The following is a 57,671-nucleotide window of genomic DNA, read 5'->3' on the forward strand; positions in this document are numbered from 1 at the left end:
TGTGTCACTTTCTATATTTATCATATGCAATCATTATACAACATGCCTATCGCAAGTGGTACGGGCGGCAATTCATCCCTGTGGGTCTTTAAGGACACCACAGGGAGTTCTTGCCGGAAGTCTTAAAGTAACGAATGCCTTACTTCAGAATGGCATTATCTATATTTACGACCGACAACACGGAGCCTTCTTGCTTAAGTTTAATTATTGCACCGTTACCAATCTTTTTAAATTCACCCAACGCGAGTATTTCTCGAAAAATACAACGAATCGGACCACCATGTGTAACAATTGCGATATTTTCAAATGATTGATGAGTAATATCAAGAAAACACTTGACTACACGCTCTTTAAAGTTTTTGTATGTTTCAGAGCCTTCAACGACATAGTCTCGGTTTACAAGAATCTCGCCAAGTTTTCTATATTCTTCTTCTGGCTGATTTTTACCAAGCTCCAAATATGCACCATAAATATCCTGCTCGGCAAGATCGTCCATTATGGAAGTTTTACAACCAAGAGCGTCACTGATAATTTTTGATGTTTCACGCGCACGAATTTTTAAACTCGTAAAAATAACCTCAACATTGCTCCCATTTAATTTTTTAGCAATAGTCTTGGCGTCTTGGAGTCCGTTTTCTGTCAGATGATCGTCATAGTCGCCATCGTATTTGTTTCTTGTATCTGAAATACTTTCTCCGTGTCTAATAAGATAAATATTCATATTTGAAAAACAAAAATTTGTTAAAATAATGAACTACCTCGGGGCAAGCCCACGAGGTATCCAAAGGAAGAATCCATACTTTGAGAAACCGATGGTTTCCCAAGCCCTTCCTTGCGAGGAAACCTCAAGGCAAGCCTAGAGGAATAATCGATTTAAAAAACAGGGTAAACTTGTTTTTCAAATTTGCAGCCCCAAGGGGAATCGAACCCCTATTTGGTGGATGAGAACCACCTGTCCTAACCATTAGACGATAGGGCCATGGTCATAAAACGTAAAACATATAACTTGAAACAACTGCGATTTAACGCCGGCACGAAGTTTCAGCCTTCGTGTTTTTCGATACTGCATTATACTATCAGAAAAGCGGTGTTTTGTAAAGAATCTGCGTCATTTGTGTCATTTGGTCATTGACAGCCCATGCGCAATTGTATATGTTAATCTTATGCATTCGAGCGTACCAATCGCTCACTTGCGAGGTGTTACATATGAAGAAAAAAATTGAAACAGAAATAAGCTTCGCGGAAATGATCGAAGCACTGAAAGAAACAAAAGGAGAAGTTGAAAGCCCGGTGAGCATCTTTGACAGCAACACGCTTTTCTCGGCCGAACGCTATGACCGGATCACAAGGATGCTTGGCTCGATATCGTCGCTGAGAAGGAATGAAACGATCGACCTGTCAGCCGAAAACCACAACAGGCCCAGGATCATATCATCCCTATCCGTCGAGAATCTCTGGTTTTCCATCCCGATTTCGGTGGGATCTGAGACCGAAATGCAGAAGGCATTCTTCGAGAACGTAGCTTTTAAAGCGTGGAACGGCATGGAAACATTCATTGTGAAGACGAAATCACACGGATCATTCGATAGATTGCCCATGCTGCGCTTTCCGATCGGCAGAGATGAGATCGAGATCGGCATAATGAAAGATTCGGACGGCCACAGTCTTTGCGTTTCAAGAGGAATGAATCTTCCCTCAAAAGACGCGGATCCGTTTATATCGCTTCGGGATATGCGCAATTTTATTTGCATGCTCGAAAAAGTTTTTTTCACGGAAGGCTCGATCCAAACGGACAGCACCAGGGAAGATCCCGAGAAACGGCTGATCAGGATCAGTAGAATAGATGCAAAAATAACATATTGCCTCGACAATGTCCAAAAAACAAAGATTTGCCAAATAGACATGAAAAAAGGAGCAACACTGCTTTCTTTCCAATAACAACAAGATGCCCGGCGAGCATCTTTTTTTCATTGTCACGAACATCGTAAACGTCAGTATTTATGAATATATATGCGCCGTAATAATTCCGCCTATTTTACCAGCAGTTCGTCGGCCAATTCGGGTTTCTCCATGAGGCCTCTTACGATCTCTTCCATATGCATCGATCTCGACCCCTTGACCAGGATCACGTCGTGCTCCCGGGCCATTCCCCGCAGGTTCAATATCAGATCCTCGATCTTATCAAAGTGAGCCATCTTGCCTTTATTCATTCCGGATGTTCTTGCATTCTCCCCGATCATCTTGCTTAAGGATCCGAAAGTAAAAAGAACATCTGAGGTTTTTGAAACTTTCTTGCCGACCTCGGCGTGCCCTTCTTTGGAATATTCCCCAAGTTCAAGCATATCTCCCAGAACCGCGATCCTCCTTGAGGCGTCAAGCTTTCCCAGAGATTCCAAAGTAACCAGCATCGAACTTGGATTGGCATTGAACGTATCATCAATTATCAATGACTTATTGATCCCTTTGATCAATTTCATCCTTCCCGCAAGAGGCTGATATTTCGACAATATTTCCGATATCTCAAGCAGATTGAAACCGAAAAACGAACCCACGGCACATGATGCCAGAACGGCATAGATCTGAGCTCTTCCAAAAGCATAAGGAAGCCTGAACGGCACCGTAGTCCCGTTTTGTGAGATCTTGAATCCCATGCCGATGGACCCGTCTTCAATGCGCCACTTTCTGTCTCCGAGAAAGATCTCTTCGGCAATGAATTTCGACTTCGGATCGAATCCGTATGTTATCACGTCGGATTTCGCGCCGCTCGCCAGCTCTTTCGCATAATCATCGTCATAATTCACAATCGCAAGATCTTTTTTGCCCAACGTCCTGATGAGGAGAGATTTTTCTCTGGCGATGTGGCGGGCATCCTTGAAATATTCAAGATGAGACGGATACTCTCCCACGCCGGTGAATATTCCGATATTCGGCTTGACCACTTTCAGCAATCGCTTCATGTCGCCGGGCCTGTTCACGTCCATTTCCAAGATCAGGATCTCGGGATATTTTTCATGTCCCGATAATATTTTAACGGCTTTCATGAATATTTTCGCCCATTTCAGAACAGATCTCCCGCCGCTTTTCTCGCCAATGACCGAAAGCGGAATGGATATGTCGCTGTGATATTCGCTTTTATTGCATGCTACCGCGTACCGCGTCTTGAGCACTTCATAGATCGCTTTCCTGGCGCTCGATTTTCCGACGCTTCCGGTGATGCCGATTATTGCGGGCTTGTGCTTGGCAACTATTTTCTTTGCGAGCAGATTCAAAATTTTTACTGCGATAAATCTCATTCTTTTGTATTATTTAGTCCAATTTTTCAGTCGGCGATATATTATAATAATTGATCAATTCCTCGGCCAATTCTTTGAAAACCGGAACAGCTGTGCTTTCGGCAAAATTCGCCTTAGGCTTATCCAGTTTGACCAAAATGGAAAACTTGGGGTTCGGGACAGGGCCAAAACCGACAAAAGTGTGAATCGTCTCAACTTCCTCATATCCCTTTCCTTCTTTTTTCGGGATCTGCGCCGTTCCGGTCTTGCCTGCGATCTTATATCCCTTGACCTTAGCTCCCTTTGCATGTCCGTTTTCCACAACACTAACCATCATCGCCGAAATGATGTTCGCCGTTTTCGCCGACACCGTTTTTCTGACATATTTCGGCTCTATTTTTTCCGTTTTTCCGTCCGGATGAATGACCTCGCTCACAATATTCGGCCGCATCAGCTTCCCATCATTTGCAAGTGATGATATCGCCATAAGAATGGAAAGCGGAGTGACCGAGATCCCCTGGCCGAATGATGCCGTGGCATAATTTACGTCATTCTTCACCTTCAGATTTTCAAGGTTACCCCTTGCTTCTCCGTTAAGTTCGATGCCCGTAAGGCCATCAAGTTCAAAATTCTTCAGATATCTGTAGAAATCGTCTTTTCCAACCTGCTGTTCAACGAATATTGTTCCCGTATTGAGCGAATTCTCCAGAACGCCGATCATGCTTTGCGTTCCATGAGCTTTCCCGTCGGAATTTTTGATGGTCCATCCGTCGACAAGAACCGCGCCTGAGTCCACATATGTCGTATTCTGCGTGATCTTCCCGCTTTCAATCCCTATTGCCATGGTAATTGTTTTTTCTATGGATCCCGGTTCGTACACATTGTGAATATTCGAATTCAGAAATATTTCAAGATTTTTTTCTTTATAATATTCATTCGGATCAAACGACGGATATTGGGCCATCGCGATAACATCTCCCGTTTTCGGATCGATTATGATCACATTCCCGCTCTCGGCCTCCCACCTTTCAACAGCCTCTTTGAGTTTCTTCTCGGCGACATATTGGATGGTCTGATCGATCGTCAGCACAATGTCGTCTCCATCGCGGGGAAGAGTTCCGCTTTTTGAGCCGATAGAGATCCAGCTTCCGGATACATCCTTTTCGATCTCCAAAAAACCCATAGATCCTTCCAGAGAGGCGTTGAAATATCCTTCAATACCGTATTGCCCGACTTTTTTGTCGTCTTTATATCCCATAAAACCGACCACATTTGCAGCAAGATCTTTGCTGGGATAGTATCTCACGATCTCCGGAGTTATTTCTATCCCCTTTATCTTCTCTTTTCTTATCCTTTCAACATCCGCATCGTCAACCTTATGCGCAATAACTTCATAAGGATCGTTCGGCTTGTTCAAAAGACCATAAACCTTGCCCTCTTCCAGCTTCAGGATCTCGGATATCTTCTTGGCCGCCTCGCTCTTGTTCTGAACGGTCCTCGGAACGGCATACACCAGATTCATTTCCCTGTTCACCGCTATCGGATATGTTTTCTTGGATGACACATCCCTTATGAATATTTCGCCCCTCTTCGGAAAGGTTTTTTCGAGAAATTCATGCTGATCCTGCGCCATAGCTTTATAGAAATCGTATTTGAATATCTGTATCTGAACAAGCCTTCCGAAAATAATAACAGCCATTATGCAATACAGTGCAAGGACGAAATTCACCCTTCCTGAAAAATCACTCCGTCCGCCATATTTTATATTAACCTTATTCATCATCATTGATTTTGCAGCTAAATTTGAATTTTCGTTTTCATAGCATTCATAAATTGGACTATGCTCGCTTCGTATAAACATAAAATTGCATTCCGAAAAGGCAATGCAAAATATATGGATCTATGTGTTTTCCTATCTTTCCATCGCGACAGAAGATCCTGTGACAATGTAATTCACGTCTTTCGCCTCTATTTTGCTGAACTTGCTGCTTGCCTCTTCAAAATTTTCAATTGAACCCAGTTCCGCCAGCCGAACCTGCAACTTTTGATTTTCACGCTTCAGCTCATTCAATTTTTTTTCATATTTTCCCATATCATAGCCTTTCGTCGCAACCGAGGTCATCTGCATCATATAGAAAATTCCCATAAGACACACAAATACGATCATCAAACTTCCAAAGAACCTCTTACTGGTCCTTGCTAATTGCGATACTGTCCTTGTTCTGTTGAATCTTGTTTTTACGGCCCTGATTCCGCCTTGTGCCGATAACCTCACCATTTTAGTATATGATTATTGATTAATTATATCTTCCTCGCCACCCTCAGCTTGGCGCTTCGGGATCTTGGATTTTGTGCGATCTCCTCATCGCCCGCCGTTATGGCCTTTTTCGTAATGATCTCCAATTTTTTCCTGTGACCGCATACACATACGGGTATCTCCGGTTCGCAGATACAGTCCTTGGACTCTCTTCGGAAGAATTGCTTGACTATCCTGTCTTCCAGGGAGTGGAACGAAATGACCGCGATCCTTCCGCCCGGAGACACTTTTTCGAGCATTCTTGGAAGCGCTTCGGACAGATTTTCAAGTTCCTTGTTCACTGCTATCCGGAGCGCCTGAAATGTCCGCGTTGCATAATGTATCTTCTGTTTTTTATATCTTGAAGGAACGGCTTTCTCGATTATCCCCACCAGCTGGCTCGTGTTGACTATCCTGTGTTCTTTTCTTTTTGAAACGATCTCCCGGGCAATCAATTTGGCATATCTTTCCTCGCCATATTTTTTCAGCATTTCCTCAATCTCTTCCTCTTTGCAGTTGTTCACGATATTTTCCGCGGTTGTCCTCTCATCATTGTTCTGATCGAATCCTCCGAGCCTCATATCCAGCGGAGCATTTCCCAAAAACGAGATGCCGAGATTCTCATCGTCCAGCTGATGCGATGATATTCCCAGATCGAGAAAAAAAATGTTGATCGGATCAAAATTGTTCTTTTTCGTGAATTCTCCGAAATCAACGTAATTGCCCCTTTCAAGGAACACTCTTCCTGAATATTCGCTGAGCCTCCTTTTGCATTCAATGAGCGCCTCCTGATCGAAATCGATCCCGAGAAGTTTCCCGTCGGGAGAAGTTCTTTCGAGTATGGCTTTCGAATGCCCGCCCCCTCCGATCGTCCCGTCAACAAGATTCTCCCCCGGTTTCGGGTCAATATTCTCGATCACTTCTTTTAGCAGTACTGGAATGTGGAAATAAGACATTTAAAAATAATGAAAAACTAAAAATGAAAAATATAATTATTGAAACCGCTAAGCTTGAATTATAATTTTAAACTTTTCTTTTTTAATTTTTAATCAATATCAAATGATTCAATTTTAAATTATTAATCGTCAATGATATTCTTTATTTAAAAATTTATAATTAATAATTTATTAGAAATTAGAAATTAGAAATTGAAAATTACACAACAATTAAATTTCAAAGAGCTTTTTGTATTTAAAATCACAATTAAGCTCTATTTATCACTCCTATACGCCAAGCTCTCCCATCTTTTCCGCAATGCTGTCGCTTTCCTTTTCGGTCCTGTCTTTATATTTGACCCAATTATCCTCGTCCCAGACCTCCAAACGATTATAAAGTCCGTTTATTATAACCTTCTTCTGCAAATTTGCGTATTTCCTGAGGTAGTCGGGAATGATCAGTCTTCCCTGCTTATCAACCTGGACATCCATGGCTCCGGCAAGCATAAGCCTCGAAAATGCCCTGGTATTCGCCTGGCTGATCGGAAGCTTGCTCAATTTTTCTGCAAGGATCTTCCATTCTCCCGCGGTGTACAAAAACAAACAGCCATCAAGGCCCCGAGTCACAACTGCGCCCTTTTTCAGATCCTGCCGAAACTTAACAGGAATGGCAATTCTGCCTTTTTCATCCAGATTATGATTATATTCGCCTATGAACATCTTTTGATTATTATAATTCAATCGGCCAGCCGCTGCTCGATCTCTTTTGACTTAAATTTCAGGGACAATAATGAAGTTGTTGGACCTTCCGACTTTATGGACTTACCGCCTTGCGGACTTCCATTCCCCACTTTCATCCACTTTCATACCCTACATATCCATTATACGCCACTTTAGATATTAGTCAAACCACTTTCATACACCACACATTAAACCTCTTTTGGCTTGTTTAAGCCATATTATGAAAAAAGAACGCAAAAAAAGCGAGTCAGCTATCCACAGCTTACTCACTTTTTGCTTTTCGTCGTGTCTACTAAATCAAATTTAGTCTCTAATCGATCCCCGGCACGAGAAATATCGATAATTTAGACAATAATATTTCCATACGCAATAACTGATGCCAAATTTACAATTTTGAAAAATTTATAATTCATCAATGTTTAGAAACTAATGAATTAATTCATTCAATAGAAATTACTTGCTCGAGACGGGCAGAAAAACGGGAACCATCCATGTTGTCATGCCCGCATTCGCGAGTATGACATGTAGCATCTGTCATTCCTGTCCTGATATGCATCAGGGTAAACTCCAGCAGGAATCCAGAGCTGCAATTCTGTCATCCCTGACTTGCCTGCCCGCCCCTGGAGGGATCAGGGATCCAGAGTTATATTCTTAATGCCTGGATACCCGCATTCGCGAGTATGACATGTAGTATCTGTCATTCCTGTCCTGATATGCATCAGGGTAAACTCCAGCAGGAATCCAGAATAACGAAATGCCTGGATACCCGCATTCGCGAGTATGACAAAATTCCTGGATTGAATGTTCCTCCAGAGGCGGACAAGCAAGCACGGAATGACACTCTCACATTGGTTCAAATCTCCACATCTGAACCAAAATTCCCCTCTTGAGAGGGGGTTGGGGGTGTGTCTATGATCAATATTCCCTCTTCACAAGAATATCCGCAAAATCCCCGAGGTACTTCTTATAACTCTTGTTCATCTTGATCCTATTCAGATTATGCAGCGCAAACTCCTTCAATCTATGGATCTCATTTTTTGAAAAATCCAGAGATCCGGTTTTCCTGATTATCTCCCTTGCTTTTTCGATCTCGCCAAAACTGACTCCTTTTTTTCCGATAACCGCATTCAAATATTTCACTTGCGCGGCGCTTCCGCATTCATATGCTTTCAAGATCAGCAAGGTTTTTTTTCCTTCTTTCAGATCCGAACCTACCGGTTTTCCGATGGCTTTCTCATCACCAAAAACACCAATGACATCATCCTGAATCTGATATGCGATTCCCAGCGGTATCGAATAACCGCTGAGCGACCTCAGGAGTTTTTGATCCGCACCGGCCAGAATCGCTCCAAGCCTCAGCGGTCCTTCGATTGTATATTTCGCGGTCTTATATATCTGCATATCGATTATATCCGGCTTTTCATATTTATCTTTTGCCGCCAGAACCACATCCATTGCCTCGCCTACGATCGTGTTCGATATTATCTTGTTCATCTCCAAGATCGCTTTCGATCTGACATCTCCGGGAAATTTCGAATCCGCCAGAACCTTGTGGCCGAAGCTCGACGCAAGATCGCCGGCAATGATCGCCATCGATATTCCGAAATGGCTGCACGCATTTTTTCCCAAGACATCCTTATATTTTTCCATGTATTTGTTGTGCATAGAAACGCTCCCATGCCTGAAATCATCGCGATCTATTATATCGTCATGGATCAAAAGATACGAATGTATAAGCTCCATTGAAATTGAAGCCTTCAGTATCTTTTTTCTGTCTTTTCCCCCGGCCGCAGAATAACCGCAACAAAAAAGAATAGGCCTTATCCTTTTGCCCGATCTCAGAATAAAATCCCTCAGAAGCTCTACCATTTCCAAGATTTCCCCGGGCTTATGGTCTCTTCCGATCTCCGTTATTTTATTTTCAAAAAATATCTGCAATTCACTGTTAATATCCGCTTTCAGCTTGCTTAATAGCTTTTCAGTTTGCATCTTATTTTTTTTACCTGATTAGTCCCTCCCTTTACGCACATAAACTTTCTATGTTTTGTCATTGCGATCCGCCTACAAGCGGAGAAGCAATCCCGTGCTTCAACGGACTATACCAGCTTATTGGATAAATCCTCAAAATTGGGATTCATGCTTTCAATTAGTTTTATTTTCTTATTTCTCGAACCAGCTTTTATCTGTTTTTCTCTTGTGATTGCATTTTCAGGATTATTGTAAGCTTCATAATATACTAGCTTATCAACGCTATATCTTTTTGTAAATTTACTTCCATTTTTATCCTTATGTTCAGAGATTCTTCTTGCTAAATTATCCGTAACGCCTGTATAAATTACCGTATTTCTCTTGTTTGTCGCTAGATAAATATAATATTGTTTTTGCATAACGTTATATGTTTATTCTACGGGATTGCCGCGTTCTCCGCCAGCTGGCGAATCACTCGCAATGACGCCGAATGCAAAACTCATCATTATTCAATCCCTTCCTTTTTCGCCGGAAGATCAATGGTGACAGTCGAACCCATTCCCAGCCCCTCACTGAAGAAACTCATCTTTCCGTGATGTTTTTCAACGATTTTTTTTGCGATGAAAAGCCCCAGTCCGCTTCCCGAGGCATTCTCCTTCACTGCATTCTTTCCTCTCGTGAATTTTTCAAACAGCCTCTTCTGGTCATCCTTGCTTGCGCCGACCCCGGTGTCCTTCACAACCGTTTCGATATATTTTCCGTTTTGTTTGACAGTTATTTCTACGCCGCCTTTCTTTGTATACTTGCTCGCGTTATCAACAACGTTCATAAAAACCTGCCTGATATAATTCAGCTCAACTTTGACCTCCGGAAGATTTTCTTCGGCACTGAATTTAATATATAGCCCCTTCGCATCATAGTTGTTTTTCAGCGTGTCAACCGTCTCTTTTACAATATTCGCAACAGATGCATTTTCAAATTGGAATTTCAACAGCCCCCCTTCGATCTCGAGAGCGTCAAGCATGTCATTCGTGATGTTGTTCAGCCTCTCCGTGCTGGTATATATCCTTTTCAGAATATCCCTGCGTTCAGCATCTGTCAGATTGTCGAAGTCTCCCTCATACCACATGGAAAGCATTCCCCTGATCGCAGTGAGCGGAGTTCGGAGCTGGTGCGAAGTGATGTGCAAAAATTCGTTTTTCATTTCAAGAAGCTCCTTCAGATTCTCATTTGCGCTTTCCAGTTTTTTATTCAATTTTTCCATTTCTTTCACCTGCTGATTCGTCTGCTCGTAGAGCTTCGCATTTTCGATCGCACCGCCGACATGAGACGAGAACATATAGAGCATGTCTTTGTCTCTCTGCGCGACTTCCTTGATCGATCTTTTTCCCATGAACAATATTATTCCATTCGCCCTTCCCCGCGAAATAAGCGGAATGGTTATAATTGAATGCGCTTTCAGTATTTTTTGTATGACATCGCAAATGGATTTCTTGACTGTCGGAGCGACGAATTCGGCAAGACTGTCTCCGGAAAATATTGCCTGCTCTATGATGGTTTTTGAGATCATATTGTCGGCATCTCCGATCTTCGCCTTATTTTTCTCAAATGGCCTGTCCAGGAGCTTCAAAACCCTCTCAACGAGTTTTGTTTGCGTAATGGTATAGGGACGGACGATCTTTGTATCCTTGTCATAAAGCGCGATCATCCCCCCGATATATCCCAAGTGCTTCAAGTTTTTCGGTATGCTATTCACAATGTCCTGAGCGATCTTTTTCGGATCAAGAGCCTCAGACGCCTTTCCGCTTGCTTCAAGAAGCGCCTTTAAATCGTCATTTCTCTCGGCAAGATCCGTATTCATTTCTTCCAGCTGATCAACATAGTGATTGATCTGCCCATATGCTTTTTCCAATTCACTTTTTGCCTCTTTCTCCTTCTTGACGCTTGTCACCATCTCCCGGCTGAAATAGAGAAAAGTGATGAGGACTGTAGTTTTTAATACCTGACTCAATGGATCATCTGATAACAAGATAATATCGACTACAAGTATTATGGACATTAAAACGATAATTACTTGCGTTAATAGAGTCTTAATGCCCAATAATTCGTTTTTCATAATTGCATACGCCGTAAATGACACAAGTATTATTGCCGAATAATCACCTAGGTGCTGATATGCAACGGTGTTGGTTGCTAATGGCAATACAATATTAAAAATAATATTTAGAACGATAAAAAATATAGTCCCAGTTATCATATAGTGCAATTTCATTTTATTAATCTCGGTGGAGCTAAAATGCTTTTTAATTAAAGCGCCAATTACGATTGACGCAATAAAAAAAGCATAGAGATTAAACAGTACATTCGCATAACCAAAAACAATTTCATTGCCCCAATCTCGAATGATCACTTCCTTTATAATAAGATCTGAGAATAGGGATAGCAATGACAACAAAATACCTGCAATCAGAATACCACGCACAAGTAGATTATACTTCTTCCTTAAATTCAAAAAATACACTACATAAAAATAAAATGCTGAAATTAAAAAAAGACTAACAAAACTCCAGTTTAATCTATAGTAAATCAATCCAAAATAACTATCACTCTCTTTATATGCGAGAAAAGAAAAATCAACCCACAATATCACACAAAAAGTCATGATAGCAAAAGACTGATTTACTTTTTCCTTCCTATTTGCACCATAAACCCAAAAAATCAACCAAGCTCCAACTAGGTCAATTAGTAATACGACAATCTTTTCAACATAAAGAACTTCCATCGTCATTTAAATAGAAGTAATATAATCGGCCAAAATACATACTCACCATCCACCATAATATATGATAAGTTACGTATAGATGAACCTTCGGTCCTTGCTTTCATTATGTAAAATAAACTGTAAAAATAGAATACGATAAGCGATGCAAAATATACTGGCAACAAGTTAAAATAAATCCCAATAAATAAAGGAAAAAACGAAATCAGATTTATTACACTAAGCATATCTAGCGTTCTTTTCTTGCCGAAATAAACAGGGATAGTTTTCAAATTATTCTGTTTGTCAGATTCAATGTCTTTTATATCAAAAAAAGTAGTATTTATCAACCACCTCAACAATACAAAAATAAAAAATATTAAAATAGTTGCGTTGAGTGATGCATGATAATAAAGTGCCGTAAACAAGACCAAAAAAGACCAGAAAAAAGCAACGTAATAATTCTTAAAACCTATATAATTCCTCGTCTTATTTTTAAAATATTCAGAATACATTATACCTGAAAATAGTAACAACAATCCAGCACTTGAAGAAACAACGTCATTGAAACTTATCAATATAGCCACTGTAACAATGATATAAAATATAATAATAGCTAAAAAATAATTACGATACTTACTTAAGTGCATATTTCTGTTTGGATTTGAAATGTTATCGCTCTCATATTCTTTAATTCGATTATAGAAATATACAGTTTGTGCAATGAGATAAACAGATGTAATAAATTTAATATCAAAATAAAAGTTGTTTAACATCATAACAGATGCAACAATTCCTACAGCCCCCAACGACAACAAATGCCCGCCATAAACAAATTCGTCACGAAAAAACCTCGAAACATTGATCGTTTTCATTTCTTTAATGCTTACAATAAAAAAACCCAAACAAATTGAGTTAAATAAAACACGGTTTCCGAACATCGTTTAAAGATACTCGAATCCTATAATAATTATTGGTTATTTTTTCTGTTTTTAGCATAATTGCGCTTGATTTTGGATCAAATCGTTCTTTTTGTTTTAACTCTACCATTATAACACAAAATCACGAAAAACAAAATAATTTGATGCTCAGTCGAGGTTCAGTCTCCTTACCCGAGGCCTGACCTTGATTTTAGCTCATTGCAGATTTAACAAAACAAACTGAAGCTCAAACGCGAACATACTGTGATACATCAATATGTCACAGCGTTGAGTAATCGGAGATGAACCAATCCTATAGAAATCATCCTAAAGCTTCGTTTTAGGAATTTCCTAAAACGAAGCTTTAGGAATGACTCGGCTGCAAACTCAGACTTTAATGTCTTTCATTTCGATATTATAGAATAGAATCGTGTAAAAAATGCTGTAATTTATCTGCCTAGAAGACATCCGACGTCTAAAAACATTAACAGAGCTCATCCGAGGTCTCACCTCGACAATTATTGAGATATATCAAGATATAATATATCGCATGATTTTCTGCCGCAATTTTCTTTGCACTTGGGAACAAGCAGATCTTTTGACATTCCGGTTTCACATGCATTTTCACAATAATCAGCTTGCTTTTCACAATCTTTCTCCTGTCTTTCTTGATATTGTTTCGCATAGTTTTCAATGTCATCGGAATGTTTCATCAAAGCCATTTCCGCTTTCATTTTTGAATAATTGAACGATCTCCAATCATTGTGTTTGTTTGCGTCTTCGATCAATTTTACGATCGGCCTATATTCACATTCGGATTTGCCATAAGGCGGATATTTGCAGATGTGATTGAAATTAAAATTATATCTTCCATATAGGCTTATGGCGATTTCCTGCTTTGCCTCCTCCTTTGCAGCTGAGTCGAATATCTTCACGATCTCAGGGATCGCATCTTGCGATAATGAAGTGATATAATTATAATCGACTTCTTTGCCCAGATCCAATCTCGCCACATTTGTTTTTGCGATAAACGAATCGGGATTGAGGATGTTGATAAACAGCCACAACCCTGCGGTTATCCAAAACATGCTATGATAAACAAACGCGCGCTTTTTTTCGAAAAATACCCTGGCGAGGAAGACTAGAAAAAGACATAAAATCCAAAACAGAAACATGATGACGATAAACCTCGGAAACGTCAGGCCATACCCGTCGACATAAAGTGCAAAACGCCTATATGCAGAAAATATGATTATCAGAATTTCAGAAACTATGACGGTCTCGGAGATCTTGAAGACCTTGATCTGCTTTGCGCTTTCCCTCTTCGCCGATCTTTCCAATGCATAGATCATCAAAAAGGAAACGGCCGAAACCAGAACGAGCTCGAAAAAACCTTTTCTTGCATAACTGGAATATGTGATCGTTTCGGTCAATCCCCAGACATAATCCCTGCCTCCGAAAAGATAAAAGAACTGGAAAATGATAAAAGCCAGAAAAAGCGCCTCCACAAGCGTCAGCACTGTCAGAGATTCAATAAAGCCCAGAGTCCTGTTTTCTTTTTCCTCCGCAGACAAGCTCTCGCTTTTTTCACCTGTGGCTATTCTCGCAAATACTCCTGCGAAAAAACACGCTGCGACAAAAACAATAAGCAAGTGGAGAATTGACGTCAGATCAAGATCCACCCGTCCTATTTTCGACATATATGCCTGGATCACCGCATCAGAAGAATAAAGCAGCCATCCCAATATGACGAGGAACGGGATTGCGATCACGATGCCGCGAAAAATCCCAAAAAAACGGTTCGATCCGCGTTTGTTCTCTTTGTTCATGAATAGGAAATTCTTGGCAACATATTTTTCCGCTGCAACAAACGATCCCAGGATAGAAAACAACGGAAACAAAATATAATCCAATAATTTGAAATTACTGAACCCGCTTTTGAAAAATATCGCAAACAGCAGAGAAAAGAGATAAAGAACTGCGGCAACATCAAAAAGAATCAAAAATCCGCTCAATCTCGAAATTATTGCGAAAGAAAACAGTATAATAAAGCTTACGATCAGTATCCGGTTCATTTCCGGCTTTATCTTGAATTCGAAAACCAGGACCAACAAGGAAAAGATCACTGCCAGATTGAAAATAAAGAATGCTATCCCGCTCGTTTTTTTAAATAACAGATAATCTGTGAGAATCCCCAAAGCTAAAGCAAGGATCGCGATGAGAACAGCTTTGTATTTTTCGCTTGGCATATGATTATCGTTATAAGTTAAACCCGTGTATTACATTCTAGCACAAGACGCACATTTCTCAAGTAAGTTGCCGCTGACAGCCCGCCTCGATCTCTGCGTCATATGGTCATCAGCATAAAAACACCCTATCCGTGGACAGGGTGTTTTTATAATATTCCGAAATTGATATTATGCAAAGTGTGCAAATGCTCTGTTCGCTTCGGCCATCTTCTGCACATCGTCTCTTTTCTTCATTGCAGAACCTGTGCCGTTCATGATCTCAAGCATTTCTTCGGCGATCTTTTTTGCCATAGGCTTTCCTTTTCTTGCATCGGCCGCGGTCACGATCCATCTGAATGCGAGCTGGATCCTTCTGTCTCCCCTGACTTCCATCGGAACCTGATATGTTGCGCCTCCGATCCTTTTCGATTTCACTTCAAGTATCGGAGCGACTTTGTTGATCGCGCTCTCAAATGTCTCAAGGGGTTCTTTTTTCGTCTTTTCCTTGATCGCTTCAAGGCATCCATAGACCACCCTTGTGGCAATGCTCTTTTTGCCTTCTTTGGTGATATAGTTGATGAGCCTGGAGACCAGCATGCTGTTATATTTTGAATCAGGCCTTATGCCTCTGTCTATTCTTTTTTTTCTTCGTCCCATAGTTTTTAAAGTTTAGAAATTGATTTTAAATTATTGTTTGGGCTTCTTCATGCCGTACTTGCTTCTTTCCTGTCTTCTTCCTTCAACGCCGGTCGCATCCAGAACGCCTCGGACGATGTGATATCTCACGCCCGGAAGATCTTTCACTCTTCCGCCCCTGATCACAACCACAGAGTGTTCCTGGAGGGTGTGTCCGATTCCCGGAATGTAGGCGGTAACCTCGACGCCATTCGTAAGCTTAACCCTTGCGATCTTTCGGAGGGCCGAATTCGGTTTCTTCGGGGTCATTGTTCCAACCTTCACGCAAACGCCTCGTTTGAAAGGATTGCCTTTCTTGCTGATCGAAGGTTTGTTCTGTATATAATTAAAATTCTTCTGTAGCGCCGGAGTCTTTGATTTTCTGCGCACTTTCTTCCTCGGATGCCTAATCAATTGTTGTATTGTTGACATTTGATCTTGAATTAAATTTATTTAAGCTTATCCCAAAAATCGATTTTAAGTCAGAATGGATTTTCCGGATAGGTTCCGCATAAAGCATTTAAAATAACACAAAAGCAATATCGCTTTGTGGTATATTTGCCAAATTATGCTGTAATTACTACAGAATCAGCTTACCAAAGAATACCGATTATGTCAAGAATCCTATGAACTCAGAATTACGAATAGAAGATCATGGCTTCCGGTGACAAACGCAAACAAATAAACCAACATGGGGACCACGATATAGTCAAACCCGAACAAGATGAAGGCGAAGAGAAGCAGCACATAATTTCTCTCCAGAAACTCCCTCACTTCATGCATTGAATATGGCATCAAATGAAAAAGTATTTTCGAACCGTCAAGAGGAGGGATGGGCATGAGATTAAAAAGCGCGAGAAGAATGTTATAGAGCACTATCACGCCGAAAAGCATCACGAACTTGTCATTGACCGCCGCGCCTTGAAGCAGGAATATCTTTATCACTATCCCGAAAATGAGGGCGATCAGAAGATTCGAACCGGGCCCCGCAAGCCCCACCAGCGCCGGACCGTTTTTCTGGTCTTTCAGGTTGTATGGATTATATGGAACCGGCTTCGCCCACCCCACCATAAAGCCCGTAGTGGCAAGAAGCAAGATGGGAACAACGACCGAACCCATCGGATCAAGATGCGCGAGCGGGTTCAGGGTGAGCCTGCCCATATATCTGGCAGTCGGATCCCCAAGTTTGTCCGCCATCCAGCCATGCGCATATTCATGGATCACTGCGGAAAAAATAAGCACGATTATTGAAAATATCTGAAGAGTCTCATTCATACTTGCCAAAATTAATTATTTAGTATAATATACATACGTTGTTAACAAACTATTTTAATTATCACCTATATGAGCAGAGCATGTCAAGTTTGCGGCCGGGGCACAAGATCCAGCCAGTCAAGAAGCCATTCGAATATCGCAACAAAGAGAAAGCAATTCATCAATGTCCAAAAAAGAAGCATCGATGGCGAAACGATCAAGATCTGCACGAAATGCCTGAAAACAAAGTCAAAGAACAAGCTGCAATAAATATTTCGGTTTTAACATTGCATAAAAAACAGGTTGAATAGGCCTGCTTTTTTATTGACGACTTTATTGCCGCTATTTTTTGCCGAAATGTCTTTCAGCCTCATCCTCCATCTTCTCCAGACGCGTATAATAGTCCGGATATTCATTGAGATGAGCAAGCGCTATCTTCCCTGTCAGGACCGGGTCATCATCTGTGACATTGGTGCTCGGATCGACAAGGCCGTGTTCAAGCTCGACATCCATGCCCATTCTGAATTGCTCGACGTCGAACTTATCCCATTTTATCCCGATGGACCTCCCCACTCTTTCCGCCTCGTCAATAGAGAAATGTTTCTTCTCGCTCATGATTTTGTATTAATTGCTAAATATTCTGAAATATGAACTGCATCAAGGCCTATCATTCTATCTGCGGGCAGTTATATCTTCTAGTACAAAGCGACCGGCATATTAATTGCATCAAGTTGGATCATAGATATATCCCTTCACCCCGGCTGAAGGTCTTTTGCGTCTTTGACGTCCGATTCGGATTCAGAAGCATCCGGAATTGTTTCGATATATGAACTTGCATCGGTCGTGTTTCCATTTTCACCTCCCACAATGACATCACTTGAGTCCGGATCATCATTTCTGCCATTTGTGATATCCACGCTCTCCGGCGACAACACGACATCCGTCTGCGTCATCCAAAAGCCTATGCAAACCGCAAAAGCGACCACAACCATAATAAAAACAAAAATGATCCTTTTTATCGACATGCGTTTAATTAGTTTCTGTTGAAATGGTGGTATAATATGTCATTGCGAGGATCCGTCAGCTGACGGAGACGAAGCAATCCCAAAACCAAGCCAAAAAAACTGTATAATAAAATATAATTTGAATAGTATAGGGATTGCCACGGTTCTACTGAGCATCGCAATACCCGAAATCGCTACTATTTCATCGGGAACTAATTATGATCAGTGAACGCTTATAATCCCTTATGTATATTATATCACGCTTTCCGGTTTATTATTAATATCGATATCCACCGGCAATTCCTCTCTTGCCCTCCCCACGTATGCGGGGAGAGGGGCAAGGCGTGCGTCAATTTGCATTGAATCTGTAGGGGCTGAAAATTTTCAGCTCCTATATATAGATTCCCCTCTTGAGAGGGGTGGGGGGTGGGGGGTGTGTGAATTATATATATCAGACAATTACATATATCACTATCATAATTCATATTATCATAGTGCTCGAATTGTCTTACCTCAAAATAAAAAGAGGAATAATTATCTTTTAAAACGGGGTAAAGTCTTAACATTACACATTCCTGCAATAGTGTTCGATCTTCTCTAGCAATCTTTTAATATCCTTATCTTTTTGAGCCTCTTTGTTTAATCTACTAACCATCACGGCAACAGCAGAGTAAGAAGGGCTTCCCAGAATCTCCCCTATCTCCTTAAGTCTTAGAGATGAATAACGCTTAAGCGCATAGGCAGTAAGTTTCTTCCTCATTTTTGTGTCCTGCGTAAGTTTTTCAAGATAATATTGCAATTCATTAAGTGAGAGCTGCTTTTGCGCTTTGGCAAGGCTTGGAATCTCGTGGTCTTTCTTTCCTCTAAGATAAGTCTCTTGGATATGGGAAATAAATTTGGAAGTTCCTAGGATAAATCCCTGGTAAGATTCTTTTTCCGGTGTCCACTCCTGGGCTAGGCCCTGCAGAGTAAAATGCTTAAATGATTTAATGGCCTTGGCTGAAGATTTATCAAATTGGGATAAAAGCCATTTGTTGTTTAAAAATTCAGGAACCTTCGCCTTCTTAATAAAGGACGCATAACTGGACCATCGATAACTTTCAGGCTTTTCCACTATTTTAGCCCTGACTGGATTTAGATGGATATATCTGGAAAGCTCCAAAGAGTAGCTATCCTTATCAACCACAACGGCTTTATACCGCCCCTGCATTAAGGGGCCCGCTCTATGATATCTATGATTGAAGGTTTGTGTATAAATACCATTTATTTGCCTCATGATCTTTGAAAGATTTGCGTAGGGGGTTTCCGCATACAAATGATAATGGTTAGGCATGAGGCAATAGCTATGGACAATTAAGCCATATTTTAGATGCATTTGATCCAACAGGGAAAGAAAATACTGATAATCTTTTGGAGATTTAAAAATTTCCCGACGTTCCAGTCCTCGGTTGATTATGTGATAAAATGCTCCTGGATATTCTATTCTAAGTGGTCTTGACATATTTCAATCTTAACAAATATCTTGTCGAATGTTAAGACTTGACCCCGTGAGTACTATTTTCTACAGAGCATACCTGACACCTTTTCTTTCGCCTGAAACGGACAAAAGATTCCCATTGTCATCATAAGCATAATTTGCTGAACCGAAGTGCCGTCAACACTTAACTATTCGCCTATTCCCTCCACCGGCGGGCAGGCGCGCGAATTAGAGATGGGTGTCTTGTTCAATGTCTCTGACTTGAACCAACCTGAGTCAATATGGTTTATTTAGAACACAAATATTTCGCATTCACTTCTTCCAAATCTTTAAGTAATTGGTCAAAGTTTATATCTAACTTTTTCTTTTCTAATTTTTTTCTGACATCAAGAACAGCCTGTTTTGTAGTGTCGGCCAAAAGCTGTTTTTTCTGCTGATCCGACAAAGCAAGAAAATCTTCAGCCTTAACCCTAACGACCACACCGATATCGTTATTTTTTTTTGAATAATTTAAAACTTCTGGTTTAATTTCCTCATATTTACGAAATTTTCCAGAAATCCTATACCTAATGAGCAAAAGCTCTAATCCCTTGCCATAATGCTTATTTCTTATATATTTTTTAATATATATATTTTTATATTCATCTATATACTTATCAAATATATTTCCAATTTCTGGACCCCATGTTTCAATAAAATATCCGATCATATTTAGCAAATTAATATTTAATGATTATTTTTTTGAAGTGGACCTCTTGGATTGTTTTTAATTATACTTGCCTCTTTTTGATACATTTCACGCCTACTTCCACTCCCTAAAACCTTCATGCTCTTATCTTCCATAAATTTATTCGTATATCTTTTTAAGGGATCTTCTTTTGAAGTTATTCCGTACTTTAAATGACTCCCTTTGTTATCAAACAGCTCATACAGAAAAGTATTTTTAGGACTATCCAAACTGTTCCCATGGATCTTTTTAGTTTGACCTACAAATGTTTTTCCTATGTCATCCATTTTGCCAATAATTGGTTTTGAGATATTTGCAACCTCATCAACATTTTTCACCGCCTTCAATCCCAAAATCGGTACGCCAGGAATTGCTGTTCCAGCAGCATCCATGGCAATATCACTGCGAAGATTATCCATACCTTGCACACCTTGAGATAGTTGAGCATCTCCTGCATTGATTAACCTTTGATTATTCATTGCAGTACCGATACCGATGTTTACCGCACCTGCAGCTGCAACCATCATTCTTTCGCCATATCGGACAGTATCATAATAAGTCGTTGCCGCATCAATCACTGTGTCCCAGAATTGTCCGCTTTCATCGATATTTACGAGAGGATTATTCCTTGCGTAAGCATAGCTGTTCCAGCTTTGAGGATCAACAAGCTGAATTTTGAGTTGAGATAAATTCAAGAATGCTGGATCTTGTGACACAAACTTCCCAATCCTCCCATTGTAATACCTCGCATTCATGTAAGAAAGCCCGGTGTCGGTATCATATTCATGGCCTGCATACTTTCGTTGTTCGTTGAATGAGCTTGCTTTCTCATCCAGACGTATATCGCCATAGGGATAATAATCCATCGATTCTTCCACTGTTCCGCTGCTGTTTGTGACAATGTTTGAGCCTGTGAGATGATCCGTGGAAACTGAATAGACTTGTGCGCTTGCTCCTGTCCCTTTAATTGTAGCAACAAGCTGTCCTCCTGCAAAGACATGCTTGGTCGGCGTGCCGTCGGTGTTGTAATACCTGCTCGGATAAACCGTTGTGCTAGAGCCTGTTGCATATTTCACTCTCTGACCGGAAGCATCATATCCATACGTTACAGTCGTGGCTCCAACCACCGATTGCGTTATGCGGTTGCTATAGTCCCAAGTGTTGGTTAATCCGCCTGAAGCGGTCAAAAGATTCCCATTGTCATCATAAGCGTAATTTGCTGAACCCATGGAAGTAACAGCGTGAGGATTCGCTTTCCCCGTTTGAGAATAAGCATAATTTCCTTGGTCGGATTTGTTCGTGATGTTTCCAATGGCGTCATAAACATAGGTTTCCGTATAATTCTGGCTGCCGGAAGCCCCCGGTGAATTATATAAATCAAGAATCTCCTGGGAAGACAGGGTCCGGTTATAGATCCGCACCTCGTCCAGTTTCCCGTCGATATTGTTTCCGCTTCCGGGAACGATCGCGCCCATTCTCATCGGAGCGGTATTGTCATAAGTTGAAGTGGCATTGCCTCCGTAAGTTCCGGAAACTTCCTGGCCGTTTACATACAAACTTACGTCGTTCAGGCCGCGCACGACTGCGGCGATGTGATACCAGGAACCGGTTGAAATCACTCCTCCGACGGAATCTTTTCCGGCAAGATTTGTACCATCGGCAAAAAATCCTCTCAGCGCGCCGTTGGGAAGGATCATCATGGCATAGGCCATCGTTTCCCAGCTTGTGTTCCACTTGCCAATAATGCCCCTGTTGCCGCTTAACGAATCTGGATTCACCCAGGCGCTCATGGTAATGGGTAGTGAAGGACTGAGGCTCAAAGAGTCGGAAACAATGATCTCATCATCTCCTCCGTCCAGATCAAGCGCGTTGCCGGAAATCCCCGAAACCCAATTGGCATTCGTCATTCCGCCGGAAAGAGTGCCACTGTTTCCGTTTCCACTGGAATCACTCGCGACCTGGCCGGAACTTTCGTTGAAATTCCAGTAACCGGCGATACCGACATCACTTTGCGTGACACCTGTGGCGGTTGCAGAAAGCAATCGATTCAAGGAGTCATAGATGTAATCCGTGGTTTTCTTGGAATTCGTGGCGGAATTGTCGACAATTCTGGTAATGTTACCGTTCGCGTCATAAGCATACGCAAGGTCTTGTCCATGACCTCCGCCTGCGATCGTCGTGACTTTCGAACTTAAGCGATAGAGCTTCATTGCATCATAGGTGTTCGTCGTGGAAACGCCGTTAGCATAAGTTTGAGTTGTGACTTTGCCCAATGGCGAATAATCGTAATTTGTTACCAGATCGGTGAAATTCGAGGACACAGATCCGCTCGGTTTCTGATAGAGCGCGAGAATTTCCGCATCGGTCAGGACTTTGTTATATACCCTCGCTTCGTCTATTTTTCCATTGAAATAATCCTGGTAGTAGTTGCTCGTTCCGACAAGGGTTTTCACGGCCGGATTATTTAAAGTGACATTATATATTCTGGATTGGATCAATACGCCGTTTGCATACAGCTTGTGTTCCTTGGTCGCATCATTGAATACGCCGACAAGGTGAGTCCAGGTTGATGTTGATAAAACATCATACGCCACAACATAATTCCCTCCACTTCCTCCATTAATAAAGAACGCGACATCATTACTGCCTTTCCACATGCTGTATTGGATTCCGGAAGGAGAATACCGGCTGATGACGTGTCCGCCGGATGTCAGCTCTGCGGGATTGATCCAAACCGAGACCGTTATCCCCTGGCCTGCGGGAACGTTTTCCATAATTCCCATATCAATCCTTTCATTTATTCCGTCAAAATTTAGAGCTGTTCCATTCACACCCTGCACCCAGTCGGAGCTCTCCATGTTTTCCAATGTCCCATTGTGGCCGCTTCCACTTGAATCACCCGCGGAGATTCCTGTTCCTTCATTGAAATTCCAAAAGCCGACGAGATCCGTGTTTGAAGGAAGTCCGGAACTTCCACTCTCCTTTGTTGAAACTTTTTCCAAAAGTCCGGCGGAATTATACTCATACTTGGTTTGTGAGCTGTCAGGATTTGTGAGGATAGTCTCGTTGCCCTGCCGGTCATATTCATACTCTGTGCGATAATTCGTCGAATCTATGGTTTTGGTTTCGGTCTTGATAAGTCCCAAAGGATCATATTCTTTCGTTTCACTGGAAGCGGAATTTATTACGGAGCACAATCGCCCCTTCCCGCCAATGCATGTGTCATACACATATGTCACTTCCATTCCGGTTTGCCCGGTGTAGTCTTCGGAAGTTTGGCGATTCAATGCGTCATAAACGTAATTGACGACCTGACCTTTCGGATCGGTCTTTGAGATCAGGTTGCCATTAGCGTCATAGGAATAACCATATGTTCCGAATGTCGGATCTGCCGGTGCGTGCAGATCTTCGGCGGAAAGCCTTCCTCCAAATGCGTCATAGGTGAAATTCCTGACGTTTCCAAGAGCATCAGTGATATTGAGCAGATTTCCTAATTTATCATAGGAATAATTGGTGGCATAGACATTGGCGCCATTATGTTCATCGACTCTAATCAGATTTCCATAAGCGTCTTTATAGAGCGTCTTTAGTGTTCCTTTGGCATCAGTCGTAGTGACTTTCCAATCGTCATAGGCACTCGTGATCGTTCCCACCGCATTCGTGGTGGAAGTCATTCTTTCAAGAGGATCGTAAACATAGGTCGAATAAAGCGCATTATCCGTTGTGGCAGAAGTTCTGGCCAAGCCAGTTGAAAAATACAGCAAGGATTCTTTTTGCAGAAGTCCTCTGTTGTTATATACCAAATCGCTTACCGAATACATATTGGCGCTTTCCGCTTCTTTTCTGGTTTGAATAACTCTTCCCAAACCGTCGAAATAGGAATAGGAATCAATACCATTGGTGGCGTCCAGATAATCCGTTTTTTTAATGCTTATTGTATTTGGCGTATCGGTATAAATATATGAAGATTTCGTAACAAGCGTTGCAGGCACAGCTAGATCCGGTTGTTTTTCCTCGAGTACCCTGTCCAATCCGTCATATACAGTTTGGAAAACATACCCGTTCTGATCCGTCACTTGCTTGGGCTTTCCGAGGGAATAATCATGGGTGTATTGCGTGATCTGATTCAACGGATTCGTCACGCTCTCGGGATAGAGATTGTATGAATCATAGATATAACTTGTTGCGTTGTCCCTGGCGTCAGTTTCGGAAGTCACAAGGCCATAACTGTTATATGATTTTTGGGTGTTGATATAATTCGTACCGCTCTTCCACTTTTCTTCTTTGGTTTGATTTCCCTTGTTCACGCTTCCAAGGGCAAGAGTATCATAGTAATATTTCGACTCACTGACTTTATTCGCGCTTTGATCTGTTGTTATGTTCTGAGATGGAAGGCCAAAAATATTCAAGCTTGCGTTTGAAGCGTAGGAAATTGTTGTCATGAGCTTGTCCGTTCCCACATCCGTGAAAGTCCCGTCATCCGACCCCGTCACTTCTCCCCACTGCGTTTTGGTTGTGAGATTGCCGTTGATATCATCATAAGAAAATGTTTCCGCTTTATCCCTATGGCTGGCATTGCCGTCAAAACTCGAATCGATTTTTTGCGTAAGCTTCACGAAATTCCTTCCTCCGCCGAGGTCATAGCTTTCCCATTTATTTATCGTTTTGGAATAGATATTTCCGGCACTATCAGAAACTTCAGACCTATATGATCTTCCTATTTTGGAATAATTATCCAAATACTCACCTTGCGCTGAATTGGTCGCATCGCCCTGATGAAAATGCGTTGAGATTTTGTTTCCTGCGCCGTCAGTCTCTACAACTTTCGAAAAGCCTGAGAACTTGCGATCGAATGGATTTGCAGAGTCAAAGTAATATTTCCCGCCTTCATAGGAATATGTTTTTGAGAATGAATTTCCCAATCCGTCGTTGTTCGTGATCTGATAAACCGTATCGACATTCAATGGAAGATTGGGATTAAGAAGATTATTGCCTGCGTCTTTGTATTGCGCGGATGGTTTATATGCAACATCCGTCAATCCGCCTTTAACATTAATAATTCTTTTTGCAATTCCAATTTTTCCAATAGTATTATTCAGATAGATCATTGAAGAATAAGTTTCGGGGCTAGAAGTTTCTCTTTTTCCATAAATAAGATCCGAAAGTCCGTCACCATTCAGATCGGCGATGCGAGTGCCCGTGTCGAGATAATTCCTTCCATCGCTAAAATCCAACGACACCCAGATCGGCTTTTCCACCCATCCGCTTCCGCTATTCATAAAGACTCTATGCAAGCCGTAATAGTCTAGAGACTGCATTAGATCGTTATAGCCGTCTCCATTAACATCGGCAACTCTCACACCGAGATCATCGACTCTCCCCCCATAGTTTTCGCCGTAAAAAAGAGTTGGCGGTGTATAATTAGTATCAATAGACCATCCCCCGTTTCCGTCATTGATAAATGCCCTTTGGTAAACGGTTGGAGAACTATAAAAAGAATAAGATTGCATGATGTCCTCCAAGCCGTCTCCGTTTATATCGACAAATACAACCCCCTGTTTCGTGTCAATCGGAAGAGTCCAATTCGTATCTTGAGACCAGCCTGAAGCACTATTCAGATAAATCATTGAGGAATAAGTCTCTGGATCGGATGTTTCTCTTTTTCCATATACAAGATCGGAAAGTCCGTCGCCGTTTAAATCGGCGATTCGGGAACCGGTATCTGAGCCGGTTTTGCCGTCGCTGAATTCAAGCGGAACCCAACCAGCCTGCACCATCCATCCGTTGCCGTTATTAATATATATTGTGCGCGGGCCATTATTGCCCATCGATTGAATAAGATCCATGAGTCCGTCGCCGTTCACATCAATCGGACGAACGCCTTGATCTTTAACGGCACCAAACTCATCATGAAAAAATGGAATGGGTGTCAGATTATTATTTTGAACCCAGCCGCCATTGCTATTATTAATAAATGCCCTTTTGAGCGTTCCCGTATTACTGCTGTAATAAGATTGCAAAATATCGGGAAAACCGTCGCCGTTTAAATCGGCAATTATTATTCCTTCCCGAGTATCGACCGGAAGTGACCAAGAATAATCTCTGGTCCAGCCGTCAGTTCCGGTTCGATATTCGAAACTCGTTGCAGGAAGCGTCACGACATTGCTACTTTCGTCCTGCCCTGATTCAGTAATTGAATAAAGCGTTGACCTTACAGTATTATCGCCCGTTGTATAAGCTAAAGCATATTTTTTTACCCATATCCCGTTCGCTTTCGCCTGGATCTCATTAATCCTGTAGCTGGTTTTAACTTGGAATCCTGAAACGTAGCTTGTATTGGCATCGCTTCTTGTTTCCCTTATGAATTCCACAGTGAAAATTCCGTCCGTTGCACCGTTTCCGGTGTAAATTATTCTTGAAGGATAAATTTGCCCCGCATCTTTGAAATATTCATAACGAATGTAGTTATCATTCAGATCCCGCACCTCTTCGAGCATCCATTTGTAGACTTTCGCTGAATCATTGGGATTATCTTGTCTGGAGTTTGCATTCAATCCGAACTTATATTTTGTTCCGGATTTATCGGTTACAGTCCAAGTGTTATTTGAAAACTCATACTTTAGGAAATCTCCATTTTCAATCTTCGCACTGTATTGCGTTCCACTTATGAAAACAAGTTCTCCTGAAATAGATGAGCTAAAATAGTTTTCCGTGTAAAGTTTATCCGTACCTTTTTTGTTGATTCTTTCAATATATGAGATGTCGACACTCCATCCATAGCCCATTATATTATCATTACTTGCGTTCTGGCTATTATAGGAAAGGCCTAAGCTAGGCTGTATTCCATTTCTTCCAGGAGGCGTTTCAATGGAGTAGCTATATACAAGAGCCCCTGTTGCGGCATCTGATTCCGGAGTACTTACCCTTGTCTTTGAATTATTGTTATAATTTGAAGCGCCATTATCATTCCCAGGATCGGACGGGTTGGAAGCGCTTTGAGCTCCAGTAAGACCGTCACCCGGCTTTTCCTTGTCTTTTGTTTTATCGGAATTATTATCATTCGTTTTGTCTTTTGATTGAGCATTTTCAGGACTTGCAAGATCAATGATTTTAGAATCCTCCGAGAAAGAAGCCGTTTCGCCAGCACTTTCGGAACCGAAAAATGCCTCCACGGGGACACTATTTTCTATTGGATCGGCGGACGTATTATCCAATGGCACAGATTCAGAGACCGCTTGCGCGTTTGCATGAATCGATAAAACTGGCGCAAAAGAAGAGAAGATAAACAAAAAAGCCAACGAAATAACCGCTGACTTCTTTGTCCAACTTCTTAGGCTTTTCTGCAATTTGTTGGAACGCATTTTAGTGAAGGTTAATTAATAAATTAGGAATTGCGAGATTGCTTCTCCGCCCAGGGCGGATCGCAATGACATAAACGCATTTCCTATTAATTTTAAAAGTTCCCTCCCTACTTTTGATGAATTGTAGCAAGCCAATACTGATTGTCAATTGAAACATGAAAGATGTGTGGATAACTCTTCGCCGCTTCACACACCCCTGAATCCCCCCCTGATAAGCACGGCTGTATCACCCTATCAATTAACCCCATTTTGTGCTATTCTTAAGGTAATATTTATCAATTAAATAATATTACTCTATGAAAAACATAAAATCTAAAAAGAAAAATTTGTATGAACTATTGAATCAATTAGATGATTATCGAAGAAAACAAGGAAGGATGCACGAATTGAGATTTGCGCTTGTCTTAGCGATTATGTCCATCATGAGCGGTTTCTCCAGCTTGCGAGCAATGGGTGATTTTATCAAAAAAAATAAGAAGGAACTGATAAAAATATTTAAACCGAAAAAAGACAGACTGCCGACATACTTAACGATTAATCGTGTTTTGCAAAATGTTGATTTTAATAAATTTACTCAAATCTTTCAAAAATGGGCTATCGGTTATGTAAAAATAGAAGATAACGAATGGGTATCGATTGATGGAAAAGCTATTGGCGGAACCGCAGACTGCTTGCAAGACAACAAACAAAAATTTATCAGTTTAGTGTCAGTATTTTTAAGCAAGAAAAAACAAGTGCTTCAAGCCGGTAAAATCGATAACGGGAAAGAAAGCGAGATACCGAAAGTCAGAGAGTTAATTAAAATTTTAGATCTAGAAGGAGCTGTACTCACTATGGATGCTTTGCATTGCCAGAAAGAAACCGTGCAGGCAATCATCAAAAGCAATAATAATTATTGCATAGGCGTAAAAGGAAATCAAAAGAAATTATACGAACAATTAAAAAAAACACAAAAACCGGCAAACCGATAAACACCGACAGAATAAAGGAAAAAAGCCGAAACAGAATGGAATTAAGGGTGGCGAATGTTTACAATAATCTTAACGGAATTAATTCAGGATGGATAGGATTGCAAAGCATTGTTAAAGTGAAAAGAACGATCAGGTTTACAGGAGGGAAAAACAAAGATAAGGTTTTTAAAGAAATAGCTTATTTCATTTCCAGTCTGCCGTCTAACACCAAAGCTGGAACATTTAATCAAGGAATAAGGAGTCATTGGTCGATTGAAAATTCACTGCACTACATCAAAGATAAAACTTTCAGAGAAGACAGCTCCCGCATCAGAACAAAAAACGCTCCGGCAAATCTTTCACTTATTAGAAATATAGCGATTAATATTTTTAGAGAAAACAACTACTCGAATATCGCTCAAGCGATCAGGTTAATTTCAAATGATATATCTAAAATGTTTGAGCTGATAGAAGGGTGACACAGCCGTGCCCTCTAGAGGGGATTTACATTGTATGTCATTCCTGCCCTGATATACATCAGGATAAACTCCAGCAGGGATCCAGAATGACAAAATACATGGATACCCGCGTTCGCGAGTATGACAAGATACATGGATTCCGTGTCCATCACAAAACCACAGAGCACTTTCAAGCATTATTGAGGTTCAACCTCGATAAAAACACACCCCTCATTCCCCTCTCAAGAGGGGACTTTTAGCCTCTGCTGTTTTTTTCTTTTTCCAGAAATATACGGCCAAAAAGACCAGCGAAAGGACAATCAGAACATCCAATCCGTTGAAAACTGCGATGATGTTCTTCCAATGCGGACCGAGCCAGAATCCGACATAGGCAAGAGCAAAACACCATGGGATCGATCCCACAAAACTGAAAATAATCAATTTCTTCACGTCATATTTTCCCATTCCCGCAGGAAGCGATATGAAAGTCCTGACAACAGGAAGAAGCCTTGAGAAAAACACCGCCCTGTCTCCATATTTGCGAAACCACTCCTCCGCGATCTCGAGATGATGATGATTCATGAAAATATATTTTCCATATCTGTCTATGAACGGCCGGCCTCCCCACAGCCCGACATAATAGGAAACAACCGAGCCCGCCATACACCCCGCCGCACCCACAATGCTTATTAAAACCAGATCGAATATCCCCTGATAGGCAAGATATCCCGAAAAAGTCATGATCACTTCGCTCGGGATCGGAATCGCTGCACTTTCCAGGGCCATGAGAATAAAGACTCCCGCATATCCTACAGCTGAAATAAAAGCTTCTACATAAGTTGAAACGAATTCGGCGATCATGAAAAATATATTAATAGTAAAGTATAAATTAAAACATATTTGGCAATTGTAAACTATTTTCTAGAGATAAAATAATATTTCGCAATTTTCAATTTCTAATTTCTAATTTTTATTTAATGATTAATTATTAATTTCTAGACTTTATTAATTATTGTCATTGCGAGAAAGCTTGTACTCAAGCTGACGAAGCAATCTCTATGTTATTCCAGAGGCAAATCTCTAAACTCAGGATTCATATTTTTAATCAAATTTATTTTCTTCTTTCTTGAGCCGCCTTTAATCTGCTTTTCTCTTGCGATGGCGTCATTTATATTATTATAGATCTCATAATAAACCAGCTTAGTAATATTGTATCTACTCGTAAATCCCTTGATCGTTTTATTCTTATGTTCATAGACTCTTCTGGCCAGGTTGTTGGTAACACCCGTATATAGAACTGTATTAAATTTATTCGTCATTATATAAAGATAATATTGATTTGTTTTCATAAAATAACAACTGAAGAGATTGCTTCTCCGCCCTGGGCGGATCGCAATGACAGAGACGTGATAATCCGTATCACATGGAATAGATTGTCCACTTTCGACGGATCTGCCGGAGACATGACTTCCCTGCGTGCTGCCTCGCAATGACAGAGTCTCGTCTGAGAATTGGCTCATTCAAAATTTAATAGAAATTAGAAATTGAAAATTAGAAATTTAAATAAAGTCGAGATTGCTTCTCCGCCCTGGGCGGATCGCAATGACAAACTGCGATATTATTTCTGTCTATACGTTACTCGATAAACCACCCCCGCCCTATCGTCGGAAATATACAAAGTTCCGCCCGGAAGCGCGAGAATATCAACCGGACGTCCGAGCGCCCCATCGCTTGTCAGCCACCCTGCCATAAAGTCTTCTTCGCCAAGATACTTTCCATCCTTATCAAGCTTATATCTTACGATCTTATATCCCGCCGGAGTGCTCCGATTCCACGATCCGTGATATGCGACCAGAAGGTTATACCACATATCTTCGGGCCAGCCTTCCTCGGGAATATAGGCGAGCCCCAGCGGAGCGGAGTGCGCCGGAATGTCTATATATGATGGAGTCTCAAAAGGCTCCATGCATGGATTCCGGATATAGGTGTTCTTGTCGAAATCCGCGTCATGTATATTTTTTCCATAGCAAATAGGCCATCCGTAATTCTTGCCGTCTTCGATTATATTTATCTCATCCGGAGGAAGATCATCTCCAAGAAAGTCCCTTCCCATTTCTGTCGCCCAAATTTTTCCGTTCACCGGATGAATTGCCATGAATACTGAATTACGAAGCCCGGTCGCAAAATCCTTGAGATCTTTTGTCCCCAGGTCATAAACCAATATTTTCGCCCGGTCCGCATTCTTTTCGACGCAGACATCGCACGAAGAACCGACGGATATCAGAAGCTTATTCTCGTCGGGACTCGGCATGAACATGATCGTGCGGGTGATGTGCCGGCCGTCCGCGGGCAGATCAACGATCTTTTTCACGTTCGTCGCCGTCAAATTCGCTTTGTCGAAATCAAACTCTGAAACTTTGTCCGTCTCGGCAATATACATCTTGCATTTTTCATCTCCCCCTTCCGCCGCCTCGCACTTGAAAGCAAATCCATGGGGATCGTTCAGATTTTCCGCAACGACACGATTCTCCTCCGCAACGCCGTCATTATTACCGTCGATCAGCGCGTATATCTTTCCCTTGCCCGGGACGCTGACAAAAAGCGATCCTCCCGGCGCGAATTGAAGCACTCTCGGGTCCCCAAGGTCTTTGGCATAGACCGATACGATTGATCCGTCTTTTATGGACAGGGGTTTCTTTCCCTCCTTTATGATATCAACGATATTCTCAGAAGGTCTTTTGACGATCGGCCAGACTCCGCTGAAATTTATCCATAGGAAAATTACGACATACGACAAAACCACGACCAGAATAATGATCACCAAATACTTGATTGTCTTTCTGTTTATAATTTTCAGTTGGATTGGATCCATTGTCTCAATTTAATAAATTATTTCATCCTGCTATTCGCCTGAAGCCCGCATGTCACAGGATAAACTCCAGCAGGAATCCAGAGCAGCAACGCTGTCATCCCTGACTTGCCTGTCCGCCTTTGGAGGAATCAGGGATCCAGGGCCGTATTCTCGATTCCTGGATTCCGGCTCTTTGGCCGGAATGACTCGTGTTTGTCATTCCCGTGAAAACGGGAATCCAGGTTTCGTATTTAATCCAAGTTCTGGATACCCGCGTTCGCGAGTATGACAAGGTGGATAGATTCCGGCTCTTCGGCCGGAATAACACTTCTTGCATCATTCTAATAAATTCCGATATAGATCTTTCCATTCAGGATTTGACTTCTCGATCAATTCTATCTTCCATTTTCTTTTCCATTTCTTAAGAAGCTTTTCTCTTTCAATAGCACTTCCTATATCAATTGCATCTTCGTAATATACAAGATTATGAACAGAATATCTTTTTGTAAATCCATCTATTAAATTATTTTTGTGCTCGGAAATCCTTCGTATCAGATCATTCGTTATACCGATATACAAAGTTCCATTTCTTTTACTTGCAAGAATATAAATAAAATAACGTTTCATGAATGTTTTTTTATATGTCATCCCTGACTTGCCTGTCCGCCTTTGGAGGAATCAGGGACCCGCTCGATTCATGGATTCCGTGTCAAGCACGGAATGACAAAATAAACAAATACCCTTTACTAGTAAGTGCAACATATCAGATTTGTCATTCCTGCCCCGTATCAGATACGGGATAAACTCCAGCAGGAATCCGGAATGACAAGATGCATGAATGGATCAAGATTCCCGACTCTCGCTCCTCCAAAATATTTTCTTATCCTTCAACCACTCCGCAACCGCTTTCTTCAACGATACCGGCAGAACTTTTTTCCCAGCGAATTCATCAAGGGAAAGCAGCTCGAACTCCAGATGATCTTCTCTGCTCTTGAACTCATACTGAAACACCTCGGCTTCGAAAACAAGATTTATTTCATGATGTTCATATGAATCCCTGAAAATATTTTCCACCGCGCCAATGAATGCCGTTTTTCCGATCCTTGCTCCCAACTCTTCAAGGAATTCTCTCTTGAGAGCAATTTCCGTCCTCTCGCCTTTTTCAACATGCCCGCCCGGAAAAAAATAATGGCCTTTTTCCTTCGCCCTGCAAAGCAAGATCTTTCCGTTTTGGACAACGACCGCCCTTGCGATCACTTCGAAATTTTCCGGATGTTCCGACATATCATTTTAATTTATTTATTAGCTTTTCAAGATATTCTTTGGCCATAAGCTGTTCTTCTATGCTGTTTTCAAGTTCTATCGCCACAAAATCGGAAAAATACTTCCGCGGATAGTTCTTGAGGTAATCGAATTCAGATAGGTCTGCATATTCATGCGAATCATATCGGATGCTCAATCGGTCATATTTGCTTCCATCGTCGCTTCTAGTTTCTTTTTTAATTGCGCTCAAATGATTGCATCCGATACGGTATCTTTCCATAAGGTCTATATTATGCTTGTATTTCTCCTTGTACAATATCCTGTCGTTCTCAAGATGCGAGAAATCGACGCAGATCCCCGCGAACTTTTTGATCTCCTCTTCGTCCAAGGGATAATATATATTCTCGACATAGATCATCTGGGCATATTTGGAATAGTCAAATGCGAAAGGATATTCCCTGTTCGTATGCACATTGAATACCCGGGTTTTGAATCTTTTTACAAGATATTCTATTTCCACAGGACCCATGTCACTCCTCAGGTGCACATATGGTATGCTTTTCACCGACGATCTCTCCAGTATCCCATAGACTTCCTTTCTTTTCACAGGATCAAGACACGTCGGAAAAAACGCAACCTCCTCAAGGGCTAGTCTGTTTATTTCGCCGATCTTATCCTTCCATTTCGATCCGGATATCGTCGTTATCGTGGGAAGCAGCTTCACAAGATGCCCGCTCCCTTCATTTTTTTTCATTTGATATTTTCATTATTTTTAGGACCGGCCTCAGCATTCCTGGCGATCACGCTCACACCGACCAAAAAAGAGATCACCGCGTATATGAATGCGAATATTTTCAATGTGAAAAGCCCCGAGACGTTGCTTAGGAAGAATATCGGATCAAGAACCGCCTTCGTCATCATCAGGGAACCGGCATTCATGCTCCCTCCTTGCGGTACAAAAAATATAAAATAGAATATCAGCAGAGCGGGCAAAAGGAAAAACAGCACTGAAAACATTATAGCGACGATCCGAAGGAACAACGAATGATGCCCCGAATTCAAAAGACCTCTATACATATCCCCCTCCATGCGTATCGTTTGCATCGGATCAAAACTTCCGTTCGGGATCCCAAGTTCTTCGGGAGTAGGGATCTTTTCATCTTTGTTGATCTCTTCCGCCATAATTTTAATTCCTTAAAAGGCTTATTCCCAGACCCGAGATCTTGCTTCCGGCATATATCAGAATGAAAATGAATATGGACCAGCTCGAAAGATTCATCAGTTTCGGGATCAGGTCCGCCGGAACCAATTTATCAAATTGCTCGCTTATGCTGTTTTGGACCATGGCCTGAGTTTGAGCTTGCTGCTGCGCCTGAAGATCCTTCAGCTGGGCCGGACTGAGATTCTGCAATTTTGACGGATCGATAGTTTCGATCTTGGAAGAATCCGCCGCCGCATTTTGCGCCTTCTCTGAAACTGCCGGAGTTGCAAATATCTCCGGGGCCTTCGTTTTTCCCGTGAAAACCGAGTATGAGGAATATATTCCCCAGAAGATCACAGCCAGCCCCAGGCCAAGAAGCGCCCATCCGGCTATTTTGTTTTGCGCTGAATCCATATTTTTATGTTAATATTTAATCTTCATATTTTGAAGCTTCTTTTCTGTATCTGCAATAATCGCAATCCTCGCCGGCCTCCGGCAACGATCTTCCAACAAGACAGAGATGCGCGTCTGTTATTGCCTGTTCGATCCAATCTCCGCTACCGGTATATGGGATGATCTTTATGTCGAATTCCAGTTTGGCATCAAAAGCCTCTTTATCCGCATCGCCGTTGCAATATACGAAATATCCCGTATCGGAAACCTTGAAACCGTTCTTTTTGAAAAGCCACTGATAGACCTCCATCTGGCGCTTATATCCGATCTGCCAGGGCGCATCCAGATTCACTTCCTCCGTTTTTGAAGTGGCCTTGTAGTCAACGATGATAAGCTCTCCGTCCCGGTTCGCCCAGACATCGTCAACTCCTCCCGTGATCAGGAAATTCGTCGGCTTGTGATGATATTGGATCCCCCTTCGGAGCGAATCTCTCCATTCATCCATCTTTTCGTGCCGGAATGGGACCGCATCGATGCCGTATGCTTTCATAAGTGGATGCGCGGTTTGCTTTGCTCTGTGAATGTCGAACTCCTTCTTCAGGAGCGAATCGACCGCCGAATTCAGGCTGAACGGGAATCCCGGAGGCTGAGCAACACCTAATCTCCGGTCAAGATAGAAACACCTGGGACAATTCAAAAACAGATCGATCTTTGACCGGCTCAATCTGAACGGCTTGTCCGAATCCGGATCGAACGCGCCTTTTTTTCTTGGATTATAATATTTCGTCATAATAGTGCTGATTCGCTGGACTTGACCTTATTGAAATTATACCTTAAATGGTGATAAAATAAAAGTCGGCTAACTTATTAGCCGATATGGGTTTTGCTCTTATTTTTTGATCCAGGACTTCTTCATGATCTTTTCTTCGTGTCTCTGCTCGGATTCGATCTTCGGGAAAAATTCTCTCGCAACCTTGTCTCCATAGATCGCTGCAAACATCTCCCTGACCACAGATTCGTTGTGGACATTGTAACCATCGGTTATCCACGCATTCTCATATAGAACGCCTTTCAATATTTCCCTGTCTTCTGCGACTCCGGAATCCTTGATCGGGATTTCCTCGATCTTATATTCCTCGCATATCACCTGTATGCCAAACGCTTTCCACATGAACGGTATCTTCGCGATGCCATACGATTCTATTGTCTCTTTGGTTTTCAATACTCTCACTATTTCTTTTTCGACAGTCATCGAAATGAATGGCTTGACGGACTCGATGACACCCTCGATAAGAAAAGGGTTTCCTTCATAAACGACTTTCAGATTAAGCCTTTCCCCTTCTCTTTTACGAAGATCATCCATTCTTTCTTTCGAAAACGACCATAGCGACATGTTTATCCCTCCGTTTTTACTGACTCAAATATAGCACAAACCTGAAAAATAAATCAAGGAGCTATTGATTTCCTGCCGGAAAAGAGTAGCATTAATGAAGGTGATTAAATGAGAAAAGGATATCTGAGCCTGATGGTCACCACAAGCATAATGCTCATGATAATATTGATCCGCACAATAAACAAAGCCGCATTGGAGGGAATATCCGTCTATATCGCATATTTGGCGGCGCTCTTGATCGCATTCATGGGCACAAAGATCAATAAAAAGAAAAAAATCGACGCGTCCGACGGCAGAATAGCTGTTTTGTCCCTGAGCATGTTGCTCATGTCGTATATTGGCGCAACATACGCGCCATATCTCCTGGGATTTCCGGTCGCTTCCCTGTCCGCCGGCATAAACATAAAATATCTTGTGCACTCGCTCAAGAAAACAGTAAAAGAAAGTGAAGGCGATTAGCCTTTATTTTTTATTCCAGGAAGGAACATCGGAACTTCTTCCATATAGTCTTTATAATCCTTGCCAAACCTTTGAAGCAGAAACTTTTCTTCGATCTTCATCCAGCTCAAAAGAACTGCATCCATCCATAATACACTGAGCAGGACAAAATAATCAGGATACAGGAAGAATACTCCCCATGAAAGAACGAGGTCAGCTGAATATATGGGATGCCGTACAGAAGAATATACTCCCGTCATTATCAGCTTCGTGATCCCGCTTACGCTTTTTGCAGCTTCTTTATGAACTCTTATCGCGCCCGTGAAAAAATATATCCAGTAAAACAGAGCCGGAACAAAGAAGATCTCTGTCATTTTGTTCTGAAATACGGGCTTTGATAGAATACTGCCGCCGTCCATGCCGTATTTTTTGAATAACACACTCAGGAACATGATACCCGCGACAACGATCGCCCACATCAAAACAGGACTTGCCAGTTTTTGGGGATCAATTTTATATATCATTTTCATATGGCTGGTATTATGTATAAAAAAGCGGCTTTATTGCCGCCCTTCTTCCTTTGGATCTTCTCGGGTAATTTATTCAAAATTCCCTCGAAATCGAAAAAATCTTCATCGTCTATCATTTCCCTTTTGATCTCCAGAGGCCTCATCCGGTTCAGAGACTGCAGGTCTCCATTCGATCCGCTTTCGTTCTTCACCTCGATCAATTCGCGCTTCAGCTTGCAAAGCCTTATGGACCGATCCGTCTGGCCGGGAAACAGTATGATGAATTTTTTTCTGAACACAAGCCGTACATAATTTCCCTTGCCGGTCATCACAGGAGCCGTGCTATATCTCATCCCCTGAGATTCGAATTCTTTCGAGATGTCGCAAAGTTCATCCTCTATCGAGTAGCCTTTGCGCTCGTTGACGCTCGCCAGCAACTCGGAATATTCCCTGTTCAGCTCCCGCATCGTTTCTTCCCGGAACAGATTTTGTATAATGTCCATTCCTCTTATCCTATCCTCGCTTCCGTTTATCCAATCATTCATATTTTTACTCCTCTTTCACAATGCTACACCCCGCATATTCTGAGTCAAAATATTTATCAACAGCCGTTTGGCCGACCGCTCACAAAAGCCACGAAGCAACTGCGAAATAAATGACAACGCTCAAAGTATCCTGAATGATCGTTGCGATCGGACCGCTCGCATTGGCAGGATCGAATTTGAACTTTCCCAGCGAATATGGGATCACAAGTCCTGTAAAAAAAGATGAAAGTATAGCAACAAACAGAGCGATCCCGAGAACAACCCCCACCATCACATTGCCATACAGGATCAGGTTGAGCGCAAAAAGCGCCAAACTCGAAAGGACTGCGATCAAAAAAACCACCTTCAGATGTTTCAGAAAATATGAAAGAAAGTTGAAATTAGGCATTACGGCAAGATCTCTGATTATGAATGCCTCCATCTGGGTTCCGACGGCATCGGCCATATAAACGATCAGAGGAATGAACGAAGCAAGTATGATATTCTTTTCGAGAGTATCTTCAAAACCGGTGATTATCTTTGCCATAAGCACTCCGCCCAAAAGGCCGATAAAAAGCCACGGGAACCTGTGTTCAAAGGACCGGAAAACCGACAGATCGAATATATTGTCTATACCGACCTTCGATCTGTGGATACCGGCTATTTTCATGAAATCTTCCGTCGCCTCTCTGTGAACTATTGATGTTATCGCATCGTTGGAAACAACTCCCAAAAGATTATCATCCTTGTCCACAACCGGGATCGCCTTGATATTGTTCTTGAGTGCAAGATAAGCAACCCTTTCCTGGTGCGTATGGGGCCTCACGGTCACAAGCTCCGTCTTCATTATGTCTTTTACAAGCCTTTCTTTCGGTTGCCGGAAAATGTCCTTAATGCTCAACACGCCCCTTAGCTTTCTGTCTCTCCCGTCCACAACGTAAACATAGTTTATCGTTTCGAAATCCTTCATTTGCTTTTCCAAAAGCATTTCGACCTCCTTTACGGAAGAAGTGAGATTTATGGTCGGGATCTTCGTTGTCATGATCCTGGCCGCAGAACTCGCCGTTATTTCATGATTGCCATTCCCATTTTTGCCTGTCCCCATAGTTTTGAATAAATACTAATATATATGCTATTTTATTATACCAAATATATTTGCATTTTACCAAATAAAAAAAACAGCCTCAAAAAGCTGTTTTCAACTTTAATCCAAATCCACCCCAACCCTCCTTTATCAAAGGAGGGAGCTGAATTCCGTAATCAATACTATCTGCCTTTAGCTTCACATTTTGAATTCCAGTTGCAAGTTTTAAATTATCAGTTATACGTTTTGGGTTGTTGTCGGTTTGGGCGGGAATTTTGGAGAATTGGGAGAGAATCGAGGAGAAATTGGAGAGAGCGGAGAGATTGATAAAACCTTTTCTTGCAGCAATTCCATGAATTCTGTCAAAATTAGAAAAAACAGCATTCACATATGCTGTTTAATCACACAACATTAACCACTCACATCAACTAACAAAACATTTAAATAACGATTCTATATTATACCAAGATCCAATAAATATCCAATAAGATAAAAATGTAAGATAAGGTGAAAATATAAAAATAAACTTATCAGATAAAGATATTTTAAGCATCGAAAACAAGAATATAGAGATACCAGCTATTATTAGCGAGGCATAAAATGAAAAGAGAATAAAAATAAATGGCGTGACAAGTGCAAGAATCATTGCCATTGCAAGCATTAATCTTTCACGATTACCCATTCTTCCTATTTCAAATAGATACATTATAACAACGGCAATTAGAGATACAACTATCAAAGCAAAAACAGCATTGAATAAAGAATCATAAAACTTCATTCCCATAGGTAATTGCACTATTTCGTTACATTTGCTTGAATCTCCAGTTTTATCAAATTCCTGTATTAAATTGGAATTATTTCTACCAACATCGCTTCTGTTATAATTTTCTATAAATGCAAATAATAGAATACTTGTCAGAAGCGATAGCAGTACCAGCCCGATAGCTATTAATTTAATCTTTTTCATTGTTATTAAATATTATGACAATTTAATTATATTCGAATAGATCTTGAACAAATAAATTTTAGAGAAAAGAGTTTTTTGGCTCTTTTCTCTTTTCATTTACATTATATTATAAGGCACCTCCCAGAACTTCAGATCTTTGTAGAAATATTCGATATCTACTTTTGATTTGCCCCATTTGGCATGCATCAGAATTTCCATTCTGACTGACTGATAAGTCCTTTGTTTATACCACTCGGGCGCATTCATTACAGAATATGCCATATCGTCCAAAAGATATGTATTCCCTGCTGCTATACTTTTTCGACCCTCATCGGTATAATAAAATCTTACTCCGAACCCGCATGGCCCAGAATTATATTTCAGATCATATTCTACGTAATCGACATACTTTTGCATGCTCGATGCAATTTCGCTATGTTCATAACGAACTGCGGTGTGTTCGCATGATGTTCCCTTGCTTACTGTATAGTATGTCTTTGCCTCAACTGGCATCACTGCCATTGCAATCATTACGAAGAGCAATATTGCTATTATTCCCATTCTTTTTAAGTTCATCTTATCACCTTTTGTTTGCTTTGTCCTTTCTTTCTGATTTATTTTATGATTTTTTGATACTTATCATTTTACTATCATTTTTGAGCTATCCGACCTGTGTTTTTGTTTTGTCTTCGTTTTTAATGTGCTTCATTTTGATTCCTCCCGTTCTCAGCTTGAACTTTATTGATCCAATCTGATAAAATGAATTATATATATATATATATGCTGTCAATAGTTTTCCGGGTTTATTGCATAAAGGACAGTCCTTCGGCCAAGGACTGTCCTTTTTCTGCAAAATATGATCTTGTGCGAATGCTTTTTTAATCAACACCTTTCAAAAAGCTTCCTTCACTTTGAAACTCCCAAGTATCAAAGTGATTTATCCAAATCAAAAAAACAGCTTTAGAAAAGCCATCTTCTTCATGCTTCATGCTTCGTGCTACAAGCTCCATATTTCATGCTCCATGTTTCATGTGCGTGTCGGGGCGACGGGATACAGCTCCGAACAATTTCAGTGCGGTTTGGGCGGGAATTTTGGGGAATTGGGAGAGGGTTGAGGGGAAGTTGGAGAGGGTGGAGAGATTGATAAGTAACAAGATGGAGAAAATAAAATAAAAAAGATAAGTAAAACATTACCTATCCCTGAATAAACACTCTGGTTTATTGCCTTGAAGACATCATTTGATGTCTTTTTGTTGTAATACAGCTTTTCCTTGAGCAAGAATCTCTCTCAGGATCATCTGTCTGAAAAGGTTCTCCACAGATACTGCATATTTTTGTAATTTTTTGTTTTCCTTCTGCCAATTTAACAAATTCAGCCATATGAATCAGTTGTTCTATATCATTATTTTTTTGAATTTGTTCTTTTGTATGTGCCTTTGTCCGCAACCTTCTATTTATTTCGTCTTGTCCGACTTTCCAGAGACATTGACTGCAATGGAATACTTTCAGACCGCCTGAATGAGTATAACTGGTCGCTTTGGAGCCACATATCTCACAAGTTTTATCTTTTATCTCCGCCTCAAATTCCAGTGCTTCCTTTATTTCTTCTTTTGTCATCTCATGCATTTCATAATCTCTTTTTTTATAACTCCAGACTTCTTCGTATATTTTTCTATCCTTCAGCTTTATCCCAGAAGAGATATCAACGATTTCTTCGTATTTACCTGTATTTTCGTCTTTTATGTAATTTGTCATTTTATCCTCCTTTTATTCTATTTATTTTCTTCCTTGCGAAATAATTATAATAAATCATATTTATTACACTTGATCGGCAAGAAATATTTTTAAAGAACGATTTTCGACACGAATTATCATGACTGTACAATCTAGCAGCAATTATTGGCTTTGTCAAGGGCTTTATGCGAAAAATAAATGCGAAAAATAAAGCTCTAAATTCGTTCTCTGTACCAAAAATAACCTTTCAAATAAAAGGTTATCAATGCGGATGTATTTTTGTTTCATGCTACAAGTTCCATGTTTCACGTTGCGTAACTCAAGTTTTACGTTTTATGTTTCGTGTTTCATGTTACAAGTTCCATGTTTCATAATCTTGTCGGGGCGGCGAGAATGTATTATGCATAATAAAAAAAACCGGAAATTGGTTTTTTCCAATCCGGTTTAATTAATAGGGAAACACCCTACCAAACTGCACCAACCGGCTATCAGCCAATTAGCAATTAGACCTATAATCAGGAAGGCAATAAAAAGCCAAAACAATTCCCAAAATGTGGGCATGGGGTAATAACCCACACCAGGTCTTGTATGAGGAGCTTCTTCGCGGCACCGACATTTACAATTATCCCTTGACATATCTACTCCTTCTTGTAATTTGTGCTTTGATAATGCTATTTTCAAATTCGATCCAGTTTAGATTATTATCTCTATTTTCAATGAACTTCATTTTGATTCCCCCTCTTCTTAATAATCCTATTAAGATTTTGTGTTTCAAATATACCACATTTCCGCTTTATGTCAATTACGGCAATTTTTATGAAACTCTATTTATTTTTCTAATTAAACTTATCCGCAAAGATAAAATGGTAATAGCATTCACAAAAAAACAGCCTTCAAAAGCCATTTTCTTATTGTCCCGTGTTTTACGTTTATTTTCGAATGTTGTAATTTTTCGACAGTCGTCTGATATTTACAACAATAATATCCCATCACACGTCCCAATCCTCATCTCGGCAAGCTGATCTTGAATTCCTGTTACAAGTTTTAAGTTATACGTTTTGAGTCTTTTCTGTCGGGGTGCCGAGATTCGAACTCGGAATCCCTTGGTCCCAAACCAAGTGCGATAGCCGTTACGCCACACCCCGGGGTCATATATTTATGTTAAGCAAGTACCTTCGGAACATTATCTGCAGTGTGATATAAGACATTACATCTATTTCTCAAATTTCCAATGTCTAATTTCAAATTTTTAATAAATGTCTAATGTTCTAATATCAAAATAATATTGAATCTCGCTTACCCATCAATTACTTTCTAATGATATATTAAAGCGAGAAAATGTCAATTATGAAAAGAGAAGGCATTATTTGCCTTGCTCATTCAATTGAAACTCCTTTTCTTTCTGCTCGATCTCTCTGTCAAATTCCCTTAGCAAGGCCACTGAAAGATCAAGTTGAGCATCCGCCGCGACAAAAGCCGCAAGCAAAGCCGCACCGGCAAATGTATAAACCGCCGTTTTGTATACACCAGTGAAATAATTCAAACCTATCGCGGCCGCCACAAGCAGCAAAAATACGCACATCAATTTCTTCACCGTAGTTCTTGTTTCCTTTTCTTTCGCCTTATATTCCAGACTTATCATGCAAACACCTCCGATCTATATTTGCAACTTTATATTATACACAAAATACTGAAATTGTCAATGAAAAAAGACCGCCATGGCGGCCTAGCCTCGAAGGAGCATTTTGCCCTTCATTCTCTCCATTGATACAGCTATTTCTTCCTCCATAAAACCCTCTTGCTTGAGTTTTTTTTCGATAGTTTCGATCCTGGGTTTCCTGCCTTTTTTTACGGCAGAATAAACTTTTAGAAGTCCTATGCATCTTCGGATCCTTGAGAGTTTTTCAAACTCTGCCGCGATACCGACAGCAGCGCCCGCCAAAAAAGGCTCCACTGATTCTTCTTTCACCAGCCTCCCGGCGATCTCTTCCATTCTTTCCCCTCTCGCAAGAGCTTCTCTGCACTTTCTGATCTGCATGTCTTGAGCATAGTTTAGCTTGCAATCGAAAAGATTGGACAGATCGCCCTTGAGCGTAAAAGGTATTTTCTTATGAAGATCGCTGAGGAACAGCTTTGTCGCGTTGCTTCCGAGAGACAAAAATCTTTCGTCATCCAAATTCCTTAGAAGGTCCGAAAGAGAAAACTCCCTCCCTGACTTCCGAATAATATATTCAGAAGATCTTTTTATTGCGTGATCCCAGTCGTCGCCCATGAATTCTTTTGATACCGTGATATTATTTTCCATTTTCTATCTGCCTCCGATCTTTCCATGTCTTTTTGAATGATCATTCATTCTATATTTTATGTTAGCTTAATTTCCGCTGATGTCAATATTCCCCTTTTTTATGCCGATCATTTTACTATTAACATATAATGCTATAAAATACAGCTATGGACGACTATGTGAAATTAGCCAAGAATGCCATAGAAACACACATAAGAACCGGAAAGATAATTGAAGTGCCCAAGGGCCTGCCGGAAGAGTTTTATAATGTGCAAAAGGGAGTATTTGTCACGATATATACGAAAAAAGACAACGGAAAAGAACTGCGCGGCTGCATAGGCACCTTCCGGCCGACAAAAGACTGCGTTGCGCAAGAGATCATCGATAACGCCATTTCCTCGGCCATACACGACTACAGGTTCAGCCGGATATCCGCGGACGAACTTTCGGATCTTGAATATGAAATCAGTCTTCTAAACCCTCCGGAAGCGATCGACTCGACCAAACGCCTTGATCCGATTAAATATGGCGTGATTGTAAAAAGCAAAGACGGAAGGACAGGACTTCTTCTCCCGGATATAGACGGCGTCGAAACCCCCGAACATCAGATCTCCATCGCCTGCCAAAAAGCAGGAATTGATCCGGGATCAGAAAAGATACACTTATACAGATTTACAGTTGAAAAACATAAATAGTAAATTTGATATTGAATATTGGATATTAAATCTAGGACTTACGCGTTTGCTTCTTTTTGTCATTCTGAATGAAGCGAAGCGTAATGAAGAATCCCGTTGAATAGCAATATTCTTTTTAATGGACGAGATCCTTCGACTGCGCCCTGCTGGGCTTCGCTCAGGATGACATCAAACGCGTAAGTCCTAAAATCTTAATATTCAATTTCCAATATCCAATATTTTATATTCGCATGAAAGACAAAATTATAATCGCAGATGTCATTCCAGCCGCCAAATTGCCGAAAGAAGTTTCGCAATTTTTTAGCTATGCGGTTCCCGCAGAGTTTGAAGGAAGGATCAAAAAAGGCTCGATCGTCAAAATACCCTTGCGCAAGAAAAATATCGCCGGGGTTGTTTTTGATCTTCACAAGAAAGATGCAACGGAGATAAAATATGCGTTAAAGGATATAAGCGGATTTTTCGAAGATTGCTCCGAGCTTCCGCCTCAGCTTATCGAGCTTTCGGAATATGTTTCATCATATTATCACTCGCCTATCAGCCTCATCATAAAAACGATACTTCCCGAAACCACGAAGAACAAGTCCCGGAAAGATGTGCATCTGAACGGAAACGTGCACATAGATGGAATACCGGAGGATAAACTGAAAGGGATACCTTCCGATTTGAAATCCAAAAACCTGCTGATCCATGATCAAGGCTCCGGACGGCATCGCCTGTACTTGGAGATCATAAGGAAGCTCAGGACGGAAAACGGACAAGCCCTTCTTCTGTTTCCTGAATATTTCGACATATATAATTTCTCTTCGTTCTATATAAACGCTCTTGGAAGGGAGAATGTTTCCATTCTCACAAGCGACATCACCGAAAATCTGTATTATCAGGAATGGAAAAAGGTCATGGACGGCAAAGCGAAGCTCGTGATAGGAACGCGCCAGGCGGTTTTCGCGCCATTCAAAGACCTGCGCCTCGTGATCGCAGACAGCGAACACAGCTCAAGCTACAAGCAATGGGACATGAATCCGAGATACAATGCGACGAATGTTTGTGATAAGCTTTCCTCGATCTGGAACGCAACTCTCGTGCTTTCCTCCCCGTCGCCTTCAATCGAAACTTTTTATAAAACAAAGAATGGAAACCTTGCCGCAATAAATATCGCGGAAAATTCTCCTGAAAAACAATACACTATCATCGACATGAAAATGGAACGTGAAAGAAAGAACTTTTCCGTTTTTTCGGAAAAATTGAAAGAGGATCTTTTGGACGCGATCTACAAGAGAAAACAGGCAGTGATATTCATACCGAAGTTGGGCCTTAATACGGTCACAAAATGCAAAGACTGCGAATATATGGCGCACTGCGAAGATTGCAAGACCCTTCTCTTGTCTTTCAAGGACAATCTCTATTGCTCGCACTGCAAGAAAAAATTCGACCTCATGAAGAAGTGCCCGAAATGCGGAGGTCAGAACATTTCATCTTTCGGCTATGCGATCGAAACGGTTGAAAAAGAGATCAGAAGCATGTTCTCGGATAAGAACATAAAGATATCCCGCCTCGACAGCACCACCGCGGAAAACAGATCGCGGCAGAAAAAGATCTATGAAGATTTTACAGAGGGTAAGATCGAAATTCTCATCGGTACTCAAATGGCGATCAAGAATTGGAATCTTGAGAATCTCTCCCTTGTTGCGATCCTGTTTCCCGAGATCTTCTTCAATCAGCCGGACTTCAGATCGCGAGAAAGGTCCTTTCAATTCCTTTTGGGCCTGAAGAACGAAGCAAGCGCATCGCGCCAGATCGTCATCCAGACATTCAATAAGGAAAACGACGCATTCCTGACGCTAGAGGGCGATAACATTATGGATTTCTATGAAAAAGAACTTCAATTCAGAAAAAGCGCATCGAAGATCGGATATCCCCCATTTTCAAGTCTTATAAAGCTCATATACAAAAATGAGGACAGGATCAGATGCAAAAAAGAAGCTTCGGAGCTTTTTGATTTGATCTATAAAAAAATAAACTCCGAAAAAGAGCTCAGCGATAATTTTGAAATCATCAGGCCTTATCCTGCGCAAAGCTTCAGAGAGCATGGCAAATTCAAATATTATATAGTGATAAAATGCGCTTCAGGCGACATCGCGAAAAGAGATATCGTTCTCAATGAAGTAAAAAAAGACTGGATCATTGATATTGATCCAGATAGCTTGCTATGAATCGCGATGCGATTCCTTTTTATTTTTTATAAAAATTCCGATCGCAGACAATGCCAGCGCCGCTGCGATGAATTCATAAGGAAATGGATTCATCGTAAGCATCGATGCGGCAAAAAATGCCAGTGCCGTCAGATACAGCCTCTTCTTCAGCGTCATTGGCCGCCTTCCTGGCCGGGAATATTCAGATCCTGATTCGAAGCATAGTTCATATAAACGTGAACATGCGATTTCCTGACCCTGTCGCTTGTCCGAAGATTCGAAAGCAATTCAAAATGCTTGTAAAATCTCTCATATCCTGGATAAAAAAAGAAGGTGTCCAAATATCTTACGATATTTTCTTTTTTTATGTTGAAATCTTTCATGAGATCATTCGGAATTATCGGTTCATCGTTTTCTTTCAGTCTTGCTATTTTTCCAAGATCTACCCCTGAGACTGCGTCTCTTCCGCTGAATATCGAAACCATCGAGAACATATCGATTATATCGATCTTATAGCCATTCGTGAATTCCCGCTTGTTGTCCAATATCCAGTCGAGTTTTCTCAGCACTTCCATCGGAGTAAAATCGCCTGCGAAAACTTTGTTGTGGTTTTGATGCATGAAATTGGGCATTGAGATCACGAGATCGAAATCCATTTCGACCGAAACGCTTTTCAGCTTGTTTATTTGCGATTTATCACGCCCGTTCTTTATATAGATCTTCACTTGCGAAGACAAGGTTTGCGGAACGAAATGATGGCATCCTGTCCTTTCGAGGCTGATCCCGACCTTTTGAAGCTTTTCGATATGCTTCAATGAAACGACATAGTACTTGATGTCTATATCATCCCTTTTTTCGACGTAATGTTCAATTTTTTCCGCCATTTCGGATCTGTTTCTGGAAACTATGATACACGCATAAAGGCGGTATCCATTTCTTGTAGAATTACCCTTTCCGTTTTCTTTCTTCAAGCAATTGCCTCCTTAATGTATATTTTAAAAGAACAGGAAACATCCTCCTTGTTCTTTTGTTTTCTGATAATAAAAACTTTTTTGTTTTATGTTTATATTCTACCATTAGATATGAAAAAGTCAAAACCGGCCGGAAATATCCGGCCGGCGCTTTGCGAGTTTGCATGAAACGTTCTATCTTTCCCTTTTTCCCGCAATAAATTCTTCCAGCATCTCTCTGGCTTTCGCATCGGTGTATTGTTTGTAGGGAAATTTCATGAAATATGCACTGGCGGATTCCAGGACTCCGCCCACGCCCCTGTCCAATGCCAGCTTTGCGCACCTTATGGCATCAACAGCCACTCCGGTCGCGACAGACTTGTCTTCAACGTCCAGCTTCACATCAAGGAAGATCGGAACTTCTCCGAACGACCTTCCCTCGATCCTGATATTTGCGATCTTCCTGCTCTTCAGCCATGGCACATAATCGCTGGGGCCGATATGGATATTATCGTCTTCCAGCCTCTCCGACATCTGACTCTGCACGGTCTCGGTTTTGCTGATCCTTTTGAACTTGAGCCTTGAATGTTCCAGCAGATTCAGGAAGTCGGTATTTCCTCCGAAGTTCAGCTGATACATTCTGTCCACTTTGCCTCCCCTTTCCTTGAAAAGATTCGCAAGCACTCTGCTAAGAATGGATGCGCCAAGCTGGCCCTTGTTGTCGTCTCCCATGATCGGAAGCCCCGCATCCTCGAATTTCTTGATCCAGCCGTCATCGGACGCTATGAATTCCGGAATAAAATTAATAAAAGCGCACTTGGCTTTTATGGCTGATTCCGCATAGAATCTTGATGCCTGAAAGCTTCCCACGGGAAGATAATTCAGGAGAATATCCACGTTGGCCTTTTTCAATTCCGACACTACATCGACATCTTTTTCTTTGGACACTTCAACCTTCGTTCCGAGATATTCGCCAATCCCGTCCAGCACGGGCGCTTTCTGCACCCTTATTCCCATCTCTTTGACATTCGCAATCCTGACGGTGTTTGTCGTATTCGGATCAAAGATGGCCCTGGACACATCCTTTCCGACCTTGTCCTTGTTTACGTCGAAAGCCGCCACGACCTTGATGTCGGAAATTTTATATCCGCCCAGATCAGGATGCATCAATCCGATATTTTTTTTCTTCTCTCTATAAAACTCAATGCCCTGAACGAGCATTGACGCGCAATTCCCCACCCCGGCTATTGCGATCCTGATCTCTCTTTTGTCTTTCTGTTTTTTTGTTTTTGTTTTCATATTATTTTATATAAAATATTGATTAGCCGCTGGAATAATTATACATCAAAGTAATTTATGGAACAAACGGATCACTTATGCACAGCCAATTTCATAAAATGTATTGACTATATATTATTTTTCAGTAAAATGATGAAAGCACCTTAAATCGGCTTTACAAAATTAAAGCATTTTCGGTGTCAGAAAAGATACAAAAAGAGGAAATAACATGGCAAGAAATTTTACAGACGAAGAAGAAACAGATAGACAAAAGAGAAACATATTTAGGTGTGCTCTATCGCACATCAGTGCGATCATTGTCGCGGCTGATGGTACGATGGGAGCTTTTATACACAAAGCATTCACTGGAAACAGTAATCCACCGCTGTATATTTCCTAAAGTGCGATATCTTTTCGGGAGGGGTCCAAAAAGACCTCCTCCTCAACTATTTTTTTTATCAACGGCATGCGCTGTTTTTTTTGTTCGCCTTTGCCGGATAGTTCAGACATAAATACGGATGATATAAACAAAAGAAATAGCCCCGCAATGCCTCGGCTGAACAAGACGGGTTCGGGAAGAATTCCGCCGAGGCACCGCGAATGAACTCGCGGTGTTTCATTCATGAAAGAAATATTGCTTATTGATTGATAATAAGATAGTATTAAAAAGAACTAAATATATACACAAACTATGAGAATCACGTCTTTATTATTCGCATTTCTGACCGTCTTCTCGCTTTTTATCGGAAACGGCGCCTCGGCCCAGCAAACCCCTGAGGCGCAAAAAACGCGGGTTGTATATTTTTATTCCGTCGATTGCCCGAAATGCCAGATCATAAAACCTTTCCTTGAGCAGGTCAAGAAAGATTATGCCGGCAGAATCGAGTTCCTTGAACATGACGTAAAGGAAAAAGAGGAATGCAGACAGCTTTTCTATAATTTCATACAAAAATATAACGTCCCGGATAAAGAAGCGGGAACCCCTATTGTTTTTGTCGGAAATAAATATTTCGCAGGACCTTCGGATATCGAAAATGGCCTTAATAACAAATTAGAGGAAGTGCTCAACAGTAAAGAAGATCTGCTTTTTGACTGCCATGAATTTCTGGACAAATGGCCGAATGTCCAGAAAATAGATTTTCTGGGCGGCGGCGGAGGCGGAGAAGTCTGCGGGATCGATTCTGAATTCTGCCCTATACAAAATAACGGCGCTCAGAAAAAAGTATCCCTGGCCATGATCGTCACGACCGCCGCAATAGACTCGATCAATCCTTGCGCCATTGCCGTGCTTATTTTCTTGATTACCATTCTTGTCTCACTAAAAGCGACAAAAAAACGCATGGTCGTGATAGGTCTTTTCTATATAGGAGCAGTTTTTGTGACATACTATCTTGCGGGACTTGGAATAATGAGGATAATAACCCAGTTCAGCATTGCAAAAGAGATCGGTACTATTGCCGGATTGATCGTGCTCTTTGCAGGCTTTCTTGAAATAAAAGAAGGGCTGTTCCCCGCCGGAAAACAGCTCCTTCGCATTCCGGAAAACACAAAACCTATCTTCTCAAAGTTCCTGAAAAAAGGCACGATACCGTCAGTGATCATTGCCGGGATCCTGGTTTCGGCCTTCGAGCTGCCATGTACCGGCCAGGTCTATCTTGCGATCCTAAGCATGCTGAGCGGCGAAGAACTTCAGGCGCAAGGCTATTTCTATCTCTTTATCTATAATCTGATCTTCGTCCTCCCGCTCCTGGTCATCCTGCTTATTGCCGCCTGGGGTTTTGACATCAAAAAAATGGACAGCATGAGAAAGAACACCAGAATGCATATAAAACTTGCCATGGGAATTATCATGATAGTTTTGGGATTATTCCTGCTCTTCCAGGACAAGTTCTATTCCATGCTCGGGATATGAAAAAAAAGAGAAATCAGCAGATCGCGTTTCTCTTCGGGTTCGTCCATATGGCGAAGTATGTGGTAATGATATACGACGCTGGAACTGCAAATAATATAGGCCATACTAACATCAAAACAGATGCAAAATCTCTCGCATAAAAAGCTGTCAGTATGCCTATAAGCGAAATTGCAAAAGTCATTGAGTTTATGGAATTCAATCCGCACAGACAGTGTTTCACAGCTGCAACGAATGTCTGTATAAGCAGAAACACAGTCGCGATAGCGAAAAACATCATTGCCATCGATATCGTTATCGTTTCAAAGCCCGCATTATATGCAAATCCGACAATAACATATGTTATTGCAAGCAGTATTGCAAAATATTTGGCCAGTCCATACTTCGATTCAAAAAACAATTTGATTTCTTGTATTTTACTCATTTTATCCCTCTCTCGGATTCATATACTAACCAAGCTGTATTTTAAGCTTAGCAAAACATAGTATCACATATTCACACAATTGTCAACAGATAATTATTTTATGCATGCCGAGTGCGGAGAAAATCCCCCGCCCTCAGCCTCCTCTTTCGAAGAAAACCAGACTTTATTTTCTTCCTTTATTTTCAAGGCGGAGCTGCAGCTTGGAACGTGGAATATTTTGCTGTTTTTGCTTGCTACATAGGCCTTGACCTTGTTTTGGGACGATGTTACAGTACTATCCGGCTTGACGCTTTCCCCGGAAACAGCTGTCGCATTTTGCACTATTCCCGCATTGAACAGATCTTCACAATCAGCGCTTGGCTCTTCGACGGAAACTCCTCTCTCGCCGATACGATCCAACAAATAATAGTATCCCGAAAAGAATCCGAACATGAAAACCATCGCAAAACCGAACAATGAGATGATCGCTTCCCTGTTATTCTTGAAATATTCGGAGATGTCCATATTACCTGATTATTACATTTTTTATTTTTCGGCATCGTCATATCGCCGGATCGGCTTTGAGCAATATAACAATATAACAATCTATCTATGAAATATATATTTTTCCTGGGGCGCATCGGGGAACTTTCCTTTGCCGAAATTCATGCTATGTTTTTGAAATATCGGATCCCGTACAAGATCAGCCATCTTTCGAATAAGATACTTATAGCAGATGCGGAAAATGCGATCAATGCGCCTGATATGCTCGTGCAGATGGGCGGAACCATCAAGATCTCGGAATATCTGGGAGAATTTGACGATTTTGAAGCTTCGATCGTTTCGATAAGGTCCGTCATAGACGCCCTGTTCGAGACGAGAGCCGCCAAAAAGAATATAGGGTATAATATATATTTTAATGCAAGTGCCGAAAAAGATAAAGTTCGCGCTATAACGGACCGCATAAATGACCATTTTTCCGGCCTGAAGAAAGAGCTTGGCAAAGAATCAAGCATGCGCATAGTATATCCGGACAGAACCGGAGAAATAAGCAGCGTCTCCATAATAAAAAATAAACTGCTGGCGAAAGGCGTGCTATTTGATCTCATATTCCTTCCCGATCGGGTCATACTGTCAAAAATTTCCGCCATACAGGATATCGAAAGCTATTCCCAGCGGGACTACAACCGGCCGAACCGCGACGCAAAAGTTGGAATGACTCCGCCGAAGCTCGCGCAGATCATGATCAACCTTGCCGGGCTCAAAGACGGAGACACCGTCTATGATCCGTTCTGCGGAGTCGGAACGATCATGCAGGAAGCCCTCCTCAATGATTATCGCGCCATCGGCAGCGATGCGAATTCCGCGCAGGTCGAGAATTGCAAAAAGAATCTCGGCTGGATCTCAAAAAAGTATGTCCTCAAATATCCGGATTACAAGATCTTCCAGTCCGACAGCGCCCATGCTTATAAAAAGTTAAGGGAAAATTCCGTCAATGCGATAATCACCGAGACCACGCTTGGACCGATCTATAACAAAGCGCCTAATAATCAGGAAATGAACCAGAATTTCAGGCAGATCGAAAAGATCTATCTCAGATTCTTCCAGAATTCAAAGATGATCCTTCGGAATAAGGCGAGAATCGTATTTACGGTGCCGGCCTATCAGATAAAGCCTGATAAATATGTTCTGGCTCCATTTATTGACAATATTGAAAAAATAGGATATTCTATTGTAAGCCTTGCGGATAAGAAGTTATTCTCCGCAAGTACAAGGATCACGGACAGAAATACCATCATTTACTCCAGGCCCGACCAGATCGTGGCCAGAGAAATAATCATGTTCGAAAAGAAATAACTGACATAATTATAATTTTTAAACCATGGCACATAAGAAAGCGGGCGGTACAGCGTCCAACCTGAAAGACAGCAAGCCAAAGTATTTGGGCGTAAAGATATTCGGAAATCAGGCTGTAAAAAAAGGTAACATTATCATAAGACAAAGAGGTTTCAAATACAGGCCGGGAAAGGGTGTTCTGCACGGAAAAGACCACACTATCTTCGCCATAATGGACGGATTTGTGAAATTCACTGAAAAGAAGATCGTGAACTTTGATGGAAACAGAAAAAAGGTCAATTTCGTAAGCGTTGTGAAAGACAGAGTTTCCACGACCAACAAGAAATAGATATTGCATCCTCAAGATAAAAACAGGACTTGGTCCTGTTTTTCGATGTCAAAATCAAAAAAATAGTCTCGAACTTGAGGATCGAGACCTGTTTTATTTTCTGAACTAGAGCTTTTTCGCTTTATTTTTTTTCGGATTTTCAGAGATCATTTGATTATCTCTTTTGCGACCTCTTGGTCGTATTTTTTCAGCTCCGCATCAAGAACCGCCTTTACCGAAGGATCGAATGTGTTGTTGTGATAGATCATCCTGGCGCCATCAATGGTCTCCGACGCAATGATAATGGATGCGGCGAGAAATTTTCCCGCCTTTTCGATCCTCACGGATCTGTTGCTTATGATCTCTTCGAGCTCCGGCCTTTCCTTCAGCGAGCTCCATCTGACGACCATCCCTCCTTGATAAAGAGAATCTATCTGGGTGACGGCAACCATGGTAGTTCCGTGGGGATTGAATCCCAGTTGATATTTGAAATCGTCCAGATAAAGCGCAATTACATATGCCAGCTCGGGCGGATAGCTCAGGAGAAGCATGGCAGTATCCACAAAATGCGCCGGATGATGATCCTTGCTCAGCAGCCCCGTCATTGCCGCTATTCTCTTGGCCTCCGTTTCCTTCACGATCTTCAGCTGATTAGACTGTTCGCTGGCCCTGTGAACCGCCTTATTTCTGAGCTCCAGGATTTTTTTGTTCAACGGCTCTTTTTTATTGCCGAATATCATATCTTTTATTCCCATTCTTTTCACCTCTATTGTAAAGAACTTTTCTTCACTGAAAGTAAACTAGCATAATTTCCATAAAATATCAAACACGCGCGCATAAAAAAATCCCGCTGAATTTTTCAGCAGGAATTGTATGGTATATATTTTCCACACTAGCCGGATATCCACGTCATTCGAGGCCTTCGCGCGCCCTGTTCGTTTATTTTCCCATTATCTGACCCTCCGTTTTGAGTCAAAAATATTTGTCTTCCGCCTTTTTGTTTGCCTATTCCATATCCGTAGTGCGCCGGTTCAAAGAGTTCACTCTCCAATCTTCCGGATATTGTCAGACCGATAAAGAGCCTTCCGTCGCTCCCGATATATTGAGCGATCCCACACCCCTCAGGAGCAATAATGTTCATGCCTTTTGGCCCGGCCTTATCGCCCGTCGTCATTATCGTACAGCCTGCTTCCAGAAGCAGATCTTCAAAGCTTTTTGCTTCCTCTTTGCCCGACTCGTCACCGGCTGCGTCATTGTTCAATGCAGTTTCTTTACCACTGAGACAGATTTCTCTTCCATTCATGAATATCCGGGTCTTTTCTTTGTCCGATCCATGGATCTCATTTTCATTTGAACCGGTTTCACCTTCGTCGTTTTCGCATTCTGTGCCCTTCTTTGTCCCCTTTTCTATCTCTTCCATTTTCCTTTCAGCCTTCTCAAGACTTGGTTTTTCTTGCCTTGAAAGCAGAACCTCCAAAACAGGCCACATGATCGAATCGATCTTGGGATATCCGTCAAGCTTGATGCTCCGGTCATTGTCCTCGCATCTTCCTGTGGCAAAGAGATATATCACCTTTCCCAGTTCATGCAATCCCTCTTCGAGGCTTGTTGCTGTTTCTCTGGATCCGAGATCGATCTCTTCAGTCAAAATATCCTGCTTCTGGAATATATAGTATTTTCCCTCTTCGGCTGCTTTTCCATACATCAAGAAAAGCCTCTCAAACGACTTTAGTAGCTCCTCGTCTTTCTCTTTTCCGATCTTTATCATATCTTCGCTTCCTCCTTTTTCTTTGTGAGCATGATCAATACATTGATTTCAAGGTGCTTTCCTTTGAAGTCCCTCTCTGCCGTGCTGTTTATCTTAAACAGTATGGCGGAAAGAGAGGCAATGCCGGCTATTGTCGTTCAATAAGCGGGATTGCCGATGTTTAACTGATTACTAAGAACCAGCATTTTGACTTATCGCACACAGATACTATTCGTTTATCTTTTAGCTTTTCTTTCAGTTCACCTATGCCCTCTCCGCAAATATGTGATCCTTCCGGTGAGTACACCGTTTCTTTGTCATATTCATCTATAAACCCATTTTTCATAAGCGTTTCGCCACTTGAACAAAGCATATTCACAAGAGATGCTTCTGCATAATATTTCCAGCTGCAATGCTCGGAATCTATAGTTGCCAATCCTTTGTTCAACCAAACAGACACCTCATCCAGATATTTTCCGGCATCTCTTCCGGCTATTTTTTTTCCTGTTTCAATATTAGACAAGATAACCGCATGGCCATAAACTACTTGGACCACTTTATATCCGAATTCTTTTAATGGAAATCGGGCATATGGCTTATCAGGGCTTCCTATGTGTATCTCGTCCCCGCCCTCCTTCGCCTTTGAGAATATATTTGTTCCTTCCGGAGCAAGAACGATCATGGATCCCGCTTCTATTCTCTTATTGGCGTCCTCTTCTCCTTCTTCCACTATATGCACAGTGCAGCCTTCGTCCAGCAGCAAGTCCTTCAAACTTTTTGCCTGTTTTATATTCTTGTCTGCGCCATCATGGACTTCTGTTATGCTCTTCTCAATTTCTTCAATGCTCGGAGCGTTTCCCTTCGAAAGCATTATCTGAAGTATCGGCCACATCATCGAATCGATCTTGGGATATCCGTCAAGCTTGATGCTCGGGTCGTTGTATTCCCAGATGCCGGTTGCGGCATAATAGATCACTCTTGCGAGTTCTCTCAGGCCTTCTTCCTCGCTTGATAGCGTTTCTCTTCCTTCAAGAGATATGCCTTCCGCCACGATATCTTGGGGCAGGATCTTGTAATAGTTGCCTGCCTTGGCTCCTTTTTTGTACAGTTCAAGAAGCTCCCTCAGCGCTGCAAAATAACCCTTATCTGTCTTTTCTTCGATCTTTATCATATCTTCGCTTCCTCCTTTTTCCTTGTAAGCATGATCAATACATTGATTTCAAGGTGCTTTCCTTTGAAGTCCCTCTCTGCCATGCTGTTTATCTTAAACAGTATGGCGGAAAGAGAGGCAATCGGTCATCGTTTTTTTTCGATGGAATAATTGCCAAACATTTTATTCTTATTCGTAAACTTCTTTCAGGTACCACCTATTGGCGACTTTATCTTCTATAGATTCAATATCTCTATTGATGTTCTCCAACATAAATTTAAGCCTCTCTAATCCATGATTTTCTTTCGCTTTCTTATAGTTGAATTCTATTTTATCCAAACTCACTTTATGGATAAATCCCGCCTCGTCGCTTCCATGGTATATTGGAGTATTCATGTTAATCAGACATGTCGTCGGATCGAACAACCAGGTCCACTCACGAGAAAATATATAAGGCTCGCTTCCTTTTCGCGGCATTTTACTATTTCGATATTCGGTATTTATCCATTCAATTATTTCATTTATAAACCTTGCTCCATTTCTTATTTTTCTCCTTTCTTTTATTATTTCCGTCTCTACCTTTTCAATTGTCGGCTTTTCTTCATTTGAAAGTAAGATTTTTAGCATTGGCCAGGAAATTGATTTTATCGGGATATAGCCATCTAGTTTAATACTGGGACAATTATGTTCCCAATATCCGGTAATTTCAAAATATATCAGCTTTCCTAAGTTTTTTAATCCCTCCTCCACACTCTCTGCCCTATTTCTGCGCCGATAATTCGCAATGGTCGAAATGAAATCTTCCGGTTTTCTTCTAAAATTGCTATGAAAAGGATCATCCGGCGAAAAAAGATACGCGGATTCCGGATCCCAATCGGCGCCATCATATTTAGTTTTTTCTGCAAGATTAATCTTTTTCGTAAAAATATCTTCCCGCAAAAACAAAGGATATATCCCTTTTTCAGTTCCTTCACTAAACACTCTAAATAGACTCTTCAATGCGACATGAATTCGCTCGTCATCTTTGTTTTCAATTTTCTTCACCACTGACTCCTCCTTCTTTTCAGATAAATATTCGCTATTTTGATTTTAAGGTACTTTCCTATGAGTCCCTCGCTGTCATACTGTTCAGTCAAACAGTATGACGGAAAGAGAGGCAATTCCGTAAGTCTACTTTGCAACAAACGGAATTGCCGATTTTTTTAGCACACTTTCAGATACCAAGACCCTGTATTATCCGTTATGGATATGGCCTTTTTGCCACTTAATTCGCTCTTCAGCTTTTCAAGGCCCATGATAAAACTTTTTGTATCGGTATATATCCAGAACCTGTTCCAGTCTTTCCCTATCTCCGCCACATCGCTTATGTCTATGAGTCCGTGCATTTGAAGAAAACCGATTCCGACTGAATTCCCCGGAAGCATCTTGAAAAGAGTATGATCTTCTTCCATGGACATCCAAACATATTTGCCCGACCCGAGTGACACCGATTCTTCATAATGCTGCACAAGCCCTATAGCCGCCTGCAGAAGACTGTCGGCA

At 41.3% G+C, this 57,671-nt stretch carries 57 protein-coding genes, 2 tRNA genes and 1 pseudogene (1 of these 60 running past the window's edge); 9 read left to right on the forward strand and 51 right to left on the reverse strand.

Going from position 1 to position 57,671, the window contains the following annotated elements; all coding sequences use genetic code 11:
• Nucleotides 1-139: 139 nt before the first annotated feature.
• On the reverse strand, nucleotides 140-721 hold the full coding sequence (locus WC788_01480; GenBank protein MFA6096282.1) for a histidine phosphatase family protein: 582 nt from the start codon (nucleotides 719-721) through the stop codon (nucleotides 140-142).
• A gap of 186 nt (nucleotides 722-907) precedes the next feature.
• Nucleotides 908-979, reverse strand: a tRNA-Glu gene (locus WC788_01485).
• Between the two features lie 227 nt (nucleotides 980-1,206).
• On the opposite strand from WC788_01485, the gene WC788_01490 reads away from it, so the two are divergent.
• Nucleotides 1,207-1,938: a hypothetical protein gene (locus WC788_01490; protein MFA6096283.1), complete on the forward strand. Its 732-nt coding sequence runs from the start codon at nucleotides 1,207-1,209 to the stop codon at nucleotides 1,936-1,938.
• A gap of 92 nt (nucleotides 1,939-2,030) precedes the next feature.
• On the opposite strand, the gene WC788_01495 is transcribed toward WC788_01490, so the two are convergent.
• From WC788_01495 to WC788_01555, 13 genes are all read right to left on the reverse strand, one after another.
• Nucleotides 2,031-3,293 (reverse strand): Mur ligase family protein, encoded by a 1,263-nt coding sequence (locus WC788_01495; protein ID MFA6096284.1) that lies wholly within the window; start codon nucleotides 3,291-3,293, stop codon nucleotides 2,031-2,033.
• Nucleotides 3,294-3,306: 13 nt separating this feature from the next.
• Nucleotides 3,307-5,058: a penicillin-binding protein 2 gene (locus WC788_01500; protein ID MFA6096285.1), complete on the reverse strand. Its 1,752-nt coding sequence runs from the start codon at nucleotides 5,056-5,058 to the stop codon at nucleotides 3,307-3,309.
• Between the two features lie 126 nt (nucleotides 5,059-5,184).
• Nucleotides 5,185-5,550: a hypothetical protein gene (locus WC788_01505; protein ID MFA6096286.1), complete on the reverse strand. Its 366-nt coding sequence runs from the start codon at nucleotides 5,548-5,550 to the stop codon at nucleotides 5,185-5,187.
• Nucleotides 5,551-5,573: 23 nt separating this feature from the next.
• Nucleotides 5,574-6,524, reverse strand: coding sequence for a 16S rRNA (cytosine(1402)-N(4))-methyltransferase RsmH (rsmH, locus tag WC788_01510; GenBank protein ID MFA6096287.1), 951 nt, complete (start codon nucleotides 6,522-6,524; stop codon nucleotides 5,574-5,576).
• 267 nt (nucleotides 6,525-6,791) lie between these two features.
• Nucleotides 6,792-7,223: a division/cell wall cluster transcriptional repressor MraZ gene (gene mraZ / locus WC788_01515; protein ID MFA6096288.1), complete on the reverse strand. Its 432-nt coding sequence runs from the start codon at nucleotides 7,221-7,223 to the stop codon at nucleotides 6,792-6,794.
• 936 nt (nucleotides 7,224-8,159) lie between these two features.
• The gene (locus WC788_01520) at nucleotides 8,160-9,233 is read right to left on the reverse strand and encodes a polyprenyl synthetase family protein (protein ID MFA6096289.1); all 1,074 of its coding nucleotides are present in this window, start codon (nucleotides 9,231-9,233) and stop codon (nucleotides 8,160-8,162) included.
• Nucleotides 9,234-9,340: 107 nt separating this feature from the next.
• Complete coding sequence (locus WC788_01525; GenBank protein ID MFA6096290.1) at nucleotides 9,341-9,631, reverse strand: GIY-YIG nuclease family protein; 291 nt, start codon at nucleotides 9,629-9,631, stop codon at nucleotides 9,341-9,343.
• Between the two features lie 86 nt (nucleotides 9,632-9,717).
• Nucleotides 9,718-11,328 (reverse strand): GAF domain-containing sensor histidine kinase, encoded by a 1,611-nt coding sequence (locus WC788_01530; protein ID MFA6096291.1) that lies wholly within the window; start codon nucleotides 11,326-11,328, stop codon nucleotides 9,718-9,720.
• Nucleotides 11,329-11,996: 668 nt separating this feature from the next.
• The gene (locus tag WC788_01535) at nucleotides 11,997-12,845 is read right to left on the reverse strand and encodes a UbiA family prenyltransferase (protein MFA6096292.1); all 849 of its coding nucleotides are present in this window, start codon (nucleotides 12,843-12,845) and stop codon (nucleotides 11,997-11,999) included.
• Nucleotides 12,846-13,408: 563 nt separating this feature from the next.
• The gene (locus WC788_01540; GenBank protein ID MFA6096293.1) at nucleotides 13,409-15,139 is read right to left on the reverse strand and encodes a DUF4173 domain-containing protein; all 1,731 of its coding nucleotides are present in this window, start codon (nucleotides 15,137-15,139) and stop codon (nucleotides 13,409-13,411) included.
• 168 nt (nucleotides 15,140-15,307) lie between these two features.
• Nucleotides 15,308-15,775 carry a 30S ribosomal protein S7 gene (gene rpsG / locus WC788_01545; GenBank protein MFA6096294.1) on the reverse strand — a complete coding sequence of 156 codons (468 nt, stop codon included), beginning with the start codon at nucleotides 15,773-15,775 and terminating at the stop codon, nucleotides 15,308-15,310.
• Between the two features lie 30 nt (nucleotides 15,776-15,805).
• On the reverse strand, nucleotides 15,806-16,225 hold the full coding sequence (rpsL, locus tag WC788_01550) for a 30S ribosomal protein S12 (protein MFA6096295.1): 420 nt from the start codon (nucleotides 16,223-16,225) through the stop codon (nucleotides 15,806-15,808).
• 192 nt (nucleotides 16,226-16,417) lie between these two features.
• The gene (locus WC788_01555; GenBank protein ID MFA6096296.1) at nucleotides 16,418-17,068 is read right to left on the reverse strand and encodes a site-2 protease family protein; all 651 of its coding nucleotides are present in this window, start codon (nucleotides 17,066-17,068) and stop codon (nucleotides 16,418-16,420) included.
• A 69-nt stretch (nucleotides 17,069-17,137) separates the two neighbouring features.
• On the opposite strand from WC788_01555, the gene rpmB reads away from it, so the two are divergent.
• A complete protein-coding gene (gene rpmB / locus WC788_01560; protein MFA6096297.1) occupies nucleotides 17,138-17,317 on the forward strand; it encodes a 50S ribosomal protein L28 in 180 nt (59 codons plus the stop codon).
• 72 nt (nucleotides 17,318-17,389) lie between these two features.
• On the opposite strand, the gene WC788_01565 is transcribed toward rpmB, so the two are convergent.
• The 5 genes from WC788_01565 to WC788_01585 form a co-directional block, all read right to left on the reverse strand.
• Nucleotides 17,390-17,662, reverse strand: a complete 273-nt coding sequence (locus WC788_01565; protein MFA6096298.1) for a DUF5661 family protein — start codon at nucleotides 17,660-17,662, stop codon at nucleotides 17,390-17,392.
• 137 nt (nucleotides 17,663-17,799) lie between these two features.
• Nucleotides 17,800-18,072 (reverse strand): hypothetical protein, encoded by a 273-nt coding sequence (locus tag WC788_01570; protein MFA6096299.1) that lies wholly within the window; start codon nucleotides 18,070-18,072, stop codon nucleotides 17,800-17,802.
• Nucleotides 18,073-18,616: 544 nt separating this feature from the next.
• Nucleotides 18,617-19,552, reverse strand: a complete 936-nt coding sequence (locus tag WC788_01575) for a transposase (protein MFA6096300.1) — start codon at nucleotides 19,550-19,552, stop codon at nucleotides 18,617-18,619.
• 262 nt (nucleotides 19,553-19,814) lie between these two features.
• Nucleotides 19,815-20,237, reverse strand: a complete 423-nt coding sequence (locus WC788_01580) for a hypothetical protein (GenBank protein ID MFA6096301.1) — start codon at nucleotides 20,235-20,237, stop codon at nucleotides 19,815-19,817.
• Between the two features lie 17 nt (nucleotides 20,238-20,254).
• On the reverse strand, nucleotides 20,255-27,469 hold the full coding sequence (locus WC788_01585; GenBank protein ID MFA6096302.1) for a LamG-like jellyroll fold domain-containing protein: 7,215 nt from the start codon (nucleotides 27,467-27,469) through the stop codon (nucleotides 20,255-20,257).
• Between the two features lie 443 nt (nucleotides 27,470-27,912).
• Here WC788_01585 and WC788_01590 point away from each other — a divergent pair.
• Nucleotides 27,913-29,045 (forward strand): annotated as a pseudogene (locus tag WC788_01590) (ISAs1 family transposase).
• A 210-nt stretch (nucleotides 29,046-29,255) separates the two neighbouring features.
• Here the strand turns inward: WC788_01590 and WC788_01595 are convergent.
• The 10 genes from WC788_01595 to WC788_01640 form a co-directional block, all read right to left on the reverse strand.
• Complete coding sequence (locus WC788_01595; protein MFA6096303.1) at nucleotides 29,256-29,885, reverse strand: DedA family protein; 630 nt, start codon at nucleotides 29,883-29,885, stop codon at nucleotides 29,256-29,258.
• Between the two features lie 200 nt (nucleotides 29,886-30,085).
• A complete protein-coding gene (locus WC788_01600; GenBank protein ID MFA6096304.1) occupies nucleotides 30,086-30,373 on the reverse strand; it encodes a GIY-YIG nuclease family protein in 288 nt (95 codons plus the stop codon).
• Nucleotides 30,374-30,642: 269 nt separating this feature from the next.
• On the reverse strand, nucleotides 30,643-31,896 hold the full coding sequence (locus WC788_01605) for a PQQ-dependent sugar dehydrogenase (protein MFA6096305.1): 1,254 nt from the start codon (nucleotides 31,894-31,896) through the stop codon (nucleotides 30,643-30,645).
• A gap of 315 nt (nucleotides 31,897-32,211) precedes the next feature.
• A complete protein-coding gene (locus tag WC788_01610; protein MFA6096306.1) occupies nucleotides 32,212-32,502 on the reverse strand; it encodes a GIY-YIG nuclease family protein in 291 nt (96 codons plus the stop codon).
• A 216-nt stretch (nucleotides 32,503-32,718) separates the two neighbouring features.
• Nucleotides 32,719-33,159 (reverse strand): NUDIX domain-containing protein, encoded by a 441-nt coding sequence (locus WC788_01615; protein MFA6096307.1) that lies wholly within the window; start codon nucleotides 33,157-33,159, stop codon nucleotides 32,719-32,721.
• Nucleotide 33,160: 1 nt separating this feature from the next.
• On the reverse strand, nucleotides 33,161-33,892 hold the full coding sequence (locus WC788_01620) for a hypothetical protein (GenBank protein ID MFA6096308.1): 732 nt from the start codon (nucleotides 33,890-33,892) through the stop codon (nucleotides 33,161-33,163).
• Nucleotides 33,889-34,320 (reverse strand): hypothetical protein, encoded by a 432-nt coding sequence (locus tag WC788_01625; GenBank protein MFA6096309.1) that lies wholly within the window; start codon nucleotides 34,318-34,320, stop codon nucleotides 33,889-33,891. Before WC788_01625 ends, WC788_01620 begins: the two co-directional genes overlap by 4 nt.
• Nucleotides 34,321-34,324: 4 nt before the next feature.
• Nucleotides 34,325-34,753 (reverse strand): hypothetical protein, encoded by a 429-nt coding sequence (locus WC788_01630; GenBank protein ID MFA6096310.1) that lies wholly within the window; start codon nucleotides 34,751-34,753, stop codon nucleotides 34,325-34,327.
• A gap of 16 nt (nucleotides 34,754-34,769) precedes the next feature.
• The gene (locus tag WC788_01635) at nucleotides 34,770-35,522 is read right to left on the reverse strand and encodes a PD-(D/E)XK nuclease family protein (GenBank protein MFA6096311.1); all 753 of its coding nucleotides are present in this window, start codon (nucleotides 35,520-35,522) and stop codon (nucleotides 34,770-34,772) included.
• A 99-nt stretch (nucleotides 35,523-35,621) separates the two neighbouring features.
• The gene (locus tag WC788_01640) at nucleotides 35,622-36,125 is read right to left on the reverse strand and encodes a hypothetical protein (protein MFA6096312.1); all 504 of its coding nucleotides are present in this window, start codon (nucleotides 36,123-36,125) and stop codon (nucleotides 35,622-35,624) included.
• Between the two features lie 108 nt (nucleotides 36,126-36,233).
• On the opposite strand from WC788_01640, the gene WC788_01645 reads away from it, so the two are divergent.
• Entirely contained in the window at nucleotides 36,234-36,584 is a 351-nt protein-coding gene (locus WC788_01645; protein ID MFA6096313.1) for a hypothetical protein, read from the forward strand.
• Here WC788_01645 and WC788_01650 read toward each other — a convergent pair.
• The 11 genes from WC788_01650 to WC788_01700 all read right to left on the reverse strand — a co-directional run bounded on the left by WC788_01650 (nucleotide 36,581) and on the right by WC788_01700 (nucleotide 43,665).
• A complete protein-coding gene (locus tag WC788_01650) occupies nucleotides 36,581-37,093 on the reverse strand; it encodes an isoprenylcysteine carboxylmethyltransferase family protein (GenBank protein ID MFA6096314.1) in 513 nt (170 codons plus the stop codon). The genes WC788_01645 and WC788_01650 overlap by 4 nt on opposite strands.
• On the reverse strand, nucleotides 37,090-37,617 hold the full coding sequence (locus WC788_01655) for a hypothetical protein (protein ID MFA6096315.1): 528 nt from the start codon (nucleotides 37,615-37,617) through the stop codon (nucleotides 37,090-37,092). The genes WC788_01650 and WC788_01655 overlap by 4 nt, the downstream gene beginning before the upstream one ends.
• 79 nt (nucleotides 37,618-37,696) lie before the next feature.
• Nucleotides 37,697-38,701, reverse strand: coding sequence for a magnesium transporter (locus WC788_01660; GenBank protein MFA6096316.1), 1,005 nt, complete (start codon nucleotides 38,699-38,701; stop codon nucleotides 37,697-37,699).
• Between the two features lie 79 nt (nucleotides 38,702-38,780).
• Entirely contained in the window at nucleotides 38,781-39,068 is a 288-nt protein-coding gene (locus WC788_01665) for a hypothetical protein (protein ID MFA6096317.1), read from the reverse strand.
• Nucleotides 39,069-39,104: 36 nt separating this feature from the next.
• Entirely contained in the window at nucleotides 39,105-39,647 is a 543-nt protein-coding gene (locus WC788_01670; GenBank protein MFA6096318.1) for a hypothetical protein, read from the reverse strand.
• A 96-nt stretch (nucleotides 39,648-39,743) separates the two neighbouring features.
• A complete protein-coding gene (locus WC788_01675) occupies nucleotides 39,744-40,187 on the reverse strand; it encodes a hypothetical protein (protein MFA6096319.1) in 444 nt (147 codons plus the stop codon).
• A 317-nt stretch (nucleotides 40,188-40,504) separates the two neighbouring features.
• Nucleotides 40,505-40,636 (reverse strand): hypothetical protein, encoded by a 132-nt coding sequence (locus WC788_01680; GenBank protein MFA6096320.1) that lies wholly within the window; start codon nucleotides 40,634-40,636, stop codon nucleotides 40,505-40,507.
• A gap of 208 nt (nucleotides 40,637-40,844) precedes the next feature.
• A complete protein-coding gene (locus tag WC788_01685) occupies nucleotides 40,845-41,381 on the reverse strand; it encodes a hypothetical protein (GenBank protein ID MFA6096321.1) in 537 nt (178 codons plus the stop codon).
• A gap of 1,051 nt (nucleotides 41,382-42,432) precedes the next feature.
• Nucleotides 42,433-42,505: transfer RNA gene (locus WC788_01690), tRNA-Pro, on the reverse strand.
• 218 nt (nucleotides 42,506-42,723) lie between these two features.
• A complete protein-coding gene (locus WC788_01695; GenBank protein MFA6096322.1) occupies nucleotides 42,724-43,002 on the reverse strand; it encodes a hypothetical protein in 279 nt (92 codons plus the stop codon).
• 84 nt (nucleotides 43,003-43,086) lie between these two features.
• Nucleotides 43,087-43,665: a hypothetical protein gene (locus WC788_01700; protein ID MFA6096323.1), complete on the reverse strand. Its 579-nt coding sequence runs from the start codon at nucleotides 43,663-43,665 to the stop codon at nucleotides 43,087-43,089.
• Between the two features lie 146 nt (nucleotides 43,666-43,811).
• Between WC788_01700 and amrA the strand changes: the two genes are divergently transcribed.
• Complete coding sequence (gene amrA / locus WC788_01705) at nucleotides 43,812-44,339, forward strand: AmmeMemoRadiSam system protein A (GenBank protein ID MFA6096324.1); 528 nt, start codon at nucleotides 43,812-43,814, stop codon at nucleotides 44,337-44,339.
• Between the two features lie 230 nt (nucleotides 44,340-44,569).
• Complete coding sequence (priA, locus tag WC788_01710; protein ID MFA6096325.1) at nucleotides 44,570-46,549, forward strand: primosomal protein N'; 1,980 nt, start codon at nucleotides 44,570-44,572, stop codon at nucleotides 46,547-46,549.
• Here priA and WC788_01715 read toward each other — a convergent pair.
• The 3 genes from WC788_01715 to WC788_01725 form a co-directional block, all read right to left on the reverse strand.
• Nucleotides 46,544-46,705, reverse strand: coding sequence for a hypothetical protein (locus WC788_01715; GenBank protein ID MFA6096326.1), 162 nt, complete (start codon nucleotides 46,703-46,705; stop codon nucleotides 46,544-46,546). The two genes, priA and WC788_01715, sit on opposite strands and share 6 nt — an antisense overlap.
• Nucleotides 46,702-47,499: a hypothetical protein gene (locus WC788_01720; protein MFA6096327.1), complete on the reverse strand. Its 798-nt coding sequence runs from the start codon at nucleotides 47,497-47,499 to the stop codon at nucleotides 46,702-46,704. The genes WC788_01715 and WC788_01720 overlap by 4 nt, the downstream gene beginning before the upstream one ends.
• A gap of 174 nt (nucleotides 47,500-47,673) precedes the next feature.
• Nucleotides 47,674-48,777, reverse strand: coding sequence for an inositol-3-phosphate synthase (locus tag WC788_01725; GenBank protein MFA6096328.1), 1,104 nt, complete (start codon nucleotides 48,775-48,777; stop codon nucleotides 47,674-47,676).
• A 670-nt stretch (nucleotides 48,778-49,447) separates the two neighbouring features.
• Here WC788_01725 and WC788_01730 point away from each other — a divergent pair.
• Nucleotides 49,448-50,668 carry a cytochrome c biogenesis protein CcdA gene (locus WC788_01730; GenBank protein ID MFA6096329.1) on the forward strand — a complete coding sequence of 407 codons (1,221 nt, stop codon included), beginning with the start codon at nucleotides 49,448-49,450 and terminating at the stop codon, nucleotides 50,666-50,668.
• Nucleotides 50,669-50,681: 13 nt separating this feature from the next.
• On the opposite strand, the gene WC788_01735 is transcribed toward WC788_01730, so the two are convergent.
• Entirely contained in the window at nucleotides 50,682-51,089 is a 408-nt protein-coding gene (locus WC788_01735; protein MFA6096330.1) for a hypothetical protein, read from the reverse strand.
• Nucleotides 51,090-51,182: 93 nt separating this feature from the next.
• Nucleotides 51,183-51,593: an Ada metal-binding domain-containing protein gene (locus WC788_01740; protein MFA6096331.1), complete on the reverse strand. Its 411-nt coding sequence runs from the start codon at nucleotides 51,591-51,593 to the stop codon at nucleotides 51,183-51,185.
• Between the two features lie 87 nt (nucleotides 51,594-51,680).
• Here WC788_01740 and WC788_01745 point away from each other — a divergent pair, with 87 nt between their 5' ends.
• Entirely contained in the window at nucleotides 51,681-52,925 is a 1,245-nt protein-coding gene (locus WC788_01745) for a DNA methyltransferase (GenBank protein MFA6096332.1), read from the forward strand.
• Nucleotides 52,926-52,950: 25 nt separating this feature from the next.
• Nucleotides 52,951-53,253, forward strand: a complete 303-nt coding sequence (locus tag WC788_01750; protein ID MFA6096333.1) for a 50S ribosomal protein L27 — start codon at nucleotides 52,951-52,953, stop codon at nucleotides 53,251-53,253.
• A gap of 146 nt (nucleotides 53,254-53,399) precedes the next feature.
• On the opposite strand, the gene WC788_01755 is transcribed toward WC788_01750, so the two are convergent.
• The 5 genes from WC788_01755 to WC788_01775 all read right to left on the reverse strand — a co-directional run.
• Entirely contained in the window at nucleotides 53,400-53,987 is a 588-nt protein-coding gene (locus WC788_01755; GenBank protein MFA6096334.1) for a hypothetical protein, read from the reverse strand.
• 137 nt (nucleotides 53,988-54,124) lie between these two features.
• A complete protein-coding gene (locus tag WC788_01760; protein ID MFA6096335.1) occupies nucleotides 54,125-55,000 on the reverse strand; it encodes a hypothetical protein in 876 nt (291 codons plus the stop codon).
• Between the two features lie 160 nt (nucleotides 55,001-55,160).
• Nucleotides 55,161-56,150: a hypothetical protein gene (locus WC788_01765; GenBank protein ID MFA6096336.1), complete on the reverse strand. Its 990-nt coding sequence runs from the start codon at nucleotides 56,148-56,150 to the stop codon at nucleotides 55,161-55,163.
• A 168-nt stretch (nucleotides 56,151-56,318) separates the two neighbouring features.
• Nucleotides 56,319-57,173, reverse strand: a complete 855-nt coding sequence (locus WC788_01770; GenBank protein MFA6096337.1) for a hypothetical protein — start codon at nucleotides 57,171-57,173, stop codon at nucleotides 56,319-56,321.
• A gap of 158 nt (nucleotides 57,174-57,331) precedes the next feature.
• Nucleotides 57,332-57,671, reverse strand: the end of a protein-coding gene (locus WC788_01775; protein MFA6096338.1) for a hypothetical protein. 467 nt of this gene lie beyond the right edge of the window; only the last 340 of its 807 coding nucleotides appear in the window; its start codon lies beyond the right edge, outside the window — the gene reads right to left on this strand; the stop codon is at nucleotides 57,332-57,334.

Source organism: Candidatus Paceibacterota bacterium (genome assembly GCA_041661265.1).
GTDB lineage: Bacteria > Patescibacteriota > Minisyncoccia > JAHIHE01 > JAGLIN01 > JBAZUT01.

What these genes read in the sequence shown, in the direction of transcription:
- WC788_01495 (MFA6096284.1), bottom strand. Translation starts at nt 3,293, where the DNA reads ATGAGATTTATCGCAGTAAAAATTTTGAATCTGCTCGCAAAGAAAATA.
- WC788_01555 (MFA6096296.1), bottom strand. Translation starts at nt 17,068, where the DNA reads ATGAATGAGACTCTTCAGATATTTTCAATAATCGTGCTTATTTTTTCC.
- amrA (MFA6096324.1), top strand. Translation starts at nt 43,812, where the DNA reads ATGGACGACTATGTGAAATTAGCCAAGAATGCCATAGAAACACACATA.
- WC788_01595 (MFA6096303.1), bottom strand. Translation starts at nt 29,885, where the DNA reads ATGATCGCCGAATTCGTTTCAACTTATGTAGAAGCTTTTATTTCAGCT.
- WC788_01600 (MFA6096304.1), bottom strand. Translation starts at nt 30,373, where the DNA reads ATGAAAACAAATCAATATTATCTTTATATAATGACGAATAAATTTAAT.
- WC788_01700 (MFA6096323.1), bottom strand. Translation starts at nt 43,665, where the DNA reads ATGGAAAATAATATCACGGTATCAAAAGAATTCATGGGCGACGACTGG.
- WC788_01500 (MFA6096285.1), bottom strand. Translation starts at nt 5,058, where the DNA reads ATGATGATGAATAAGGTTAATATAAAATATGGCGGACGGAGTGATTTT.
- WC788_01660 (MFA6096316.1), bottom strand. Translation starts at nt 38,701, where the DNA reads ATGGGGACAGGCAAAAATGGGAATGGCAATCATGAAATAACGGCGAGT.
- WC788_01740 (MFA6096331.1), bottom strand. Translation starts at nt 51,593, where the DNA reads ATGGACATCTCCGAATATTTCAAGAATAACAGGGAAGCGATCATCTCA.
- WC788_01605 (MFA6096305.1), bottom strand. Translation starts at nt 31,896, where the DNA reads ATGGATCCAATCCAACTGAAAATTATAAACAGAAAGACAATCAAGTAT.
- WC788_01755 (MFA6096334.1), bottom strand. Translation starts at nt 53,987, where the DNA reads ATGGGAATAAAAGATATGATATTCGGCAATAAAAAAGAGCCGTTGAAC.
- WC788_01530 (MFA6096291.1), bottom strand. Translation starts at nt 11,328, where the DNA reads ATGAAAAACGAATTATTGGGCATTAAGACTCTATTAACGCAAGTAATT.
- WC788_01580 (MFA6096301.1), bottom strand. Translation starts at nt 20,237, where the DNA reads ATGATCGGATATTTTATTGAAACATGGGGTCCAGAAATTGGAAATATA.
- WC788_01715 (MFA6096326.1), bottom strand. Translation starts at nt 46,705, where the DNA reads ATGACGCTGAAGAAGAGGCTGTATCTGACGGCACTGGCATTTTTTGCC.
- WC788_01645 (MFA6096313.1), top strand. Translation starts at nt 36,234, where the DNA reads ATGAGAAAAGGATATCTGAGCCTGATGGTCACCACAAGCATAATGCTC.
- mraZ (MFA6096288.1), bottom strand. Translation starts at nt 7,223, where the DNA reads ATGTTCATAGGCGAATATAATCATAATCTGGATGAAAAAGGCAGAATT.
- rpsG (MFA6096294.1), bottom strand. Translation starts at nt 15,775, where the DNA reads ATGGGACGAAGAAAAAAAAGAATAGACAGAGGCATAAGGCCTGATTCA.
- WC788_01565 (MFA6096298.1), bottom strand. Translation starts at nt 17,662, where the DNA reads ATGAGCGAGAAGAAACATTTCTCTATTGACGAGGCGGAAAGAGTGGGG.
- WC788_01615 (MFA6096307.1), bottom strand. Translation starts at nt 33,159, where the DNA reads ATGTCGGAACATCCGGAAAATTTCGAAGTGATCGCAAGGGCGGTCGTT.
- WC788_01525 (MFA6096290.1), bottom strand. Translation starts at nt 9,631, where the DNA reads ATGCAAAAACAATATTATATTTATCTAGCGACAAACAAGAGAAATACG.
- WC788_01630 (MFA6096310.1), bottom strand. Translation starts at nt 34,753, where the DNA reads ATGGATTCAGCGCAAAACAAAATAGCCGGATGGGCGCTTCTTGGCCTG.
- WC788_01730 (MFA6096329.1), top strand. Translation starts at nt 49,448, where the DNA reads ATGAGAATCACGTCTTTATTATTCGCATTTCTGACCGTCTTCTCGCTT.
- WC788_01680 (MFA6096320.1), bottom strand. Translation starts at nt 40,636, where the DNA reads ATGGAGCTTGTAGCACGAAGCATGAAGCATGAAGAAGATGGCTTTTCT.
- WC788_01480 (MFA6096282.1), bottom strand. Translation starts at nt 721, where the DNA reads ATGAATATTTATCTTATTAGACACGGAGAAAGTATTTCAGATACAAGA.
- WC788_01620 (MFA6096308.1), bottom strand. Translation starts at nt 33,892, where the DNA reads ATGAAAAAAAATGAAGGGAGCGGGCATCTTGTGAAGCTGCTTCCCACG.
- WC788_01640 (MFA6096312.1), bottom strand. Translation starts at nt 36,125, where the DNA reads ATGTCGCTATGGTCGTTTTCGAAAGAAAGAATGGATGATCTTCGTAAA.
- WC788_01765 (MFA6096336.1), bottom strand. Translation starts at nt 56,150, where the DNA reads ATGATAAAGATCGAAGAAAAGACAGATAAGGGTTATTTTGCAGCGCTG.
- WC788_01575 (MFA6096300.1), bottom strand. Translation starts at nt 19,552, where the DNA reads ATGTCAAGACCACTTAGAATAGAATATCCAGGAGCATTTTATCACATA.
- WC788_01685 (MFA6096321.1), bottom strand. Translation starts at nt 41,381, where the DNA reads ATGACAAATTACATAAAAGACGAAAATACAGGTAAATACGAAGAAATC.
- rsmH (MFA6096287.1), bottom strand. Translation starts at nt 6,524, where the DNA reads ATGTCTTATTTCCACATTCCAGTACTGCTAAAAGAAGTGATCGAGAAT.
- WC788_01540 (MFA6096293.1), bottom strand. Translation starts at nt 15,139, where the DNA reads ATGCCAAGCGAAAAATACAAAGCTGTTCTCATCGCGATCCTTGCTTTA.
- WC788_01610 (MFA6096306.1), bottom strand. Translation starts at nt 32,502, where the DNA reads ATGAAACGTTATTTTATTTATATTCTTGCAAGTAAAAGAAATGGAACT.
- WC788_01505 (MFA6096286.1), bottom strand. Translation starts at nt 5,550, where the DNA reads ATGGTGAGGTTATCGGCACAAGGCGGAATCAGGGCCGTAAAAACAAGA.
- WC788_01635 (MFA6096311.1), bottom strand. Translation starts at nt 35,522, where the DNA reads ATGACGAAATATTATAATCCAAGAAAAAAAGGCGCGTTCGATCCGGAT.
- priA (MFA6096325.1), top strand. Translation starts at nt 44,570, where the DNA reads ATGAAAGACAAAATTATAATCGCAGATGTCATTCCAGCCGCCAAATTG.
- WC788_01745 (MFA6096332.1), top strand. Translation starts at nt 51,681, where the DNA reads ATGAAATATATATTTTTCCTGGGGCGCATCGGGGAACTTTCCTTTGCC.
- rpsL (MFA6096295.1), bottom strand. Translation starts at nt 16,225, where the DNA reads ATGTCAACAATACAACAATTGATTAGGCATCCGAGGAAGAAAGTGCGC.
- WC788_01725 (MFA6096328.1), bottom strand. Translation starts at nt 48,777, where the DNA reads ATGAAAACAAAAACAAAAAAACAGAAAGACAAAAGAGAGATCAGGATC.
- WC788_01520 (MFA6096289.1), bottom strand. Translation starts at nt 9,233, where the DNA reads ATGCAAACTGAAAAGCTATTAAGCAAGCTGAAAGCGGATATTAACAGT.
- WC788_01650 (MFA6096314.1), bottom strand. Translation starts at nt 37,093, where the DNA reads ATGAAAATGATATATAAAATTGATCCCCAAAAACTGGCAAGTCCTGTT.
- WC788_01570 (MFA6096299.1), bottom strand. Translation starts at nt 18,072, where the DNA reads ATGTCGATAAAAAGGATCATTTTTGTTTTTATTATGGTTGTGGTCGCT.
- WC788_01695 (MFA6096322.1), bottom strand. Translation starts at nt 43,002, where the DNA reads ATGATAAGTCTGGAATATAAGGCGAAAGAAAAGGAAACAAGAACTACG.
- WC788_01625 (MFA6096309.1), bottom strand. Translation starts at nt 34,320, where the DNA reads ATGGCGGAAGAGATCAACAAAGATGAAAAGATCCCTACTCCCGAAGAA.
- rpmB (MFA6096297.1), top strand. Translation starts at nt 17,138, where the DNA reads ATGAGCAGAGCATGTCAAGTTTGCGGCCGGGGCACAAGATCCAGCCAG.
- WC788_01760 (MFA6096335.1), bottom strand. Translation starts at nt 55,000, where the DNA reads ATGATAAAGATCGGAAAAGAGAAAGACGAGGAGCTACTAAAGTCGTTT.
- WC788_01675 (MFA6096319.1), bottom strand. Translation starts at nt 40,187, where the DNA reads ATGGGAATAATAGCAATATTGCTCTTCGTAATGATTGCAATGGCAGTG.
- WC788_01735 (MFA6096330.1), bottom strand. Translation starts at nt 51,089, where the DNA reads ATGAGTAAAATACAAGAAATCAAATTGTTTTTTGAATCGAAGTATGGA.
- WC788_01490 (MFA6096283.1), top strand. Translation starts at nt 1,207, where the DNA reads ATGAAGAAAAAAATTGAAACAGAAATAAGCTTCGCGGAAATGATCGAA.
- WC788_01655 (MFA6096315.1), bottom strand. Translation starts at nt 37,617, where the DNA reads ATGAATGATTGGATAAACGGAAGCGAGGATAGGATAAGAGGAATGGAC.
- WC788_01535 (MFA6096292.1), bottom strand. Translation starts at nt 12,845, where the DNA reads ATGAAAACGATCAATGTTTCGAGGTTTTTTCGTGACGAATTTGTTTAT.
- WC788_01750 (MFA6096333.1), top strand. Translation starts at nt 52,951, where the DNA reads ATGGCACATAAGAAAGCGGGCGGTACAGCGTCCAACCTGAAAGACAGC.
- WC788_01670 (MFA6096318.1), bottom strand. Translation starts at nt 39,647, where the DNA reads ATGAAAAAGATTAAATTAATAGCTATCGGGCTGGTACTGCTATCGCTT.